Origin of the sequence: Lentzea sp. NPDC005914 (assembly GCF_040629405.1) — a bacterium.
In the GTDB taxonomy this organism is placed as follows: Bacteria; Actinomycetota; Actinomycetes; order Mycobacteriales; family Pseudonocardiaceae; genus Lentzea.
In genome coordinates this window covers 113,631-155,639 of the sequence record NZ_JBEXVQ010000021.1, presented here as the reverse complement: position 1 = coordinate 155,639, position 42,009 = coordinate 113,631, and the positions used below count along the sequence as shown (strand labels likewise).

Below are 42,009 nucleotides of genomic sequence, written 5' to 3'. Positions count from 1 at the left end.
GCCGGGGCTTGTTCGAGCCCGTGGTCTTCATAAGGACATCCTTCCAGGGGCAAAACCCCTGATCTCAGGTGTCCGTCAAAACGGGTCAAGCCCAGAATGCATGCGGCGGGTGTTGGCCAGCCCTCGACGTACTCGAAGTAGTAGCACCGTCGCCAGCTGAGCTCGAAGAACTCAGCCAGCTGACTTTACGGTGTGTCTGCCCGCTCTGGGAGGTACCGCCAGTACATGCTTTGGCAGAGACTCCCACGCTGATGGGCGCGTGTGGTGTCGTCGATCGCATGTCGGCTGAGTCGCCTCCTCCGCCCGGTAGTGCCATGACGGCTTCGTCATCAGCGTTGTCCAGACGTACGTTCATCGCAGCGTCGGCTGTGAGCGGTGTTGCCACCGTCGCCGGACCATCGCTGCTCGGCGCCGAGTCCGCCGTCGCCGAACCCGCCACCGGGGAGTTCAGCACCAGGGTTTCGTTGACCGTGAACGGAACCCGGCGCACGGTCAGCGTCGACAACCGCACCTCGCTGTTGGATCTGTTGCGTGAGCACTTCCGGTTGACCGGGACCAAGAAGGGGTGCGATGCCGGGGCTTGTGGAGCCTGCACGGTTGTGGTCGACGGTCGGCGGGTCAACGGGTGTCTGACGTTGGCGGTGCGGCTGGAAGGCGCGGAAGTCATCACGATCGAAGGGCTCGCCTCTGGTGAGGACGGGCCGTTGCATCCGTTGCAGCAGGCGTTCATCGACGAGGACGCGTTCCAGTGTGGCTTCTGCACGCCGGGGCAGATCATGTCCGGCGTGGCCTGCATCCGTGAGGGGCACGCCCGCTCTCCGGAGGAGATCAGGGAGTGGATGAGCGGGAACATCTGCCGCTGCGGGTGTTACGTCAAGATCGTCAGGGCTGTTCAGCAGGCTGCGAACGGGAAGTGACGGGCGATGTATCCCTTCTCCTACACCAAGGTTCCTGACGTGCGCGCCGCCATCGCGGCCGGGCAGCGGGGTGGGCGTTTCGTCGCAGGGGGCACGACTCTGGTCGACCTGATGCGCGAAACCGTCGAACGCCCCGAGGCGCTGGTCGACATCGGGGCCCTTCCGTTGCGCGGCATCACCAACGCCGGAAACGGGGTGTTGCGGATCGGTGCACTGGTGCGGATGGCCGAGGCTGCCGCCGACCCGAGGGTCCGTGCCTTCTATCCCGTGATCAGCCAGGCGTTGGAGTTGAGCGCGTCGGCGCAGCTGCGGAACATGGCGACGATCGGCGGCAACATCATGCAGCGCACCCGCTGCACGTACTTCCGGGACGTGACCGCGAACTGCAACAAACGCACGCCCGGTTCCGGCTGCGCGGCGCTGGGCGGGTTCAACCGCACACACGCCATCCTCGGCGGCTCCGATCAGTGCGTCGCCACGCACCCCTCGGACGTCGCGGTGGTTTTCTCCGCCCTGGACGCGAATGTGCGCTTGCACGGTCCGGATGGCGAACGCACCGTCCCGTTCGCCGACTTCTTCCTTCAGCCCGGTACCACGCCCGACCGCGAACACGCCGTCCAGCGGGGTGAACTGATCACCGCGGTGGAGATCCCGGCTCATCCGCGCCCGATGCGTTCGGGGTATCTCAAGGTGCGTGACCGGCAGAGCTACGAGTTCGCCCTCACCTCCGCCGCGGTCGCGCTGCACATCCAGGGTGGGGTGATCCGCGCGGCGAAGGTCGCGGCCGGCGGTGTGGGCACCGTGCCGTGGAAGCTGCCTGCCGTGGAGCGGCATCTGGTCGGCAAGCGACCGTCGGCAGCGCTGTGGACCGAGGCCGCACAGCTGGCGGCGGAAGGAGCTCGCCCGTTGGCGCACAACCGGTTCAAGGTCGAGTTGCTCAAGCGCACGGTGGAACGCCAGTTACGAGTCGTGGGAGGCACCAGGTGACACCGCAGCCGCAGAACTTCGTCGGCACCCCGCAGTCCCGGGTGGACGGCCGGCTGAAGGTGACCGGACACGCCACCTATGCCGCCGATCACGTCATCGACGGCGTGATCTACGCGGCCGTGGTGGACAGCAGCATCGGCCGCGGGCGCGTCACCGGCGTCGACACCTCCGCTGCCCTCGCCCATCCTGGTGTGCTGACGGTGATCAGCCATCTCAACGCTCCCCGGCTGCCCTATGTGGACAATCCGGGGTCGAACAACCCGCCCGGCACCAGGTTGCGGGTCTTCCAGGACGATCGGGTCCGGTTCTTCGGGCAGCCCGTCGCCGTCGCGGTCGCCAGCACCCTGGAGGCCGCACAGCACGCCGCACGTCTGGTCGAGGTGTCCTACGACGCCGAGCAGCCTGCCACCGACCTGTCGTCGGCTCCGACGGACCCGCCCACGACCTACGCACGCGGCGACGCCGACACGGCGCTGGGCAACGCCGAGGTTCGGTTGGAGATGACCTACCGGTCCGCGCGCAACCATCACAATCCGACGGAACCGCACGCCACCATCGCCCAGTGGGATGGCGACCAGCTAACCGTGTGGGACAAGACCCAATGGGTGGTGGGTGGCTCCCAGGTTGAACTCGCCGCCGTGTTCGGTGTCCCGCAGCAATCGGTCCGGGTCATCTCGCCGTTCGTCGGTGGTGGGTTCGGCAGCGGGTTGCGAGTTTGGCCGCACACCACCATCGCGGCGCTGGCCGCCCGCGTGACCGGCCGTCCGGTCAAGCTCGTCCTGTCCCGGCGGCAACAGTACTTCGGCACCGGGTTCCGGCCCGCCTACGAATACCGGGTGCGGCTGGGTAGCGACCGCAGTGGCCGGCTGTCGGCGATGGTCCACGACGTCCGTGCCGAAACCTCCAGCTACGAGAAGTTCACCGAGGCGGTGCTGGTGCCGGGGCAGATGCTTTACAGCATGCCCCACGTGCGGCAGGCGTACTCGACGGTGCCGCTCGACGTGAACACACCGATCTGGATGCGCGGTCCCGGCTTCGCCACCGGTTCGATGGTCGTCGAGTCCGCTGTGGACGAACTGGCCCACGAGCTGCGCATCGACCCGATCGAGCTGCGACTGCGCAACGAACCCGCCGAGGATCCGGCGAGCGGGTTGCCGTTCTCCACCCGGAGGCTGCGCGAATGCTATGCCGTGGGCGCCAAGGAGTTCGGTTGGTCGCGCCGCAATCCCAAGCCCGGCGTCACGCGCGATGGTGACTGGCTGATCGGCACTGGCATGGCCGCCGCGGTCTACGACACCGGTGGGTTCCCCGCCCAGGCGCACGTCCGGCTGAATGCCGACGGCACCGCGCTGGTGCAGTCCGCGACCAGCGACATGGGGCCGGGCACCTACACCTCCATGCCCCAGGTGGCCGCGGACGCCCTCGGCCTGACCATGGCAGGCGTCGACTTCCGGCTGGGTGACTCGATCATGCCGCCGACCGGGCCACACGGCGGCTCGACGACCATGGCCAGTGTCGGCACGGCGATCCTGGACGGTTGCGACAAGGTGCTCCGGCAGGCGATCACGCTGGCGGTCAACGACCCCCGCTCACCTCTGCACGGTGTCAAGCCGGACGACGTCATCGTCCGCAAAGGACGGATGCACGTGCGCAACGACCCCACGCGCGGCGAGACCTACCAACAGCTGCTGACCCGCAACCAGCGCCCCCACCTCGAAGTGATCGGCACCTACGCCGGGGCGGTGCACGACCGGTTCTCCATGTCCGCCTACGGCGCGGTGTTCGCCGAGGTCGCCGTCGACGCACGCCTCGGGCTGGTCCGGCTCCGGCGCATGCTGGGCGTCTACGACGCCGGCCGGATCGTCAACCCGAAACTGGCCGACAGCCAGGCGATCGGTGGCATGGTCGGCGGCATCGGCAGCGCGCTGTTGGAGCACACCGTCACCGACTCCCGCGACGGCCGCATCGTCAACGCCAACCTCGCCGACTACCTCGTCCCCGTCAACGCCGACACCCCCGATCTGCGTGCCATCTACCTGGGCGGCAACGACCCGGAAGCCAACCCGCTGGGCGTCAAAGGGCTGGGCGAGATCGTGCTCGTCGGCGTGGCACCCGCCATCGCCAACGCGGTCTTCCACGCCACAGGACGCCGCGTCCGCGACTTCCCGATCACCGCCGACGCCCTGCTGTGAGCCGTCTGCACCGGCTGACATCAACCGTCGGCAGCCCGGTCACGACGGTTGATGTCAGCCTGAAAGGTGCTGTGTGGCGGACTCGGCCTCCTGCGAGGCGGCCCACGACGCGAGCAGACGCAAGCCCTCTTCGGATCGCGAGCCGGGCTTGGCGGAATAGATGGTGAGGGTGAGTCCGGGTTCCGCGGCCATTTCCAGGCCCTCGTAGGCAAGGGTGAGTTCGCCGACAACGGGATGATGGAAGGTTTTCGACCCGGTGCCGTGGTGACGGACGTTGTGCGCACCCCACCGTGTGCGGAACTCGTCGCTGCGGGTGCTCAACTCGCCGACCAGGTCGTGCAGTTCCTTGTCATGTGGGTTGCGGCCCGCCTCGGTGCGCAGGATGGCGACGCAGACGTCGGCGAACAGCCCCCAGTCCGGATAGAACTCGTACGAGGCTGGGTCGAAGAACTGGAACCGGGCGAAGTTCGGCGGCTGTTCCCGGCTCGCGTAGATCGGCGAGTAGAAGGCGCGCGCGAGCTGGTTCGCGGCCAGCAGGTCCATCCGGCCATTGCGGACGAACGCGGGTCCCGCGGTGACCGCGTCGAGGGTCCACTGCAGACTCGGGTGTGGGGTCCACCGCTTGCCCTTCACCATCCGCCGCCGGGGCCGGACGATCGCGCTGGTGCCGTCCGCGGCGCGGGCCAGGTCGAACAGGTGCGCCCGTTCCGCGTCGTCCAGCTGCAGGGCACGGGCGACGGCGTCCAGCACGCTGGCGGAGACGCCGGCGAGCGCGCCGCGCTCCAGTTTCGAGTAGTACTCGACGCTGACGTCGGCCAGCGCGGCGACCTCGCTGCGGCGCAGTCCCGGCACGCGACGGTTGCCGCCCTTCGGCAGGCCTGCCTGCTCCGGGGTGATCTTGGCTCGCCGCGAGAGGAGGAACTCGCGGACTTCCTGGCGATTGTCCACGCCTCCACGGTAAGCCCCACAACCACGCGCATGGGGTGCCCTGCCGGTACACCTCTCAACAAGAACTCCCTGGTCACCCGCACCGGTGATGTCCTGGACACCGATGTCGGACACCTCGGCGGAGGGTGCTCCCCGGAGCACGACCAGCTTCCGGCTCCGAGGACACGAGAAGGAGAAAACATGCGTGGCGCCGCGCTGCACGCGCCCGGCGACGTCCGGGTGGAAGACCGGGGACGACCCGACGATCATCGCCCCGACCGATGCTGTCATCCGCCTGTCCGCGACCTGTGTTTGCGGGTCGGACCTGTGGCCCTACCGCGGAATCGAGCCCGTCGACGGCCCGTCCCCGATGGGCCACGAATACGCGGGCGTCGTCGAGGCGGTCGGCAGCGAGGTCACGTCGGTCAGGCCGGGCCAGTTCGTGGTCGGCAGCTTCGCCGCCTCCGACAACACCTGCGAGATCTGCCGCGCCGGCTACCAGACCTCGTGCGTCCAGCGTGAGTGGATGGGCCCGCTCGGCGCCCAGGCGGAGTTCCTGCGCGTGCCGCTGGCCGACGGCACCCTCGTGTCCACCCCTGACGTTCCCGACGACGACCTGGTCCCGAGTTTCCTGGCCGCCTCCGACGTGCTGGGCACCGGCTGGTTCGGCGCCGTCGCGGCACAGGCCGGCGCCGGCAAGACCGTCGCGGTCGTCGGCGACGGCGCGGTCGGCCTGCTCGCCGTCCTGGCCGCCCGAGAGCTGGGCGCGGAGCGGATCATCGCGATGAGCCGCCACGAATCACGGCAGAAGCTCGCACAGGAGTTCGGTGCGACCGACATCGTCTCCGAGCGGGGCGACGACGGCGTGGCGAGATCAAGGAGTTGACCGGCGGGCTGGGCGCGCACTCGGTCGTCGAGGCGGTCGGCACGCAGGAGTCGATGCTGCAGGCCATCCGCTCGGCCCGCCCTGGCGGGCACGTCGGATACGTGGGTGTCTCCCACGACGTCGTGCTGAACGGCGAAGAGCTGTTCTTCTCCCACGTGCATCTGCACGGCGGCCCTGCCCCGGTGCGCCAGTACCTGCCGCGGCTGATCGACCTGATCTGGCAACGCAAGATCAACCCCGGCAAGGTCTTCGACCTCGAACTCCCGCTCGAGAAGGCCGCCGAGGCGTACCAGGCCATGGACGAACGTCGCGCTATCAAAGCGCTTCTGCGCGTGTGATCCGAAGCCTGCCTGTCCGCGCCGACAGGCCCGCGTGCGGATTGCTGCCGCACGGATCACCTGAACCAATCCCGAAAGGATGTCGTGTGAACCGCGCTCACAGCTCCCCAACCGCGGCAGGGCAGGCCGTGGGCCGCCCGTTGGGGATCGTGCTCTGCCTGCTGACGGTCTTCGGTCCGATCTCCATGGACCTCTACCTGCCTGTGCTGCCGGCGCTCACCACCGACCTGCGCGCCACGACCTCGGCCGCGCAACTTACCGTCACCGCCTGTCTGCTGGGCCTGGCGATCGGCCAGGTCGTCGCCGGACCGATCTCCGACCGCTTCGGCAGGCGGCTGCCTCTGCTGACCGGTGTCGTCGTCTACGTCATCGCCTCGGCGCTGTGCGCCTACAGCCCCACCATCCCCACCCTGGTCGGAGCGCGCTTCGTACAGGGCCTCGCCGGCGGGGTGGGCATCGTGATCTCCCAGGCGGCGGGCCGTGACCTCTACAGCGGCGGCAAGCTCATGCGTTACTACGGCCGCCTGACCGTGATCGCCGGACTCGCCGCTGTCGTCGGCCCGGTCGTCGGTGGCCAGCTCGCCGCAGTCACCGACTGGCGTGGCCTGTTCGTCCTCCTGTCCGCGATCGGTGTGCTGATCCTGCTCGCGTGCGTGTTCGTCTTCCGCGAGACACTGCCCGCGTCCAACCGCGCGACCGGCGGACTCGTCCAGACCGGGCGCGACTTCCGCCGCCTGCTTTCCGACCGGGTGCTGGTCGGCACCGTGCTGGTCTCCGGGCTGATCAGCATGGCCCTGTTCGCCTACCTCGCCGGTGCCACCTACGTCCTGCAGGACATCTACGGGCTCTCCCCACAGGGCTACTCGTTCGCGTTCGGCCTCAACTCGCTCGGGTTCATGGTCTTCGGCTTCGCCGCCGGGCGGCTGTGCGAGCGCTGGTCCGAGCAGGGCACCCTCGTGACCGGGTTGGTGATGTGCGTGACAGGTGCGGCCGGTCTGCTCACCTCAGCGCTGCTGCAGCTGCCCGTGATCGCCGTGATCCTCTCTCTGTTCATCATGGTCAGCGGCGTGGCCACCATCACCCCGCCCACGACCTCACTCGCCATGGCGAACTACCCCGACATCGCCGGCACCGCCTCCTCCCTGCTCGGCTTGGCCCGCTTCGGCGCCGGTGGGCTCGCCGCACCGCTCGTCGGCCTGGGTGGCAGCCACAACGCCCTCCCGCTCGGGATCGTCACCCTCGCCGCCACCCTCCTCGCCGCCGTCACCTATCTGGCTGTCATCCGCGGCCACACCACCGTCCCCACCCACGTCGTCGCATCCGCGCAACGGCTTCCCACCGCGGCATCGACGTCCTGACCGCCCACGGGTGTCAGACGTGGACACCTCGATCCAGCCGCAACGTTTTCGGAGCCCACCACCCATGAGCAGACAACTTCTCTTCACCCTGGTCGCAGTCCTGCTCGTACCGCTGTCCGGCTGCACGAGCTCCCAGGGGACTTCGCTGGGTGATGGCTCGCAGCCCACGACCTCAGCGTCGTCCACGACCGCAACGACACACGACACGACTGGAGTGGACCGGATGGACACGACACGGGTGCGGTTCTCCGCAGGCGACGCCGAGATCGTCATCCGGGTTGCCGACAACCCCACGAGCCGGGACTTCGTCTCCAACCTGCCGCTGACACTGACCTTCGAGGAGTTCGCCGGGAAGGAGAAGATCAGCTACCTGTCCGAACGCCTCACCACGAACGGCTCGTCGGGCACCGCCACGCGCAACGGCGATCTCATCTACTACGTGCCTTGGGGAAACCTCGGCTTCTTCTACAACGCCGGCGGCGGTCCCAGCGACGACGTCATCACGATCGGCACCGTTGAATCGGGCATGGACCAGCTCAACCGCCTCGAACAGGGGCAGGTCACCGTCGAGGTCGTCAGCTAGCAAGGGGGAACCGGTGAATCCGAGCTACGACATCAACGAGCGCGCCCTCCAGGTCGACCGTGCGTGACGTGCTGGCGGAACTCGCCCGCCGGGTCGAGGCAGGAGAGACAGTCGGTCTCGGCACGGTCGTCTCGACATGGAAGTCCGCACCTCGCCCGGCTGGTGCGGCGATGATGGTCGGCGCCGACGGCACCGTGTCGGGCAGCGTGTCCGGCGGGTGCGTCGAGGGTGCGGTGTACGACTTGGCCCGGCAGGTCGCTGTCGACGGCACGCCAGTCCTCCAGCGCTACGGCGTCAGCGGGGACGATGCCTTCGCGGTCGGCCTGACCTGCGGCGGGATCATTGATGTGTACGTCGAGCCGGTCTCGGCCGATTCGTTTCCCGAGCTGCCGGACGTGGTCCGGTCAGTGTGGTCGCGCGAGCCGGTGGCTGTGGCCACAGTCATCGAGCACCCCGGCTGGCTGGGCAGCCGGCTGGTCGTGTGGCCCGACCGGGTGTCAGGGACCGTGAACTCCCCACGCGCCCGCGACGCGATCACAGACGATGTCAGGGGAATGCTCGCCGCCGGTCGCAGCGCCACCCTGAACTACGGCCTCGACGGCCAGCGCCGCGGCGAGGGCATGACGGTATTCGTCAACTCCTTCGAACCGCCGCCGCGGATGCTCGTGTTCGGCGCCATCGACTTCGCCGCAGCGGTGGCGCGGCTGGGCAGATTCCTCGGCTACCGGGTCACGGTCTGCGACGCGCGACCAGTGTTCGCCACGCACAGCCGGTTCCCGGACGCCGACGAGGTGGTCATCGACTGGCCGCACCGTTACCTGCGGCAGGAGGCCGACGCGGGCCGCCTGGACGAACGGACGGTGGTCGCTGTACTCATCCACGACCCGAAGTTCGACGTGCCGCTGCTGGAGGCTGCTCTGCGGCTCAAGCTGGGCTACGTAGGGGCGATGGGATCGCGACGCACGCACGAGGACCGGCTGCGAAGGCTGCACGACGCGGGTCTGACCGAGGACGAGCTCGCCGGCCTGGCATCGCCGATCGGCCTCGATCTGGGCGCGCGGACCCCGGAGGAGACGGCGGTGTCGATCGCCGCCGAGATCATCGCACTGCGCTGGGGCGGCGGCGGTGAGCGTCTCGTCCGGATGCGAGGCCCCATCCACCGGTGAGTGCACCAGCCACGTGACAGATCGACCATCCTCCGCGCACTTGCTCCACCGCGTGCAGCGCGGCTGGGAAATGCCGTCACCACAGTACGTGGAACGGAACGAACTGGTCGGCCAGGTCGAGCTTGTCTCGACGGCCATCGGCGTAGCCGACCTCGTAGTTGACGGGGCCGAACCAGTCAGCTTCGATGCTGGCGAAGCGCCCGCTTCCCACCCTCATCGGCATCCCCCGGATCAGGCTGCCCCCAGCTTCTACGCAGCCGCTGCGACGGCCACGCGATGAAGGTCTCCCACCTTCATACGGTCACACAGCGCCTCGTGGCGCACCGAGTCGTACCTGAAAGTGAGCTTGCCGTCCACTTGGGACAGTTCGAGCGGCTGCCGGTCCATGGGGCCGAACCTATCGCCGGGTTCGCACATATGTTCGGTCGGACGCGTGTGGCGGTTGGGATCAACCTGGAAGAGTGGTAGGGACTGCTCTCGCCGGGGACTCTGCCGCAAACGCTTCCCACACCAGGTTGAGGGGATGGTCGGCGGCGTAGCGATCGCGTTCGCCTTTGCGCGCGAAGATTCCTGTGACGATCTCGAGCGCGGGGTCGTAGTCGTCTGCGAGATCGATCTTGCGTAGGCCACGGCCGAACAGGCGTCCTTCGAGGACTGCGTCGGCGACGCGTTCGGTGGTGAGCATGCATCCATGCAGGAGCTCGGTGTTGAGCAGGTTGAGGCCGTGGTTGAGGGAGTCGATGTCGGCTATGACGTCGAGGGTGCCGCGGTAGTCAGGGCCGTACCAACGGCCGAGGAACTGTGCGAGCAGACCGGCTGTCGGCGCGAGCAGCGGCAGGCTCGGCAGCCTGACAAATGTCACTGGAGTGTCGGGTAGTTCGCGGGTGGTGAGGTTGGTGAGCAGGGCAACTCGTTCGCGGTGCCACTCCAGGAAGTGGTGCTGGACCAGGAAACCGGTGCGAATGCCTTCGTCTTCCCCGTGTTCGACGCGGAGTACGTACGGCCTGGGAGATCGTTGACGACCAGAGCAACCTGCTCTGTCTGGTGCTGGCGGCCTGCGAATGAGGACCGGGCGGGGATCTTGAGTTTCGTCGTCCGCGTTGGCCTGCAAGCGGCGAGGCCCGCGCCGCACCAGCGGGCGAACAGTGAGCATCATCCGGCCTGTGCTCACCACATGGGGCGTGCGCTGGAAGCGACGGTTGGTGCTAGAGGATGGCGAAGTGCTTCACCATCTGCGTGATCGCTTGATCAACGTATTCGGGCGTGTCGTACATCGCGATGTGAGTCGCGCCTTCGACGACGAACAGCTCTTTCGGTCCTCGGGAGAGCTCGTAGGCTCGGTCGCTCCACAACTTCGTGTCCGCCTTGCTCCCGGCGATGAGAAGCGTCGGCTGCGTCAGAAATTCCGGGATCAGGTCGAACACCGAGAAGGCGTACATCCTGTCCATGCTGGTCAGCAGGAACCGGCCCTTCGAATTGGGGTGCGCGCCTCGGGGAGTCCTGTAGTAGTCGTATCCCTCCCGCAGCATGTCCGGTGTGTTCTCGTCGATGTCTTCCAGCTTTTCGGGGACAAAGGGGGCGTAGAGAGGTTCTGCTCCTCTTGCTTCCGCAGAGCGCTGCCGGGCAGCCATTTCCATCGCCGCGATGTTCTCGGCCGCGGGGACTACATTCCCCATGAAAGCCCTGGAGCTCTCGCCCATCGGGGCCGCACTGACGGTGGCCACCGCCTTGAAGCGGCGCTCTGTCTGAGCCACGCTGAGGGCGTAGCCGCCTCCGGCGCAGATGCCGAAAACACCCATTCGCTCGGCGTCGACGAACGGAAGAGTGGTCAGATAGTCCGCCGCGCAACGGGCGTCTTCCACCCTGGTCGACGGGTCTTCCAACAGACGCGGTTCACCGCCGCTTGCTCCCTGGTAGGAGGAGTCGTAGACCACGGTGACGAATCCGTGCTCGGCGAGCAGTTCTGCGTAGAGGCCGATGGTTTGTTCCTTCACTCCTCCAGCCGGATGGATCCCGACGAGGGCCGGATACTGTTTCTCCTCTGAGAAATTGTCCGGCAGGTGAAGGTGTGCCGCAATCTGCACGGCCTTGTTCCGGAATGAAACGGTCCTGACCATTGGGTTCCCGCCCCTTTCTCCGGTCCCGGTCCGCCGGGGCCTGTGAAGGAAAGGGTTTCACGTCGGACGAGAGCCATCCAGGGAAGAAATCGTCCCCCTTTGCTGGTGGGCAGGCGTTGTGAGATCAGCCTGTCTTCGCGCCGGTCGTGCGGGCGGCGCGGTCGGCGGTCCAGGCGGCGAGCAGCCGCAGGCCGTCGTGGGACGAGCTGTCGGCTTCTGCGGTCCAGACGATGATCTGAAGGTTCGGGTCGGCGGCCCAGGTGACTGCGTTCCAGTCGAGGATGAGGTCGCCGACGACAGGGTGGTGCAGGTGTTTGGTGCCGGTGCCGCGGGTGGCCACCTGGTGGTCTGCCCACCATTGCCGGAACAGGGGGTGCTCGGCTGACAACTCGCCGACGAGGGCGGTGAGTCGAGGGTCACCGGGGTGAGCGGCGTTGTGCATGCGCATCTGGGCGATTGCCAGACGGGTGACGCCTTCCCAGTCCGCGTAGAGGTCCCGCATGGCCGGATCGGTGAACAGCATCCGGATGTAGTAGCGCGGTTCTCCGGGGATCTTCGCGAAGTCGGTGATCAGCGCGGCGCCCATTGCGTTCCACGCGACGATCTCGGTGAGCGGGCCGATGACGAAGGCGGGAGTGTGCGTCATGTCGTCGAGCATCCGCTGCAGCTGACGGTCGGCGTGGTAGCCGGCGGGACGACGGTCCGGGTGGCGGTTGCGCCGGCCGGCGAGGTCGTGGAGGTAGGCGCGCTGGTCGGAGTCCAGGCGCAGCACCTGGGCGAGTGAGGCCAGGACCGAGGGGGAGGCGTGGATGCGGCCCTGTTCGAGGCGGGTGTAGTAGTCGGTGCTGATCGCGGCCAGCATCGCGACCTCCTCCCGGCGCAGCCCGGCCACCCGCCGGGCTGCGCCGTCGGCGGGCAGTCCGACGTCAGCGGGGCTCAGCTCGCTGCGGCGGGCCTTGAGGAAGTCGCCGAGTTCGTTGTTGCTCGGATCGCGGGTCATGACTGCCAGCCTCGTACCGGGTCCGTGCGCGGTGAGGGGATGCGCGCTCGCCGACACGTTACCCGGCACAGGCTGCCGGAGCTTGTCGGTCAGCTCAGGGCCTTGACGATGTGCCGGGCCAGCGGAACGGCCGAGGCCGGGTTCTGACCGGTGAACAGGTTGCGGTCCACTTCCACGTGCGGTTGGTACGGCTCGCCTGCGCGGTAGTCCACACCGATCTCGACGAGTCGGTCCTGCAGCAGCCACTTGGCCCGGTCCGCGAGGCCGTTCTGGATCTCCTCGGCGTTGCTGAGCGCGGTCAGGCGGTAGCCCGCGAACGGTGAGTCGCCGCCTGCGTCCACAGTGGCCAGCAGCGCGGCGGGTCCGTGGCAGACCAGGGCCAGCAGCTTGCCGGAGGCGAGCCGCTCGGTGAGCAGCTTGCCCGACTCGGCTCTGCCGGGCAGGTCCTCCATCGGCCCCCAGCCGCCGGGGTAGAAGACGGCGTCGTAGTCGTCGAGCTCGGCTTCTTCGATCCGCATCGGGTGCGCGAGTTCCGTCGCCGCGCTGAGTGCGGCCTTCATCCGTTCGGCGCCTTCCGGGCCGCCGTTGAACTCGGGCGTCAGGCTCAGCGCGTCGGCCGTGGGCGGCACGCCGCCCGGAGTCGCCGCCGCGATCTCGTAGCCGGCGTCCTTGAACACCTGGTAGGGACCGATTGCCTCTTCGGCCCAGAACCCGGCCGGATGCTCGGTGCCGTCGGCCAGCGTCCAGTGGTCCGCGGCGGTGATCACGAAGAGGATCTTCGGCATGGATGTCTCCCTCAGGGTTGTGGATTGACTTTCACGCAGCGAGGCGCGGGAACAGGCGTTGCGCGTTGGCAGTGGTGAGGGAACGCCAGGTGCTGCCGGGCAGGGGAGTCTCGGCGGCGTCGATGGCGGCGATGTGCGCGTCGGCGACCGAGGTCGGGGTCCAGCAGTAGTCGCTGCCGAACAGCAGGCGATCCGGCTCGACGAGGCCGAGCAGGGCGGGGATCTGCCGCGGGAAAGCGGTGCCGGCCGTGTCGTAGTGGAACCGGCGCAGCAGTTCTGTCACGTCGGCCGTGGCGGAGTGGTGCGGTCGCACGAAGAGCTTCGCGAACTCGTCCATGCGGTCGGCCAGGACGGGCAGGACGCCACCGCAGTGCGGGATGATGATTTGCAGGCCGGGATGACGAGCCATGACGCCCGCCAGCAGCAGGTCTGTCACGGTGCGGGCGGTGTCGAAGAGGTACTCGACCATGGCTGCCGGTCGTCCCAGCGCCGCCTGCTGCCAGCCCGGTGGCGAGGTGGGGTGCAGGAAGACGACGGCGTTGCGCTGGCTCAGTTCGGCGAAGACGGGTTCGAGGCGCGGATCGCCCAGATACACGCCGCCGGCGTTGGAGAGCAGGGTGACGCCGTCGGCGCCCAGCTCGTCGAACACGTGCGCGATCTCGTCGAGTGCGCCGTTCACGTCCGGTAGTGGCAGGGCGGCAAAGGAACCGAAGCGGCCTGGGTGGTCCTGGGCCAGCGCAGCGGCGTACTCGTTGACTTCGCGGGCGAGACGACGCGCGGCGGCGTCGTCGCCGAAGTGGACACCGGGCGAGGACAACGACAGCACTGCCGTTGTGATGCGGTGCCGGTCCATCAGGTCGAGGTGCGTCTCCGGCGACCAAGCGGGCCACGCGGCCATGCCGTCGGGGCGTTCGTGCCCGGCCGCAGTCGCCCGCTCCACATAGGACTCGGTGACGAAGTGCGCGTGCACATCAACAAAATCCGCGTGATCCGCCGGTGTCACGAACGCCGTCCTCTGTAGAGCTCGGGAAGTGAAGAAGAGCGTTTCACTCGTGCCGCCGGCCTATCCAGGGAGAAAACTGTCCTCCTCACAACAGCTGAATCCGATGCCACGATCCGAGGACGTGACCGCATCCGTCTAGGAGCAAGAATTGTCCGACTCTCCTAACATCGCCGTTGTGCGCCGTCTGTACGACTCCAAGGGCGACCCTGCCGTCGCCGGGCAGATCATGGCCCCGGACATCGTCTGGGACATCACCCCCGGCTTCCCCGGCGGCGGTGTCTACCACGGCTTCGACAGCGTCGTGAACGACTTCTTCGGCCCGCTGTTCGGCCGGTTCGAAGCCTTCTACCCGGTGGGCGAGGAGTTCCACGCCGACGGAGACCACGTCATCGCCCTCGGCCACTACCAGGGCGAGACCAAGACGGGCGAGGAGTTCCAGGTGCGGTTCATCCACCTGTGGACCGTGCGCGACGGCAAGCTCGCCCACCTGCGGCAGGCCGCCGACAGCCTCGTCGTCGATCGCGCGCTGAACGGCTGACCCGATGCCCGAACAGGAGAAGCGCGTCACCTGGGTCGAACTGTTCTTCGACCTGGTGTTCGTCGTCGCGATCACGCAGGTCTCCGGCCTGCTGCACGACGACCACTCCTGGTCGGGGACAGGCAAGGCGCTGGTGGTGTTCATCCCGATCTACTGGGCGTGGGTCGGGATGACCATGCACGCCAACCTGCACGACGTCGACCGGACCCGCGCCCGGCTGGCGGTGTTCGCCGTCGGGTTGTGCGGTCTGTTCATGGCCCTTGCGCTGCCGGAAGCGTACGGAGACCGCGGTCTGCTGTTCGGGGCCAGCTACTGGGCCGCACGCCTGGTGCTCGACGCGCTCATGCGCCGCAGTTACCGCGGCGTCGGGTTCAACCCGTTCACCGCGGGCGCGTTCGTCACCGGCCCGCTGCTCACACTCGGCGGTCTGGTCGACGGCCAGGCCAGGGTGGCGCTGTGGGCACTCGCCGCGGCGGTGGACCTGTTCGTCCCGTTCGTCGCCAGGCGGGGCATGGCCCGGATCGAGTACGAGCCGTCACACCTGCCCGAGCGGTTCGGACTGTTCCTGATCATCGCGCTCGGTGAGTCGGTGGCCGAGGCCGGCAAGGTGGCGGGACGCCTGTCCACGACGCCGGACCGGCTGCTGGCAGTGGCGGTGGCCTTCGCGCTGGTCTGTGCGTTGTGGTGGGTGTACTTCGTGTTCGCCGCCGACGCCATCCGGCACGCGGTGCGCACCGCCGAGATCGCCATCGAAGTGATCCGGCCGGTGCTGCCGTACGGGCACCTCGGATTCGTCGGCGGCATCATCGCGATCGCCGCCGCCACCGGTGAGGTGATCATGCACCCGCTCGAGCACCTGCACACCGACGCCGCGGCCCTGTTGTTCGGCGGCGCCGCGCTCTACCTGGCGACGTTCGGCTACACCCGGTGGCAGATGTTCCGCACCGTCTCGACGCCCAGGCTGAGCGCCGCCGCCGCATGCCTGGCCCTGCTGCCGCTAGCCGTGCACTTGCCGGCGGTCGCCGCGACGGCGGCACTCACCGCTGTGCTGGTAGCCCTGAACGCCTGGGAGGCCCGGATCCTGAAGCGGGTCAGGCCAGCACAGCCGGCTTGAGCACTTCCTCGCACCACTGTCGGAAGCTGGTCGGGGTGGTGGAGCGCGAGGTCCGGGCTTCCACGTTGTCCAGGCCGTTGTCCTTGGCCTGCCTCATGTCGAGCAGTCCTTGCGCCATTGCCTCGGACATGCCGTTGCCCAGGAGCCCGGCCTTGAAGGCCTCACCGGGGATCCGCTGGTAGCGGATCGGCCGTTCCAACACCTCCGACATGACGCGCGCCATGTCGTTGCAGGACAGGTCTTCCGGGCCGAGCACCGCGACGTCGTCTTGCCCGGTCCACGAGTCGTCGAGCAGCAGTTCGACGGCGACCGCGGCGATGTCACGGGTAGCGACGGTGGGGAACTTGCGGTCTGCGGAGAGCACGTCGAAGAACGCGCCCTGGCTCCTGATCGCCTCGACCTGGCCGAGGAGGTTGTTCATGAACGAGGGCAGTGCCAGCGCCCGGAACCCCACGCCCGTTTTCGCGATCAGATCACGCATCGCCAGTGATGCGGTCACCAGCCCGGCGTTGTCCGCCAGCGCCGACCCGCGGCCCAGGACGGAAACACCGACGACCCGCTCCACCCTCTGGCTGGTGAGCGCATCGCAGGCAGGTCTGGTGAAGTCCACATAGGACGCCTCGACGCTGTGAGTGCGGTAATCCGGTGGAACCAGCCAGAACACGGCGTCGGCGTCGGCGAACGCTTGGCTGACGACGTCGGGGTCGCTGTGCGAACCCCGCACGACGTCAACACGCCCCTGAACGTGCGAGGGCAGGCGGGAAGGGTCGCGCGCGATCACGCGGACCTGCGCCTCGCGGTCGAGCAGGCCTTGGAGCACCTCGCCACCGATCGAGCTCGTCGGTGTCGTCACCACGATCATGAAGAATCTCCTCGGAGGGGGAAAGGCAAGTGGCTCACCGGCCGACCAGCGACATGTGGTGCTCGTTGTAACGGTCGCCCTGCACGCCGAGCCGCGCCGCGAGCTCGTTGAGGTCCGCGAGTTCGTCCGCCGACAGCGATACCGCGGTAGAGGCGGCGTTCTCCTCGACCCGTTCCAGTCGGCGTGTGCCGGGGATGGGCACGATCCACGAGTGCTGGGCGAGCAGCCAGGCGAGAGCGATGTGTCCTGGGGTGGCGTACTTCTCGCGGGCCAGCCGGGTGATGTGCTCGACCAGGGCGAGGTTGGCCGTGCGGTTGTCGGCGGCGAACCGTGGAATGGTCGCCCGGATGTCGCCTGGGGTGAACTCGGTGGCGGGGGTGACCGCGCCGGTGAGGAAGCCTTTGCCCAGCGGGCTGAAGGGCACGAACCCGATGCCCAGCTCGGCACAGGTGGGCAGCACCTCTGCCTCGGGGTCGCGGGTCCACAGCGAGTACTCGCTCTGCACGGCGGTCACGGGGTGCACGGCGTGGGCGCGGCGGATCGTGGCAGCGGCAGCTTCCGAGAGGCCGAAGTGACGCACCTTGCCAGCCTGGACGAGTTCGCCGACAGCGCCCGCGACGTCCTCGATCGGCACGGTGGGATCGACGCGATGCTGGTAGAACAGGTCGATCGTGTCGATCCGCAACCGGCGTAGGGACGCGTCGGCGACCCGCTTGATCTGTTCGGGGCGGCTGTCGAGCCCCACCGACCGGCCCTGTTCGATCCGCCACCCGAACTTCGTGGCGATGACGACCTCGTCACGAAGCGGGGCGAGGGCGTCACCGACAAGCTCTTCGTTGACGTACGGACCGTAGACCTCGGCGGTGTCGACGAAGGTGACGCCCAGGTCGACCGCACCGCGCAGCACGCCGATCATGGCGTCGCGGTCGCCGGGGTTGGGCCCGTAGCTCTGGGACATGCCCATGGCGCCCAGGCCGATGGCCGAGACCTTCAGTCCCTGGCCGAGGATTCTGGCGTGCATCGATGCTCCTGGGATCGGGTCAGGGACGCAGCAGGGTCTTGATCGCCCGGCGTTCGTCCATCGCGCGGTAGCCCTCCGCCGCCTGGTCCAGCGGCAGGGTGAGGTCGAAGACCTTGCCGGGGTCGATCGCGCGGTCGCAGATCAGTTCGATCAGCTCGGGCAGGAACCGCCGCACCGGGGCGGGACCGCCGTGCAGGTGGACGTGGCTGAAGAACAACTCCTGGCCAGGCAGCTCAACGCCGTGGGAGACGCCGACAAAGCCGACGTGGCCGCCGGGGCGAGCGGATCTGATGGCCTGCATCATCGACTCCTGGGTACCGACCGCCTCGATCACCGAGTGCGCGCCGAGCCCGTTCGTGAGGTCCTTGATCCGGGCGACGCCGTCGTCGCCGCGCTCGGTCACGACATCCGTGGCGCCGTATTCCAGCGCGAGCTTCTGCCGGTCGGCATGCCGGCTCATCGCGATGATCCGTTCAGCGCCCAGCTGCTTCGCTGCCAGCACACCGAGCAGGCCCACCGCCCCGTCGCCGACGACGGCGACGGTCTTGCCCTGACCGGCCTCGGCGGCGACGGCACCGAACCAGCCGGTGCCCAGCACGTCGGACGCGGCGAGCAGGCTGGGAACCAGGTCGTCGGCGGGCAGGTCCGGGGTGGCGACGAGCGTCCCGTCGGCCAGTGGGACGCGCAGCAGTTCGGCCTGCGCTCCGCCCGCGCCCGCGTACTCCCGATGCACGCAGGAGGACTGGTAGCCGGCCCGGCAGATCTCGCAGGTGTTGTCGGAAGCGAAGAAGGAACCGACAACGAACTGGCCCGGCTTGATCGTGCGGACCTCGCTGCCCACCTCCTCCACGACACCGACGTACTCGTGACCCATCGGCGTCGGCGCGGAGACCGGTTCGATGCCGCGATAGGGCCACAGATCCGAGCCGCACACGCAGGCGGCCGCCAGCCGGATCACCGCGTCGGTGGGCTGCTCGATCGTCGGGTCTTCACGCTGCTCGACACGGACGTCGCCGGGCGCGTACAGCACTGCTCCTCGCATCGGAGGCGGCTCCTTTCTCGCGATGGGGTGATCAGTTGTCGCGGAAGACCTGTTTGGCGACGGCCATCGCGCTCATCGCCCTCGGCCACCCGGCATAGAACGCGAGGTGCGTGATGGCCTCGACCAGCTCCTCCTCAGTGGCGCCGTTCTGCTTCGCCAGCCCCAGGTGGAAGACGAGCTGCTCGGTGTTACCACCGGTGGTCAGCGCGGCCACGGTGATCAGACTGCGTTCCCTCGGCGACAGCTGCGGCCGCGCCCACGCCTCACCGAAAAGCACGTCGTCCGTGAAGTGCACCAGCGCTGGCGCGAAGTCACCGAACATTTGTTCGGCGCCCGAAGGCTCCTGGTTTTGTGCGCTGTCCTCTGCCACGGTGGTGCCCTTTCTGGTATCGGACGGCACGTGTTCCGATTCTCTGCTGTCCAGCCATTTCGGAAGGCGGCCAGCTGGTGCAGGTCACACCCTCGCGCCGTCGCGGTGCCCCCGAAGAGCACGGTTCCATCGTGAGGCGACGCTATCCAGGGAGGAAACTGTCCCCCTTTGCCAGTGACAGGTGATGTCACACTGACGGGTATGGCCAGCGACGTGCACCACAACGAGCTGGGAGAATTCCTCAAGGCCCGCCGTGCCAAACTCAGTCCCCGCACGGTTGGCCTGCCGGACGGTGGTACGCAGCGGAGAGTGACCGGGCTTCGCCGGGAGGAGGTCGCCCTGCTCGCCGCCATCAGCACCGACCACTACACCCGTGTGGAGCAGGGCCGCATCCGGCCGTCCGCGTCCGTGCTGGCAGCTCTGGCCCGCATTCTGCACCTGGACGACGACCAACGGGCTCAAATGTTCGAACTGGCCGGAAAGCAGGCCGCGCAGCCGCGGTCGCGCGCCGCGCAACAGGTGCAGCCGCAGCTACGCCGACTGCTCGATGATCTCACCGCGATTCCCGGTATGGTGCTCGGCCGCAGCATGGACATCCTGGAGTGGAACCCGCTCGCCGCCGCCCTGCTCACCGATTTCGCGAAGATCCCGGAAAAGAAACGCAACTACGCCCACCTCCTCTTCACCGATCCCGCCATGAAGACGCTGTACCTGGACTGGGCGATCGCAGCCCGTGCATGTGTCGCGCACCTGTGGACGCGTGCCGTCAAATATCCGGACGATCCCCGGTTGGCCGTCCTCGTCGGCGACCTGTCAATGCGGAGCCCCGAATTCCGGCAATGGTGGGGTGCTCCGCACACGGCCAGCCGTACAACAGGTACCAAGGCTCTCAACCACCCTGCCGCCGGCACCCTCTCCCTCGACTGGGGCGTTCTCACCTGCGGTGCGGACACCGGCCAGGAACTGGTCATCTGGACCGCTGAACGAGGCACCCGTTCTCACGACGGCCTGCAGATCCTCTCCTCCTGGACCGCGTCCTCCGCGGGCGGCGCAACCTCTTGATCGACGAGATCATCGACGACGGCACCCTCGCACCGGGGCACTGGTCGTGAGTCTCGAAGCCGAGCGGACCGGCAGCGATGCTCGGAGTGCGACGGCTAGGCACGCCTGGCGGCCGCACCCCACGCGTGAGCCAGCGCCGCCGCCTCGCCGCGGGAGCCGACGCCCAGCTTTTCCAGGATGTTCGCCACGTGGAACTTCACCGTCGACTCGCTGATGTGCAGCTCGCGGGCGATGTCCCGGTTGCGCCGGCCGAGTGCCAGCTGACCGAGCACCTCCAGCTCTCGCGGGCCCAGCACGGTCAGTGGGTCCTCACGCGGGCTGTCCGGCGGCCCGAGCGGCACTTCGACGGTCACCGTCGTGCCCCAGCCCGGCACCGCGTCCACCTCCAGTCGCCCGCCCAGCGGGCCGAGCCGTTCCCCGATCCGGCGCCCGTCGAGGGCGAGCGGGGACAGCGTGCCGGGGCCGTCGTCCCGCACGGTGGCGCGCAACGCGGTCTCGCCGACTTTCCATCCGACGTGGAACCGTCGCACCTCCCGCTGGTCGTCGAGCACAGCGTGCACGACGGCCCGGACCACCGCCCTTGCCGTGGAGGCGACATCGGCGGGCAGCACCCGGTCCGCGCCTTCCTCGGCGCCGGGGGTGCCGAGGTCCAGCAAGACGCCGCGCCCGCGCAGGACCCGTCGCAACGACTCGGCGAGCCGGTCGAAGGCGTCGCCGCCCCGCTCTTCGGCCAGCGCGTGGTCCAGTTCGGCCCGTGATCGCAGCTCGAGCAGGGCAGTCACCGCGAGGTCGACCGCGCGCGTCCGGGCGTCGACGTCGGTGAGGGAACGGTCGCGCAGCACTCCGATCAGGACGGTCAGCGCGGCGCCGTGGGCGTCACCGAGGTCGGCGATGGCCATGGCGCGGGCCGCCGCGGCCGCTCGGGACAGGGCCAGGCGTTCCGGCGCGGCCTCCTGCCGCAAGCCCTCCCGGTGGCCGGTCACCACATCCCACACCACCTGGGCAGATGCCAGAACCTCTGTCGGCGCCGGGGTGTCCTCGGTCCGCACGAGGACCAGCAGCGCGCCCTGGTCGGTGGCGTCGCTGGCCACGTTCAGCACGGGCACGTCGACGCCGGCGATCGCGGCTCGTCCCTGCCACGTGCCCCGCGCGGGCATCGACGCTTTCAGAGCGGCGATGTCGGCGATCGAGATGGACGACACCGGCGCGCCGGCTGATGTCCGGCCAGGGCCAGGCGGTCCGGGACATCACCTCGTTGATGCCGCCATCGGCTCGTTCATCCGCTGGCGCAACGACCGCGCCCAGCCCAAGACCCGGCTTCGCCACCGACTCGCCCATCCGCACCTGGACCCATTACCCGGCCAACGCTGCGTGAGAAGCCACGAGGTACGGGCTGCTGGTGCGACAGGTCGGTGTATTAGGGCGTGCGCGCCGGTTCGGCGGCGCGGCGCTTCGCGGGTCGCAGGTAGCGCTCCAGCCCGTTGAGCTTCTGGTCGGCGATGAACGTCGACCGCTCGTTGATGATGACGTCTTCGGCGTGCCGGATGCAGGCCCAGGCGGAGTCGCCCCACGGATCGGCGATCTTGACCTCGACGGGGTTGTCGCAGGGGCTTGACAAGCCGAGCTGGCACGTCAGGGGGTGTTCACTGTCGAGGTGGTCGGCCGCGAGGTGGCGCAGCTGGCCCGCCAGCTTGGCCGACGCAGTGGCGTGCGCTCCGGAAGCCTCGTCCAGGCCGCGTTCGGCACGCACCGCCTGGATGGCGGCCAGGCGCAACTCCAACTGGTCGGCGACGATCCCGGCAAGCGAGGTGAGCGTCGCGACCTGGGCGTCGGTGACCTCGCGGGGTTCGCGGTCGATCACGTTGACCGTGCCCAGCCGGTGCCCGTCACCGGTGATGATCGGCGCGGCGGCGTAGAAGCGCAGGCCCAGCTCGCCGCGCACCAGCGGGTGGTCCAGGGTGCGGGGGTCGACCGCGCCGTCGTTCACCACGTACGCCTCGTCCTGCAACACGGCCGAGGCGCACAGGCCGGGCTCGGTGCCGATCTGGGTCACGCCCGACAGGCCGTGGCAGGCCGCGAACCACACGCGGTCGACGTCCACGATCGTCACGGTCGCGATCGGTGTGCCGAAGACCATCGCGGCCACACGGGCGACGCTGTCGAAACTACCGTCAGCGGGCGCGTCCAAAATGTGGTAACGACGGACCGCGGCCAGACGCTCTGGATCGGTGTGAGTGGGCACGCGAGCAACGATAACCGATGATCACCACAGGTCCGGGCCGCGAGCAATCTTGTGACCGTGCCGCGTGCCACGTTTGGCCACCGACAGCAGTGGGTAGTCGCGTCGGATCAACGTGCGTTGCCGGACGGGCAGGCGGAACGCTGTAGCGCGGTCAAAACGTCGGCGCATGCCGGTCAGTGCTTTATCAGTAGAGCCGATACCTACGTGACCAATGCAGACCAGGCCTGGTTCGTAGCGTGACGCTGAACTAGCTGCTTTCAGCGGGCTTGCCGGGCCGGCCGCCAGGAGTCGAACGCCGCGATCATCGCCACCACCCAGGCAGCACCGAGGGCGTAACCCGCCAGGACGTCCGAGACGTAGTGGACGGACAGCGCCACCCTGGACATGCCGATTCCCGCCACCATGGCGATCGAGAAGGTCGTGGCGGTCCAGCGCTGCACGCGGTTCAGGCTGTTCCAGAACAGTACGAGCAGCAACGAGTAGGAGACGACGGCCGACTGGGCGTGCCCACTGGGGAAGCTGAGGCCCGATGCGTGGGCCAGAGGGTCGGCGACGATCGGCCGGGCGCGGTGCACGGCGGTTTTGACGATCTCGTTGAGCACCGCGCCGCCGGTTTCGGTGACGGCGGCGAACGCGGCGAGCCGAGGGCGGCGCCGATACAGCAACCAGCCGGTGACCACCGCGAACACGGCGAAGTAGACGGGTGCGGACCCGACTGTGCTCAGCACCTTCATCGTGGTGGTGAAGGCGCCGTGGGTCAGAGCGAACCGGTGCAGGTCGTCCCTGGCTCCCTCGTCGACCTCCCGCAGCGGTTCCCACTTGTCCTGCACGAAGAACAGCAACAGGCCAAAGGGAATCGCGACCAGGGCGAGGGCACCCAGTGCCAGCACCGATCGGACCCCGAAGCTGGCGCCGGAGGATGCCTGGTTGGTCGAGGGGGAGTTCACCACGGGTGACTCGCCTGTCCGGGCAGGTGGATGTCAGCGTTCACCCCGCTGCTCTCCCTCCTGATCTCGCTGATCTCCGTGGCGGACGTGGCGGCTGTGTTCCCGGATATCCCCGCCGCCCCCCTCGGAACCCTTCTCGTGCACGACCAGGGTGGCGACACCCGCGCCGATCGCGAGTCCGAGCACCAACGCGGCGATCAGCTGGGTGACGCGGTGGCGGGCTACTGCTCTGGCGCGGGAGAATCGGCGACGGCGAGGTTCTTCGGCGCCTGGAGTGTCCACCGGTTGCGGTGGTCTGCCGTCTGTGCGGCGTCAGCTGCCGGTGGTGGTGTGCTCGGGCGGTGCGCCGGCGCTGGGCTGTGGCTGCTCTGGTGTGGTCATGTTCGATCGTTTCCTTCCGCACGAGCAGGTACAGGTCTTCGAAGGCGTCGAGGGTGCCGGCGAGGTCGTGCCGTGTGATGACCTGCCTGCTCGCCGTTCCCATGGCCACGCGCGTGGCGTGGTCGGTGTCGAGTTCCCGAAGGGCTGCGGCGAGCAGGGCCGGGGCACCTGGCGGGTAGAGGTAGCCGTTGACGCCGTGGTGGACCAGATGTGGCAGGGCCATTGCGTCCGCGGCGATCACCGGCAGTCCGGCGGCCATGGCTCCATCGTCGCGATGCTCTGGAGTTCGGCCGTGCCGGGCATGCAGAACACGTCACCTCTCCGCAGCACGGCGACGAGGTCGTCGTCGGGGAGGTAGCCGTGGAAGCGCATCCGGTTGGCGATGCCGAGGTCGCCGGCCAGGGACTCCAAGCCGATGCGACAGACGCCGTCGCCGACGATCTCGGCCTGCACGGTGGGGCTGAGCACGAGGGCGTGCAGCAGTTCGTCGACGTTCTTCTCCGGGTCGAGCCTGCCGACGAACACCGCGGTGGTCGTGGCCGACGTGTGCGCGCACGCCGAGCCGAACCGATCGAGGTCGATACCGCAGGAGACCGCCCGAGTGGGCAGTCCCCGTGCGCGCAGCAGGTCCGCTGCCCGCGGTGTCGGCGCGGTGACCGCGTGGGCTCGTCGGTAGACCCGGACCAGGTCCCGCCATGCCCAGCTCGACAGCGTGCGGTTCAGGAACCTGGGCAGCGGGCTGTAGTCGAGCAGGTTCTCCGGCATGAAGTGGTTCGTGGCGACGACCGGCGGCCGGCGGTCGACCGCGGCGTGCAGGACCGTACGTCCGCCGCCGACATGCGCTTGGACGTGGACGACGTCCGGCCGCACGTCGGCGAACAACCTCGGGAGCGCCCGGCTGACCTGCCAGGGCGTGCACACGCGGAACGTCGCGTGGAACGGGGTGCGCGTCGAGGCGATCCGGTGCACGGTGACACCGCTGATGATCGTCGAGCCGCTGTCGGACGTTGGTGACGGGCACACGACGTGCACCTCGTTACCGCGGTCGGCGAGGCCCTCGGCGAGCCTGCTCGCGAAGTTGGCCGAACCGTTGACGTCAGGCGGATAGGTGTCCGCCGCGAGCAGGATCCGCTGCGCCGTGGAGGATCCCGGCCGGGTCCACTTCGAACGGTCCGCCGAGATGGAGCGGCTCAGCGCGATCACGCCGCCGATGGCCACCGCGGCGCAGCCGAGCTGCGGGAGTGCGATGCCGCCCGTTTCGCCGTAGAAGCCGATTCCCACGACGACCGCGGTGACGGGGTCGAGCACGGTGACCACGCCGATCACGACTGCGGGTGGCCCGCTGGCGTAGGCCTGATGGACCAGCCATCCGCCGGCCAGCATGAGCGCGCCCGCTTCGAGTACGAGCAGTGGCGAGCCGTTCAGCACGGCGGCGCGGATCAACGCCGAGCCCAGGCCGAACAGCACTGCGGCGGACGAGGCGAGGACCAGGCAGCGGGTCCGGCGGGCCGCTCGCAGACCGATGACCGCCGCCCCGGCGGCGAACGCCACGAACAGTTGCGCTCGCGCAGTGTCTACTGTGGACACAGCGAGGGTGGTGGAGGTCGCGGCCAGCAGCACGAATCCCGCCGTACCGGCGCACACCGCGAACGCCGCTCGCCGGGAGTAGCCGCCGAGCAGCGTCGTGATCACGAGGCTCAGCACGCCGGTCGGCTGCACGACGGCCAGCGGTGCGATGGCCAGGGCGACCACGTGCAGCCCTGCTCCCACGACCTCCAGCGAGGTGCTTCAGCTTGGCCGTCCAGGTCAGGCCGTCCGGCGAGGCCGTGGGGATCTGCTCGGCCAGCTACTGCACACGAATCAAGAACCCAGGACACCAGGCCAGCACGTTCACCGCCAGCGTGCGAACGACTGCCTCATCGACTTCGACACCGAGGCCCGGCCCGGTCGGAACCTGGGCGACGCCACCGGACACCGTGACCGTGTCGGAGGCGTAGACGGAATCGACGAACTGGCGGCCGTTGAGATCGACCGGGCCGCTGATACCGAACGCCGCGAACAGGTGTAGTGACGCGGCCAGGCCGAGGTCGGAGTCGGTGAGGCCGGACCCCATCAGGCGGACGCCGCAGTCCTCGGCGAGCTGGTGAGCAGCGCGAAGGCCAGCGGGCTGAAGCTGACCGGTGAGGGCGGGGTGCTGCAGCAGCTGACCAAGCGGCTGCTGGAGTCCGCGCTCGAGGGTGAGATCACTGATCACCTCGGCTATGACAAGCACGATCCGGTCGGCCGCGGGACCGGTAACTCGCGCAACGGCACCCGCTCCAAGACCGTGCTCACCGACGTCGGCCCGGTCGAGATCGACGTGCCGCGGGACCGCGACGCCAGCTTCGAGCCCAAGATCGTCGCCAAGCGGCAGAGACGTCTGGGCGGTGTGGACGAGATGGTGATCTCGTTGGCAGCCAAGGGATTGACCACCGGTGAGATCTCCGCGCACCTCGCGGAGGTCTATGGCGCCGAGGTGTCGCGGCAGACCATTTCCACGATCACCGACAAGGTCGTCGAGGGCATGGTGGAATGGCAGAACCGGCCGCTGGACGCGGTGTATCCGGTGATCTTCATCGATGCTATCCACGTCAAGATCCGTGACGGGCAGGTGGCCAACCGGCCGATCTACGTCGCGCTCGCGGTCACCTGCGAAGGACGGCGCGACATCCTCGGGTTGTGGGCCGGCGACGGCGGCGAGGGCGCCAAATACTGGCTGCACGTGCTCACCGAACTGAAGAACCGGGGCGTGGCCGACGTGCTCATGGTCGTCTGTGACGGGCTGACCGGTCTGCCGGACGCGATCACCACCGTCTGGCCGCAGACGATCACCCAGACCTGCGTGGTGCACTTGCTGCGCAACAGTTTCCGCTACGCGGGCCGTCAGCACTGGGACGCGATCGCCAAGGCGCTCAAGCCGGTTTACACCGCGCCGACCGAGGCCGCCGCCCGCGAGCGGTTCGCCGAGTTCACCGAGACCTGGGGCGGCCGGTATCCGGCGATCGTGCGGTTGTGGGACAACGCCTGGGCCGAGTTCGTGCCGTTCCTCGCGTTCGCCCCGGAGATCCGGCGGGTGATCTGCTCGACCAACGCCATCGAGAGCGTCAACGCCCGCATCCGCCGCGCCGTCAAGGCCGCGGGCACTTTCCCAACGAGCAGGCCGCGCTCAAATGCGTCTACATGGCCATCATGAGCCTGGACCCGACCGGCACCGGCCGCAAACGCTGGACGATGCGCTGGAAACCCGCGCTCAACGCCTTCGAGATCGCCTTCGACGGCCACCTGGCCGCCGGACGCAAGTAGTTTCCTTCAACCCGAGTTACACCGCTCGATTGGCTCTGTCCCGTAGTCGGTGGTGACGCTGGGCATTTTTCAGGGCAGGAGGATGCGGTGGCGGAGAAGGTCGAATCCGGCGCGCCCGTGCATCTGCCTCATGATCCTTTTGGTCCGGGTGTTGACGCCTTCGGTGCGGCCATTGTGGTAGGGCAGGGTGAGGCCTGCGTCCACAGCGGACCGGTCGAGTTCGAGGCCGTTGGTGAGACTGCGCAAGTTCGGCAGGTCGACAGCACGAGCCGCTGCGATCCACTCGGTGAGTTTCACGTCGTTGCCCGCGGCCGGTTCAGCAGGGCGGCGAAGCCGGTACCAGAGTGGCGAGTGCGGTCATCTCCGGGCAGGACGCAGCGATCTTCTCCAGCAGAGTCGTGTCCTTGGGGCGCAGGTTCTCGGGGTTGGTGAGCATGAAAACGCTGGCGTGACGGGCGGTCGTGACGGGGAGGTCCCCTTCGGCGCGGCCCTGGTTGAGGTAGCGGACCAACAGGTTGGCGCTGCCGGTGTAGCCCAGATCCCGGATTCCGCGAGTAAGTGAGTGGCGGGGACCGCGGGATCGGCCGCGCGGCGGGCCCGCAGATGGTCGCGGCAGGGGTCAACCAGGGGCGAGGAGGCCGACCAGCACGCCGACGAGGATCCCGCCGATGTAGATCGGAACCTGGTGGTGCTCCATCTGCGACACCAAGGTTGGGCGTGTGCCGCGTCAAGCCCGTCCTCCTGTCGCTGTGCTCTGTCCGATTTGGACGCCATCCTTCCTGACGGCGTGAGGCGGCGAGCCGACATGGCCGATGTTGTCAGCACGAGCAGTTGCCCTGAGAACAGGCGTGCGTCGACTTGCGGCGGTGACGAACGAACCACAGCAGGCCCGCGAGCACGACGAGGACCGCTGATACGACGAGCAAACCAGTGGTCGCCGCAGCGACACCAGCACTGGCGAGCAACCCGAGCGGGATGAGCAACGGCAGTGCACAGCAGCCGATGCAGGCGATCGCGGCGAGGTAGGCGATGACCTTGCTGCGTTTCGGTGGTCCTGAGGGTTCGACGGCGTGGATGGGGAGGTTGACCGCGTCGATGCCGGGCTTCGCGGTGGTGCTCATGTGAGGCCTTTCGTGACGGCGGTGAGCTCGATGAAGGGGATCGGGCAATCGCGGCAAGTGCAGTTGGTCAGGCTGTCGCAGCGGGCGTCGATGACCCTCACGAGCTCCTGGCGGATCGTGCTCAGGTCTTCCATCCGGCGGTCGACCTCGTCGAGCTTGGCCTGTGCGCGGGTTTGAAGATCGGGTGTGGGGTGGCCCTGCCTACCGGTGTCGAGGAGTTCGGCGACCTCGTCGAGCGTGAAGCCGAGCCGTTGGGCCGCCTTGACGACGCGCAGCAGGGCGACGGAGCTCTCGTCGTAGTCGCGGTGGCCGCCCAGTGAACGGTCCGGTTCGGGAAGAAGGCCTCGCCGCTCGTAATAGCGCAGTGTCTGGACGTTCACTCCGGCTGCGGCCGCCAGCTCACCTGACCTCATCTCCGCTCTCCCTTCATGCTCGAGCCGCCTCGGCCTGGGCGGCCAGGCCATCGAGCACGACTTCCTTGTCGCTGGGCACCCGGACGTCGATGATCACGTCGTCACCGTCGCGACTCACGGTGAAGTCGAAGAACGAGCAGCACTCGGCCTCACGTGAGGCCAGATCCCGCGCGCCGTCTTCGACGTCGGCGCCGCCGCCCAGGTGCAGGCGCAGCCAGCCGGACTCCTCGCGGCGTACCCCACGGAGCGATGAGGCGAACAGCGCATCGAACTCGGCGAGCCGCATCGGTTGATCGGCGGCCGGCAAGGTGCACGCCTCCGCGTCCACCCACCCGACGGTCGGTTCGCTGGTAGCCGGGCCGCAGGACGACTCACAGCCGCACCCCGTACTCGCCGCCGGCGCTGTGCGAGCTGCGGCGGCCTCGAACACTGCCCGCAGGATCGGCCCCGGCTGCGCGCCGACGGTCGTGGCCACCTGGGCGCCGCCCACGATGGCGAACAACGTCGGCGTGGACGTCACGGCGAACTTGGACACCAGCTGAGGGTTCTCGTCCGCGTTGACCTTCATGAACCGCACGTTCGGCGCGAACTCGGCCTCCAGGTCGCCGAGGACAGGTTCGATCCGCCGGCAGTTGCCGCACCACGTCGCGTAGAACTCCACCACGACTGGAACCGGTGACAGCTCGATCTCCTGCTCGAACGTCGCATCGGTGACCTGCACCGCCATGTCGCACACCTCCGGAGCGCTCAACCAGGACCAACACCACAACGCTAAGCCTGTACCCAGGTACCGGATTCAACGAGACCTGCGTCACATCAGCCTGTCAGGTGCGCACTGGAGGTGTGGACACCCAGGCTGTTCACGACGATTTCGAGCGAGTGGTGGTCCGAGCGGCAGCTGCTCTCCACATGCTGCTCGGTTTTCTGATCATGCGGGTGTTGCTGTCATTGGCACGGAGCGTCGCTCGGCTGGGTTGCGTCGCGAGGCGGGCATGCTGGTGCCATAACGGGTAGGCACACAGCGAGCGGCAGACACTGGACTCGCACAGCCCGCGCAGGCTGGAAGGAGTTCCGAGATGACCGACCGGAGTTCCGCCGAGCGGAGAGTGCGCCTGCCCGCTGACCGTCGCGCCCGGCAAGGCACTCCGGTTCTCGTCGTCGGATTCGACGACCAGGCCGCGAGTGTGGCCGCCCTGCGGACGGCGGCCGATCTCGCCCGGCGGCTCGCAGCGGATCTGCACGTGGTGCATTGCATCGACGTGCGTGACTACCCAATCGATCCCGACACCGACGCGGAGTTGTGGGAGGACCACGCCCGCAAGGCGCTTGAGCACCTGCACGTCAAGGTCGGGGCTGCGCTGGCTGAACATCAGGTCAGGTGGACCTATCACGCGTGGAGCGGGCACCCGGTGACGTTGCTCGTCACGGTCGCGGACGAACAGGAGGCGCTGATGATCGTGGTGGGCACCCATCGGCATCGGTCGCTGGCGCGGATGATGCGAGGTTCGGTCAGCCGCGGCGTTGCGCGATCCGCTCATCGTCCCGTGCTGCTGGTCAGTGACCCGGACGATGGGTGACCGCCTTCAGGCGATGAGCGCTGCGGTGGTGGAGTAGGCGAGCAGGACGGCGCCGAGCCCGGCGATGATGCTGACGGCCGCGTTCATGGCGGCGTAGAAGTAGGCCCGCTGTTCGGTCAGGCGCAGGGTTTCGTAACTGAAGGTGCTGTAGGTGGTGAGTGCGCCGCAGAACCCGGTGCCGGCCAGGGCGAGGATCGGACCGGGAAGCGCAGTGCCCGCGCCGGCGAGTGCGCCCAGGACGAGGCAGCCCGCGATGTTGACGCTGAGGGTGCCCCACGGGAACAAGCTGTCGTGGCGGGACTGGACGAGCCGGTCGGTGAGGTACCGCAACGGAGCTCCGACCATGGCACCGACAAACACCAGGACCGCGGTCATGACTGCCCACCTCCGGGGTTCATGCGAGCCGGAACCGCCTTCGTCGCGGCACGCGTGGTCCATACGCCGGCGAGCACGGCGAGCATGGCCGCGAGGAACGTCCCGGCGAGATAGGTGAACGCGAGCACGACACCGCCGGGATGCAGCAACGCGCGCACTTCGGCGGCATAGGTCGAGAACGTCGTGAAGCCACCCAGAACACCCACGCCGAGGAACGGACGGACCAGCCGGTGCGCCGTCCACACCTCGGTGATCAGGACCATGAGCACGCCGATGAGCAGGCAGCCGAGCGTGTTCGTGACGAACGTGCCCCAGGGGAACTGGCCAGGTCGCGTGGGAAGCAGCAGAGCGAGCCCATAGCGCGCAAGTGCACCGAGTCCGCCACCGAGCGCGATGGTCAGCAGGACGGGCCCGTGCTGCCGAACCAGCTCACGGCGCTGGGCCTTGACGTGGAGATCGACGTCCGGGTCGACCGGCTCGTCCAGCTCGATCTTGTTGCTCACCAGCACATCCTCCTACCCGGCGACGGGCGCGTGTCAGCGCCCGCATCGAGTAGGGACTGTTGGCAGCAGTGCTGCGGTTCTCCGAGACGGAGCGGCGAGCCCCACCGCCGCTGCCGCCAACCGTACCGGTGCGGCCGGCCGTCGGGCGTCGTGGTGTGGTCGGCCTCACCGGAGCAGTCGGAGCACCACGTAGACGGCATCGCGGCCGACACCGCGCAAGGTCGCGGACGAGAGGCTGCGTTGCCATTCGAGCCCGACGAAGCCGAGCCCGCGGTGGTGACGGGAGACGCCGCGGTCGTCCTCGGTGCCCAGCGTGCTCAGATATGGCAGGTCGGGGCGGTACCCGGTGGCCAGGATGATCGCGTCAACCTGTTCGCGCTGCTCGTCTGGCCAGATGACCTTGGTGCCCTCCAGCGCGGTGAACATCGGCCGACGGTCTAGGCGTCGCTGTTCGAGGGCGGTGCGGTAGCGACCGGTGTCGAGGACCGGGGTGGTGAAGCCGTCGGGCAGCCACGGGCCGATCGGGAAGTGGTCGAGGCAGGTGCGGTCGAGCCAGAAGTGCAGGTCGCGGCCGAATGGGCGTTGCGCGGAGAAATTCACCGGCTTGCGGGTCGCGAGGGTGACGTGGGCGTGCTCGGCGAGTTCCGCGGCGATCTGGACTGCGGAGTTGCCGGCGCCGACCACGACGACGCGTTGGCCGTGGAACGGCGCTGGCGAGCGGTACTGCGCGGCGTGCAGCACCGTTCCGGGGAAGTGGTCGAGACCGGGTAGCGAGGGTCGGTGCGGGTTGCCGAAGTCGCCCGTGGCAGCGATGACAATCGGCGTGGTGAAGCTCGTGCTGTCCGCCGTCGTCACGCAGAACTTGTTGTCACGCGCTACTTCTACGACGCGCTGGCCGATGCGGATGTCGGCGTCGAGGTGTGCGGCGTAGGCGCGGAGGTAGTCGACGACTTCGTCGCGGTGCGGGTAGCGCTCGGGATCGCCGGGGAACGGGTGGCCGGGCAGGGCGCTGTAGCGGGCGGGGGAGAACAGGGTGAGGCTGTCGTAGTAGTAGGGCCATGAGCCAGATAGTGAAACTGATCGCCATCCCTGCTCGGGCGAAGTAGATCTACGCCAGCCGTTCGCTCAATCGTCCTATCGCCAGCACCTGCCACCGCGGCTCAGCGGTGTGAACGGATGGCGATCGTCGCCCGCGCCCCGGAATGTCGACAGAAGGTTCAGCAGATCGGCGTGCCGCGCTCTCCGGCCTGACTCGAAGCGACCGGCCAAATCAAGGCGATCCGGAGCGAGAGTGGAGCGCAGACAGCAGTGACAAACCCGAGTCGGATGTACCGGACGTCGGGATCTTGGCTGACTCTGCTCCGGAGGGATCGCTGTCACGGGGGAACGGCGCCTGTTCGACGGCAGGAGAGAGCGTCACCGCGTACTAGACCAATGACTGATCAAATGTATCCACTATGGACGCTAGCAAGTGTGTACTTTGGACTTCTTGGGCCCCTTCTGGGCCCCTTGTTGTCGAGGCTCAACGAGTCACAACGGGTCTGAACAGGCAAAACATGGCGATGGAACCGCCTTCGGAAGTTGTCCCGAAAACGGTCCCATCGTGGCCTGTCAGGTCTGGTCGGACCACCACTTCTGGCCGGCCTCGCCCAGAGTGGAGATCGGGTCGTAGTAGGGGTAGCGACGGTCGAGCGCCTCGGGGTCTTCGAGCTCGATCCCGGTGCGGTAGTTCTTGGTCCAGTAGGAAATGCCCAGCTCACGGTCATATTCGGCGAGCTGGTGGACCCAGCGTTTGCCTACGTAGGGGACATCGCAGACGATCCGCGGCATCGCGTAGCCCGGCAAGTAGCCCATGATCGCGTGCTGAAGTTCTTGGGCTTCCCAGACGGACACCCTCCAATGTTCCGCGTTGGGGATCATGTCGCACATGTGATGGTGACACGCCCGGATGTAGGCTGACCTGCGTAAACGTGCAAATTTGAGCGCAATAGATGATCATGGGGGCATTGCTCGATTGCCCCAGATTTGCGCGCGCAGCTGCAAGGTAGACCTTTGTCTACCTTGTCTTGCTGTTGGGGTGTGCATTCGCTGACCCGCTGATCAAGAGTCCTCGGGTGTACCTCGACGGCGGTGTCGGTGAGTACCGTTTCTGCACTTCAGATCCAGGATGTGTCTCGTGCTTCTGCCGCGTCGTACCGTTCTGTGACGTCGCAGGTCGGGGATCTCGGGCCCAGCTCGGGCTCCTCGGGCGCCCTGCAGAACGTTGAGCGTGCGGTCGCCATGATCATGGCGACGGTGGTCGGGCTGACGTTCCTGTTCGGCTTCAGCAACGTACTGAACCTCGCTCTTCGCCTCAGTGTGCCGGTGTGGGTTGCTCCGCTCATCGCGCCCGCCGTCGACCTCTCGGTCCTTGGTCTGCTGCACGCGACCAGACACATGGCCATGCATGGTGCGGCAGTCGAGTCTGTTCCTCCTTCGCGTGACCTCCTGTAGCCGCTGGCCTCATGGTTGGTCAGCTTGCGCGCTGGACTGGATCTGCCATCCACCCAGCCTGACCGTCACCCCGTCCGTCTCCACCCGCGAACGCTGGCCGGTGTGTCACCAAGCCCTCCGAAGTTTTGCTCATGTCAACCAGGGGCCTTCGCCCGGCCACTCATGGTCAAAACTCAAGCTAGAGGCCGAAGATCGCGGCTGCGTTGGTGTCCAGGATGGTGGTCGCCTGCTCGGCGCTCACGGCCCGGCTGATGTAGTCGATCGCAGATTGGTACTCGGCTTTGGCCTGGAATGGGAAGTCGGTGCCGAGTACCAGGCGGTCCGCGCCCAGGGTGTCGACGGCGGCCCGCAGTGCTGGGGCGTGGTCGTGTGCGACGGTGTCGAACCACATCCGGCGGGCGGCGACGCTGGGCAGTTCGGGTGTGCCGGGGGACTCCCACGGGACCTGGTGGTCGGCGCGGTTGAGCACCATCGGCAGCGCGCCGCCGAGATGCGAGATGATGATCTTCGTGTCGGGGTAGCGGCTGGGGATGCCGGCCAGGATCAGCTGCATGACCGCCACCGTGTCCTCGATGGGGGCGCCGATCGACCAGGTCAAGTTGTGGCCGGCGACCAGGTCCGAGCCGGCCCCGGTGCCGGCCGGGTGCACGTACAGCACGCTGCCGCGCCGGTTCAGTTCCTCGTACACCGGCTCGAAGGCCGGTTCGTCGAGGCCGCGGCCGAGCACGGAGGTGGTGATCCCCACGCCGGCCATGCCCAGGTCGTCCAGGGCTCGGGTGAGCTCCTTGACTGAGGCGTCGACGTGCGGCAGCGGCAGGGCGGCGAAGGCGCGGAACCGGTCCGGGTGCTCGGCGACGACGGCGGTGTACTCGTCGTTGCCGGTCCGGGCGGCGTGGACGGCGGCCGCCTCGTCGGGCAGATGGGGCGAGAACGGTGTGGCCGACAGGATCTGGACGTCGACCCCCGCCGCGTCCATCTGAGCGAACCGGGCGGCCAGATCCTCGTCGGTCGCTCCGGCGCCCAGACCCCGCTGGGCTTGCATGGGCTCGCCGCCTCCGCCCAGTTGCTCCAGATACTGCTCGCTCCACAGGTGAGCGTGCACGTCGATGCGCATCATTTCTCCTCATCGGTCCGCGTAATTCACGTTCAGTCGGATTCGGCGAAGACGGTGCCGGCGTGCGCGCGGACTCGTGCGAATGCGGCGTCCCCGTTCGGCCCTCGCACACGATGTCGGCCAGGCGGTGGCTCGGCGTCTTCGCCAAGTTCAAGCAGATCGCGCTGGAGTCCTACGACCGCATCGTCGGCCTCTCAGGCTTGGACGCCTGCGTGAGCTTGTCGGCGGACGCCTCTTCTTCGGGCCAGAACTCGTCTTGGCCATTCAGGACCGACATCAGGCGGTAGGCGTTCGCTGCCATCAGGTCGGTGGCCGTGGGCTGCTCGCCGAGCCACGCGAGGTACTCCGGGCCCTCGAGGCCCCCAGAACCCGGGCCATCCCTCTGCCGATACATGGCCGTCGAGGGAGGTGACATGGTGCCGACCGGACTTCCCGGCTCACTGTGGGGAGTTCATCTCGGGGCGGTCAGTAATAGATGGGACCGAGTTCACCACCGCTGGCGATGATCGGGTCACCGTTGAGCGCGACGCTGCGCGGGCTGGCCAGAAACGCGATCACTGCGGCTACCTCGTCCGGCGTGACGATCCGGCCGATCGAGATCGCCGCGCTGAATTCGCGTTCGACCTCCTCCACGGTCAGCCCGCGGGACTCAGCGTTGGCCGCCAACGCCTTGGCCATGGTGTCGCTGCGGGTGGGGCCGGGGTGTACGACGGTGACGTTCACGCCGCGCGGGCCCAGTTCGTCGGCGAGGTTCTTGGTCAGCGCTGCAACGGCGACGTTGCGCACCGAGCCGGTTACCGAGCCAGTGCGCCGCGCCGCAGCGCCGCCGACGTTGATGATCCGGCCCCAGCCGCGCTCGACCATGCCGGGCGCGAACGCCCTCGCACAGCGAAGATAGCCCCGCACCTTGACGTTGATCTCCGCTTCCAGCGCTGACTCCGCGATCACGCCGGGGTTGGTCATGGCCGCGTTGTTGACCAGGATGTCGACGCCGCCCAGCTGCTCGATGGCGGTCGCCGCCATGGCGGCTACCGAGGCGTCGTCACCGGTGTCCGCGCCGATCCCGATCACGCGCGTCCCGGTTTCGGTGGCGAGCGCGGCGGCCTGCTCGACCGCCGCCTGCGCAGTGCGTCCGACAAGTGCGACCTGGGCACCTTCCTGGGCGAGAGCCCAGGCCGCTGCCAGGCCGATGCCCCGGCTGCCACCGGTGATCACCGCGCGTTTGTCCTTCAGCCCCAAATCCATTGCATGCTCTCCTCATTTGATCACCTCTTACTCGAGGCGGTGGCGACGACCGAGTTCGCGCGGGCGGCCCGGATGGTTTCCTGAGCACGCCTCAGTACGCTCAGATCGGCACTGTCCTGTCAGCAGTGCGGGGAAGTGGCACAGCGCCTGCAGCACCATGTCCCCATATCGGCCCCTTGGTGGAGAAACGTCGGCGGCGCGACGGATCGGGCCGACTCGTGGTCGACCGCGGTGTGATCTCTTAGCGTCGCGCCGGCAGGAGCACGGGCTTGACGGTGGTTCCCGCGATCGCATCGGATTCCGCCTGATTGATGTCGTCCAGGGAGTAGGTGCGGACGAGCTTGTCGAACGGGAAGAGCCCGCACTCCCAGAAGCGGAGCAGCTTCGGCAGGAAGAGCTGGGGCACGGAGTTGCCCTCCAGGGAGAAGGTGAGGGTGCGCCCGGCCAGCATCGCGGGCGGGACGGAGACCTCCTTGCCGCCGACACCGACCAGCACGGCCTTGCCTGGTCGGGCCAGGCATGCCACGGCCGTGCGCATCACACCGGGGACGCCCGTGGTGTCGAGGGTGAAGTCGACGCCCGGACCACCGTTGACGATCCGCGCGAGTACGTCGTCGATGTCGCCTGGGACCGTGCGTGTCGCACCGAGTTCGAGGGCCAGGTCGAGACGGGCGGGGACGAGGTCGACGACCACGATGTCGGCCGCACCGGCGATCTTGGCCGCCATGACGGCGGCGAGGCCGACCGCGCCCGCACCGAAGACGGCGATTGATTGGCCTGCGCTCGGCGCCATCTCGTTGAGAACCGCGCCCGCCCCGGTCTGGAGCCCGCAGCCCAAAGGCCCCAGCAGGTCGAGCGGGAGTTCGCGGTCCACAACGACGGCGTTGCGCTCGGTGGCCACGGCGTGTTCGGCGAACGAGGACTGGCCGAACCACCGCACCGCGAGGGGGACACCGTCCCGGTCCGTCGCTCCGTGGGTGCCGTCGGCGCGCCGGCCCGTCATGTTGCGCTGCGCGAACTCGGTGCAGTAGGCGGGTGCACCGCGCAGGCACGTCGCGCACCAGCCACAGGAGTCGAAGCTGAGCAGGACATGGTCGCCGACCTGCATTCTGGTCACCGCGGATCCGACCTGCTCGACTGTCCCGGACCCTTCGTGCCCGAGCACGACGGGTCCCAGCCGGGCCGCGAAACCGGGGTCACGGGGCATCAAGTCGGTGTGGCACATGCCGACACCGGCGATGCGTACCAGGATCTCGTCCGGGCGCAACGGGCCCAGCTCGACGTCCTCGACGGCGAACGTGCGGTCGTGTCCGCGCAGTACCGCCGCGCGGGTAGTCGTCATCGGGTGCTCACCGACTTGGCCCGCACCAGTTCCACTGCCTCGTCCCAGCTGCCACGGGTGGCGATCAGCCGCCGCAACTTCATGATCAGTCGGGGTTCGTCCAGGGTGGCGGCCCCGATCACTCGGTCGCCGGTGCGGTAGAGCGCGGTGAACCGATCGTCGTCCGGCAGGCTGTCGACGAACTCGACGTTGTCGGCGGTCGCGGTGCCGACGAACTGGATGCGCCGGCCGTACCAGTCACTCCAGAAGTACGGGACCGTCTCGTACCCCTGTGCTTGCTCGGGGAAGAGTGCGTTCAGGGCTGCACGCGCCCCCTGGTCGGCTGCGTTCGTCCAGTTCTCCAGGCGCATGGTGGTGTCCATGAGCGCATTCGGCCAGTGCACGAGATCGCCTGCGGCGTACACGTGCTCGTCGGAAGCGCGCAGCTTGGCATCGCACACCAGTCCGCCGTCGACGGGGTGGAGTTCCAGCCCTGAATCGCGGAGCCAGCCGGTGGCCGGTGCGGCGCCGACGCCGACGACGAGCAGATCGGTTTCCACGGTCTCGCCGGTACTCAGAGTGACGGCGGTGATGTGCCCGTCACCGACGATCTTCTCCAGCACCGTGCCGCGCAGCAGTCGTACTCCGTTACGCCCATGGAGGCCGGAGAGCGCGGCACCGACGGTGTCGCCGAGGGCGCGGACCAGCGGAGTGGCGGCCGCCTCCACGATCGTCACCTGGGCGCCGAGTGTGCGCGCGGAGGAGGCGACCTCCGAGCCGATGAAGCCGGCGCCGACGATGACCACGTTCTTCGCGTCCCGCAGCTCGTGGCGCAGCGCGGTCGCCTCCGAGAGCGTGCGCAGGGTGTGCACGCCGGTGAGCAGGGGTGTGTCGGCCAGAGGGCGGGCGTCCGCGCCCGTCGCGATGATCAGCTTGTCGTAGACGAGGGGCGTGCCGCCGACGGTGACGGTCCGGGAGGCGAGGCCGACACCAGTGGCTTCCGCTCCGAGGCGCAGTTCGACGCCGAGTTCGGCGAGTTCCGCCTCGTCGATGTAGAAGGACGGTTCAGCGTCCTGCTCGGTGAGGAACGACTTCGACAGGGGAGGGCGGTCGTAGGGCAGCTGATGTTCCCGTCCGACCAGTACGATCCGGCCCGAGAAGCCGCCTCGCCGCGCGGCTTGGACGGCTCGCAGTCCCGCGAGGCAGCCGCCGATCACCACGAGGCCGGCACCAGTCGTCGAGGTCATGGTCATCAGTCCTCGACGATCGAGAGGGCGAGCGCGGGACAGGCGCGCACGGCGTCCTCGACTTCCGCCCGCTGCGGGTCGTCGATGTGTTCGCGCAGGAGGACGAGACCGCCGTCGTCGCCGACCTCGAAATAGTCGGGTGCGACCGACTCGCAGATGCCGATGCCGGTGCAGCGGCCACGGTCCACTTTGATCTTCATGCCATGCGTCCTCACTGAACTGAATTGCCGATTACCGAATTGCTAGTCGGGGATGACGACGGGCAGGTGGCGGATGCCGTGGATGAATTCGCTCTGGAGCATTTCGGGCTCGCCCACCCGCATGTCGGGCAGCTTGGTGAGGATGTTGGAGAAAAGAGCGCGCAACTGCGCCTTCGCGATGCCGTTGCCGAGGCAGAAGTGGACGCCTCCGCCGCCGAAGCCGTAGTGCGGGACGGGCGTCCGCCTCAGGTCGAAGCGGTACGGCTGGTCGAACACCTCCTCGTCGCGGTTGGCCGAGGCGTAGAAGACGACGACCTTGTCGCCGGCGAGGATCTCCTGGCCCCCCAGTTCCAGGTCCTGGGTCGCGGTGCGGGCGAACTCGACGACCGGTGAGGCGTGGCGGATGAACTCCTCGATGGAGGCGGCGATGCGGCCGTCGAAGTCCTCCGTCAGCCAGGCCTTCTGGTTCGGGTGCTTCCACAGCTGGACGACGCTGTGCGAGGTGGTCTGCTTGGTGGTGTCGTTCCCGGCCACGCTGAGCAGCAGCATGGCCGACTGGATGTCGTCGTCCGAGAGCGGCTTGCCGTCGAACTCGGCCTGTGCGAGCGCCGTCGCGATGTCGTCCGTGGGGCGGGTGCGGCGGTGCCGGACGAGGTCGACCCCGATCTCGCGCAGCACTCGTATCTGCTGCATCGCGAACTGGGTGCGGTCCGTTCCGCCGTTGATCTCCGGGTCGTCGGCCCCGACGAAGCGGTCGCCAGCCTCGGCGAACGTCTCGACCAGTTCCTCGGGGACGCCGACGAGGTCGGCCACCGTCATCATCGGCAGCTTCGCCGAGACCTCGGTGACGAAGTCGATCTCGCCGGCCCCCACGACGCGGTCGACGATCCGCGCGGCGCGCTGCTCGATCAGCCCGCGCAGCCGGTTCACGGCCTTGGGGGTGAACCCTGCGCTCATGATGCGGCGGTAGCGCGTGTGCTCCGGGGGGTCCATGGTGAGGAAGGTCGGCGCCGGCATGAGCGAGGGGTCCGTCGGCCGGAACATGACCGAGCGGCCGTGCTTCTTCGAGTCGGAGCTGAACAGTTCGTGGTTGCGGCTCACGAAGGCGACATCCTCGGCACGCACCACGGCCCAGAAACCCGGCTCCCCGTGCACCTCGGGCAAGAGCTCCGGGGTCTCCAGCGGAGGGTGCCAGCTCACCGGTGCGTTCTTCCGCAGCCAGCCGAACGTCTCGTCCCGCTCGACGAAGGACCGCGACCAGAATTCGGCGCTCGATATGTCCTTGTCCGTGGTGAACGGGTGTGGGTGTGTGAATACCGGCATGGTAAGTGCCTCTCGCTGTGTATTTTCCTCGATGGCAGTCATGAAGGACGACGCTCAGGCGTTCGTCGTCGCGGCGCGAGCGTGTGTCGGCTCCGGTTCAGGCGCGATGCCGTAGATGCTCTTGAGCTGCTGGTAGGCGGCCAGCCCCTCAGGGCCGAGTTCGCGGCCGAGGCCGCTGTCCTTGACGCCGCCGAAGGGTGCACCGAGGTCCAGCGCGTATCCGTTGATGCCCACGCTTCCTGTATGGACCCGGCGGGCGACAGCGAGGGCGCGCTCGCTGTCGGTGCCCCAGACGGTGCCGCCGAGGCCGTAGTCGGAGTCATTGGCGATACGGACGGCGTCGTCGACATCGTGGTAGGGCAGCACGCACAGGACCGGTCCGAAGATCTCCTCGCGGGCCGGGGTGAAGTCGTTGTCCACGTCCGTGAAGATCGTCGGCTGCACGAACCAGCCGCGGTCGAGGCCCTGCGGCCTACCGCCACCGGTGGTGATCCGGCCGCCTTCCGCGCGGCCCTTGGCGATGTAGCCCTCCACGCGCTCGCGCTGCCGTCGGGAGACGAGCGGGCCGACGCGCGTCCCCTCGTCGAGCGGGTCGCCGATGCGGAGGGAGCCGAAGTAGTCGGTGAGCAGGTCGACCACCTCACCGTAGCGGCCGCGTGGGGCGAGGACGCGGGTGCCGATCAGGCAGGTCTGCCCGTTGTTGTTCAAGGTCGCGCGGAAGAACGCGTCGAGGTGGGGCTCCAGGTCCGCGTCGTCGAGGACGATCGCGGCGGACTTGCCCCCCAGCTCCAGGGTGACCGGACGCAGCAGCCTGCCGCACTGCTCGGCGATTGCCCGGCCGGTGGCGGTGGAACCGGTGAAGGCGACCTTGTCCACGCCGGGGTGACCGACGAGGTAGCCGGAAGCCTCGCGGTCGGCGGGCACGACGTTGACCACGCCGGGTGGAAGACCGGCCTCCCTGACGGCCTCGGCCAGCAGGAAGGCGTCGAGGGCGGTCTCCTGCGCGGGCTTGAGGACGATCGTGCAGCCTGCCGCGAGGGCCGGCCCCAGCTTGAACATGGCCAGGGTCTGCGGGAAGTTCCACGGCACGATCGCGGCGACCACCCCGACCGGGGCACGGCGTACGACGGTGGTGCCGTTGCCGGCCACCGCCGGGCGGGACTCCTCGACGCCGGTTTGCCGGGCAAGGGCGGCGTAGTACCGCAGTACGGCGGCGCCGATCACGGCCTCCGAGCGGCGGCTGGTCACGATGGGCATGCCGTTCTCACGGCTGACGAGCTGCGCGAACTGCTCGCCGCGCTTGCCGAGCACGTCGGCGAGCCGTTCCATCGCCTCGGCTCGGCGGCCGGGCTCCCATGCCGCCCACCCGCTCGGGTCGTCGAAGGCGCTGCGGGCAGCGGCGACGGCAGCGTCGACATCGGCCGACACCGCCTCCGGTACCCGTCCGATGGGCTCTTCGGTGGTCGCCGAGGCGACGGTGATCGTCGCGGCCGACGACGGTGCGACCCAGTCGCCGCCGATGAACAGAGAGTCGTATGTGTGTTCCATTGTTCGCATGCTCCTTCGGAAGCGCAGGCCCTTCGGAAGTGCAGGCCCTGTCGGTGGACGTAGGCCTCGGCGACGGACTACACGGCCGTCCTGTGCGGTGAGTCGGGGAGCAGCCCCGCCTTCGCCTGGCGCTGCAGTTCACGGGCCGACTCGATCAGCTTCACCGCGTCGGGGCCCCACATCAGCCGCATCATGCGGCGTTCCGCCTGCGGCTGCTGGGCCAGCCAGATCAGCGGCAGCATGGCCTTGGTCGATGCGACGGCCACGGCATTCCTGACCGGTCCCATACCCGTGTTGCGCCGGGTCGTGCCCGAGACGGCGCCCAGGATCGCGTACCGGAACAGCTTCT

Annotated in this window: 40 protein-coding genes and 6 pseudogenes (1 of these 46 cut by a window edge); 13 read left to right on the top strand and 33 right to left on the bottom strand. The window is 68.3% G+C overall.

Annotation, left to right across the window (positions count from 1 at the left end):
- Positions 1-314: 314 nt before the first annotated feature.
- From ABZ345_RS28190 to ABZ345_RS28180, 3 genes are read left to right on the top strand one after another with little or no spacing between them, the layout of a single operon-like run.
- On the top strand, positions 315-917 hold the full coding sequence (locus tag ABZ345_RS28190; protein WP_359854895.1) for a 2Fe-2S iron-sulfur cluster-binding protein: 603 nt from the start codon (positions 315-317) through the stop codon (positions 915-917).
- Positions 918-923: 6 nt separating this feature from the next.
- A complete protein-coding gene (locus ABZ345_RS28185; RefSeq protein ID WP_359854892.1) occupies positions 924-1,904 on the top strand; it encodes a xanthine dehydrogenase family protein subunit M in 981 nt (326 codons plus the stop codon).
- Positions 1,901-4,096, top strand: a complete 2,196-nt coding sequence (locus ABZ345_RS28180) for a xanthine dehydrogenase family protein molybdopterin-binding subunit (protein WP_359854889.1) — start codon at positions 1,901-1,903, stop codon at positions 4,094-4,096. Before ABZ345_RS28185 ends, ABZ345_RS28180 begins: the two co-directional genes overlap by 4 nt.
- A gap of 54 nt (positions 4,097-4,150) precedes the next feature.
- On the opposite strand, the gene ABZ345_RS28175 is transcribed toward ABZ345_RS28180, so the two are convergent.
- A complete protein-coding gene (locus tag ABZ345_RS28175) occupies positions 4,151-5,044 on the bottom strand; it encodes a helix-turn-helix transcriptional regulator (RefSeq protein ID WP_359854886.1) in 894 nt (297 codons plus the stop codon).
- 180 nt (positions 5,045-5,224) lie between these two features.
- Here ABZ345_RS28175 and ABZ345_RS28170 point away from each other — a divergent pair.
- The 4 genes and pseudogenes from ABZ345_RS28170 (at position 5,225) to ABZ345_RS28155 (ending at position 9,354) form a co-directional block, all read left to right on the top strand.
- Positions 5,225-6,247: pseudogene (locus ABZ345_RS28170) on the top strand (zinc-dependent alcohol dehydrogenase family protein).
- Positions 6,248-6,333: 86 nt separating this feature from the next.
- Positions 6,334-7,605 (top strand): multidrug effflux MFS transporter, encoded by a 1,272-nt coding sequence (locus ABZ345_RS28165; RefSeq protein WP_359854884.1) that lies wholly within the window; start codon positions 6,334-6,336, stop codon positions 7,603-7,605.
- 64 nt (positions 7,606-7,669) lie between these two features.
- The gene (locus ABZ345_RS28160) at positions 7,670-8,188 is read left to right on the top strand and encodes a cyclophilin-like fold protein (protein WP_359854881.1); all 519 of its coding nucleotides are present in this window, start codon (positions 7,670-7,672) and stop codon (positions 8,186-8,188) included.
- A gap of 59 nt (positions 8,189-8,247) precedes the next feature.
- Complete coding sequence (locus ABZ345_RS28155; protein ID WP_359854878.1) at positions 8,248-9,354, top strand: XdhC family protein; 1,107 nt, start codon at positions 8,248-8,250, stop codon at positions 9,352-9,354.
- Between the two features lie 76 nt (positions 9,355-9,430).
- Here ABZ345_RS28155 and ABZ345_RS28150 read toward each other — a convergent pair whose 3' ends face one another.
- The 6 genes from ABZ345_RS28150 to ABZ345_RS28125 all read right to left on the bottom strand — a co-directional run bounded on the left by ABZ345_RS28150 (position 9,431) and on the right by ABZ345_RS28125 (position 14,259).
- Positions 9,431-9,571 carry a hypothetical protein gene (locus ABZ345_RS28150; RefSeq protein ID WP_359854875.1) on the bottom strand — a complete coding sequence of 47 codons (141 nt, stop codon included), beginning with the start codon at positions 9,569-9,571 and terminating at the stop codon, positions 9,431-9,433.
- Positions 9,572-9,802: 231 nt separating this feature from the next.
- A complete protein-coding gene (locus ABZ345_RS28145; RefSeq protein WP_359854872.1) occupies positions 9,803-10,510 on the bottom strand; it encodes a hypothetical protein in 708 nt (235 codons plus the stop codon).
- 49 nt (positions 10,511-10,559) lie between these two features.
- A complete protein-coding gene (locus ABZ345_RS28140) occupies positions 10,560-11,471 on the bottom strand; it encodes an alpha/beta hydrolase (protein ID WP_359854869.1) in 912 nt (303 codons plus the stop codon).
- A 124-nt stretch (positions 11,472-11,595) separates the two neighbouring features.
- On the bottom strand, positions 11,596-12,471 hold the full coding sequence (locus ABZ345_RS28135; RefSeq protein ID WP_359854866.1) for a helix-turn-helix transcriptional regulator: 876 nt from the start codon (positions 12,469-12,471) through the stop codon (positions 11,596-11,598).
- 89 nt (positions 12,472-12,560) lie between these two features.
- Positions 12,561-13,256, bottom strand: coding sequence for a type 1 glutamine amidotransferase domain-containing protein (locus ABZ345_RS28130; RefSeq protein WP_359854864.1), 696 nt, complete (start codon positions 13,254-13,256; stop codon positions 12,561-12,563).
- 31 nt (positions 13,257-13,287) lie between these two features.
- The gene (locus tag ABZ345_RS28125; RefSeq protein ID WP_359854861.1) at positions 13,288-14,259 is read right to left on the bottom strand and encodes an amidohydrolase family protein; all 972 of its coding nucleotides are present in this window, start codon (positions 14,257-14,259) and stop codon (positions 13,288-13,290) included.
- Positions 14,260-14,407: 148 nt separating this feature from the next.
- Here ABZ345_RS28125 and ABZ345_RS28120 point away from each other — a divergent pair, with 148 nt between their 5' ends.
- Both ABZ345_RS28120 and ABZ345_RS28115 read left to right on the top strand, forming a co-directional pair.
- Positions 14,408-14,797: a nuclear transport factor 2 family protein gene (locus tag ABZ345_RS28120; protein ID WP_359854858.1), complete on the top strand. Its 390-nt coding sequence runs from the start codon at positions 14,408-14,410 to the stop codon at positions 14,795-14,797.
- 4 nt (positions 14,798-14,801) lie between these two features.
- Positions 14,802-15,911: a low temperature requirement protein A gene (locus ABZ345_RS28115; protein WP_359854855.1), complete on the top strand. Its 1,110-nt coding sequence runs from the start codon at positions 14,802-14,804 to the stop codon at positions 15,909-15,911.
- Here the strand turns inward: ABZ345_RS28115 and ABZ345_RS28110 are convergent.
- From ABZ345_RS28110 to ABZ345_RS28095, 4 genes are read right to left on the bottom strand one after another with little or no spacing between them, the layout of a single operon-like run.
- On the bottom strand, positions 15,889-16,773 hold the full coding sequence (locus ABZ345_RS28110) for an NAD(P)H-binding protein (RefSeq protein ID WP_359854853.1): 885 nt from the start codon (positions 16,771-16,773) through the stop codon (positions 15,889-15,891). The genes ABZ345_RS28115 and ABZ345_RS28110 overlap by 23 nt on opposite strands.
- Positions 16,774-16,807: 34 nt before the next feature.
- Positions 16,808-17,794, bottom strand: a complete 987-nt coding sequence (locus tag ABZ345_RS28105) for an aldo/keto reductase (RefSeq protein WP_359854851.1) — start codon at positions 17,792-17,794, stop codon at positions 16,808-16,810.
- A 19-nt stretch (positions 17,795-17,813) separates the two neighbouring features.
- The gene (locus ABZ345_RS28100; RefSeq protein ID WP_359854848.1) at positions 17,814-18,836 is read right to left on the bottom strand and encodes a zinc-dependent alcohol dehydrogenase family protein; all 1,023 of its coding nucleotides are present in this window, start codon (positions 18,834-18,836) and stop codon (positions 17,814-17,816) included.
- A 31-nt stretch (positions 18,837-18,867) separates the two neighbouring features.
- Positions 18,868-19,206, bottom strand: a complete 339-nt coding sequence (locus tag ABZ345_RS28095; RefSeq protein WP_359854845.1) for a carboxymuconolactone decarboxylase family protein — start codon at positions 19,204-19,206, stop codon at positions 18,868-18,870.
- Between the two features lie 201 nt (positions 19,207-19,407).
- On the opposite strand from ABZ345_RS28095, the gene ABZ345_RS28090 reads away from it, so the two are divergent.
- Positions 19,408-20,268: a helix-turn-helix transcriptional regulator gene (locus ABZ345_RS28090; protein ID WP_359854842.1), complete on the top strand. Its 861-nt coding sequence runs from the start codon at positions 19,408-19,410 to the stop codon at positions 20,266-20,268.
- Positions 20,269-20,363: 95 nt separating this feature from the next.
- Here the strand turns inward: ABZ345_RS28090 and ABZ345_RS28085 are convergent, their stop codons facing one another.
- From ABZ345_RS28085 to ABZ345_RS28065, 5 genes and pseudogenes are all read right to left on the bottom strand, one after another.
- Positions 20,364-21,470, bottom strand: coding sequence for a LuxR C-terminal-related transcriptional regulator (locus ABZ345_RS28085; protein WP_359854839.1), 1,107 nt, complete (start codon positions 21,468-21,470; stop codon positions 20,364-20,366).
- A gap of 215 nt (positions 21,471-21,685) precedes the next feature.
- Positions 21,686-22,510 (bottom strand): GAF domain-containing protein, encoded by an 825-nt coding sequence (locus ABZ345_RS28080; RefSeq protein ID WP_359854836.1) that lies wholly within the window; start codon positions 22,508-22,510, stop codon positions 21,686-21,688.
- A 257-nt stretch (positions 22,511-22,767) separates the two neighbouring features.
- Complete coding sequence (locus tag ABZ345_RS28075; RefSeq protein ID WP_359854833.1) at positions 22,768-23,400, bottom strand: phosphatase PAP2 family protein; 633 nt, start codon at positions 23,398-23,400, stop codon at positions 22,768-22,770.
- Positions 23,401-23,497: 97 nt separating this feature from the next.
- Positions 23,498-25,221: pseudogene (locus ABZ345_RS28070) on the bottom strand (glycosyltransferase).
- Positions 25,222-25,684: 463 nt separating this feature from the next.
- The gene (locus ABZ345_RS28065; protein ID WP_359854831.1) at positions 25,685-25,951 is read right to left on the bottom strand and encodes an enolase C-terminal domain-like protein; all 267 of its coding nucleotides are present in this window, start codon (positions 25,949-25,951) and stop codon (positions 25,685-25,687) included.
- A gap of 27 nt (positions 25,952-25,978) precedes the next feature.
- Here ABZ345_RS28065 and ABZ345_RS28060 point away from each other — a divergent pair.
- Positions 25,979-27,180 (top strand): annotated as a pseudogene (locus ABZ345_RS28060) (IS256 family transposase).
- 69 nt (positions 27,181-27,249) lie between these two features.
- On the opposite strand, the pseudogene ABZ345_RS28055 reads toward ABZ345_RS28060, so the two are convergent.
- The 4 genes and pseudogenes from ABZ345_RS28055 to ABZ345_RS28040 all read right to left on the bottom strand — a co-directional run.
- Positions 27,250-27,807 (bottom strand): annotated as a pseudogene (locus ABZ345_RS28055) (transposase); the annotation flags it as partial.
- A 191-nt stretch (positions 27,808-27,998) separates the two neighbouring features.
- Positions 27,999-28,301: a hypothetical protein gene (locus tag ABZ345_RS28050; protein ID WP_359854828.1), complete on the bottom strand. Its 303-nt coding sequence runs from the start codon at positions 28,299-28,301 to the stop codon at positions 27,999-28,001.
- Positions 28,298-28,714, bottom strand: a complete 417-nt coding sequence (locus ABZ345_RS28045; RefSeq protein WP_359854826.1) for a MerR family transcriptional regulator — start codon at positions 28,712-28,714, stop codon at positions 28,298-28,300. Before ABZ345_RS28045 ends, ABZ345_RS28050 begins: the two co-directional genes overlap by 4 nt.
- A gap of 13 nt (positions 28,715-28,727) precedes the next feature.
- Positions 28,728-29,441 (bottom strand): thioredoxin domain-containing protein, encoded by a 714-nt coding sequence (locus tag ABZ345_RS28040; RefSeq protein ID WP_359854823.1) that lies wholly within the window; start codon positions 29,439-29,441, stop codon positions 28,728-28,730.
- A 349-nt stretch (positions 29,442-29,790) separates the two neighbouring features.
- Here ABZ345_RS28040 and ABZ345_RS28035 point away from each other — a divergent pair, with 349 nt between their 5' ends.
- Positions 29,791-30,291, top strand: a complete 501-nt coding sequence (locus tag ABZ345_RS28035; RefSeq protein ID WP_359854820.1) for a universal stress protein — start codon at positions 29,791-29,793, stop codon at positions 30,289-30,291.
- Positions 30,292-30,297: 6 nt separating this feature from the next.
- On the opposite strand, the gene crcB is transcribed toward ABZ345_RS28035, so the two are convergent.
- The 4 genes and pseudogenes from crcB to ABZ345_RS28015 form a co-directional block, all read right to left on the bottom strand.
- Positions 30,298-30,666: a fluoride efflux transporter CrcB gene (gene crcB / locus ABZ345_RS28030; protein ID WP_359854818.1), complete on the bottom strand. Its 369-nt coding sequence runs from the start codon at positions 30,664-30,666 to the stop codon at positions 30,298-30,300.
- The gene (locus tag ABZ345_RS28025; protein ID WP_359854815.1) at positions 30,663-31,169 is read right to left on the bottom strand and encodes a CrcB family protein; all 507 of its coding nucleotides are present in this window, start codon (positions 31,167-31,169) and stop codon (positions 30,663-30,665) included. Before ABZ345_RS28025 ends, crcB begins: the two co-directional genes overlap by 4 nt.
- 165 nt (positions 31,170-31,334) lie before the next feature.
- Positions 31,335-32,204 (bottom strand): annotated as a pseudogene (locus ABZ345_RS28020) (NAD(P)/FAD-dependent oxidoreductase); the annotation flags it as partial.
- A gap of 576 nt (positions 32,205-32,780) precedes the next feature.
- Positions 32,781-33,101, bottom strand: a pseudogene (locus ABZ345_RS28015) (lysine 2,3-aminomutase); the annotation flags it as partial.
- A 198-nt stretch (positions 33,102-33,299) separates the two neighbouring features.
- Here ABZ345_RS28015 and ABZ345_RS28010 point away from each other — a divergent pair.
- Positions 33,300-33,662, top strand: coding sequence for a hypothetical protein (locus ABZ345_RS28010; protein WP_359854812.1), 363 nt, complete (start codon positions 33,300-33,302; stop codon positions 33,660-33,662).
- Between the two features lie 178 nt (positions 33,663-33,840).
- Here the strand turns inward: ABZ345_RS28010 and ABZ345_RS28005 are convergent, their stop codons facing one another.
- The 9 genes from ABZ345_RS28005 to ABZ345_RS27965 form a co-directional block, all read right to left on the bottom strand.
- Positions 33,841-34,776, bottom strand: a complete 936-nt coding sequence (locus ABZ345_RS28005) for an amidohydrolase family protein (RefSeq protein WP_359854809.1) — start codon at positions 34,774-34,776, stop codon at positions 33,841-33,843.
- Between the two features lie 172 nt (positions 34,777-34,948).
- A complete protein-coding gene (locus tag ABZ345_RS28000; RefSeq protein WP_359854808.1) occupies positions 34,949-35,170 on the bottom strand; it encodes a hypothetical protein in 222 nt (73 codons plus the stop codon).
- A 71-nt stretch (positions 35,171-35,241) separates the two neighbouring features.
- On the bottom strand, positions 35,242-36,021 hold the full coding sequence (locus ABZ345_RS27995; RefSeq protein ID WP_359854805.1) for an SDR family oxidoreductase: 780 nt from the start codon (positions 36,019-36,021) through the stop codon (positions 35,242-35,244).
- A 241-nt stretch (positions 36,022-36,262) separates the two neighbouring features.
- Entirely contained in the window at positions 36,263-37,363 is a 1,101-nt protein-coding gene (locus tag ABZ345_RS27990) for an NAD(P)-dependent alcohol dehydrogenase (protein WP_359854803.1), read from the bottom strand.
- On the bottom strand, positions 37,360-38,589 hold the full coding sequence (locus ABZ345_RS27985; RefSeq protein ID WP_359854800.1) for an FAD-dependent oxidoreductase: 1,230 nt from the start codon (positions 38,587-38,589) through the stop codon (positions 37,360-37,362). Before ABZ345_RS27985 ends, ABZ345_RS27990 begins: the two co-directional genes overlap by 4 nt.
- A gap of 5 nt (positions 38,590-38,594) precedes the next feature.
- On the bottom strand, positions 38,595-38,789 hold the full coding sequence (locus ABZ345_RS27980; RefSeq protein ID WP_079657423.1) for a ferredoxin: 195 nt from the start codon (positions 38,787-38,789) through the stop codon (positions 38,595-38,597).
- A gap of 42 nt (positions 38,790-38,831) precedes the next feature.
- Positions 38,832-40,112: a cytochrome P450 gene (locus ABZ345_RS27975; RefSeq protein ID WP_359854797.1), complete on the bottom strand. Its 1,281-nt coding sequence runs from the start codon at positions 40,110-40,112 to the stop codon at positions 38,832-38,834.
- Between the two features lie 54 nt (positions 40,113-40,166).
- Entirely contained in the window at positions 40,167-41,660 is a 1,494-nt protein-coding gene (locus tag ABZ345_RS27970; protein ID WP_359854794.1) for an aldehyde dehydrogenase, read from the bottom strand.
- Positions 41,661-41,737: 77 nt separating this feature from the next.
- Positions 41,738-42,009 carry the final stretch of an oxygenase MpaB family protein gene (locus tag ABZ345_RS27965; protein ID WP_359854792.1) on the bottom strand. The gene runs 856 nt beyond the window's last position, so 272 of the gene's 1,128 nt are visible here — the last part of the coding sequence; the start codon falls outside the window, past its right edge; its stop codon occupies positions 41,738-41,740.

Bases quoted from the DNA above. Each gene is read 5' to 3' on its own strand.
- ABZ345_RS28190 (WP_359854895.1), top strand. From the start codon at position 315: ATGACGGCTTCGTCATCAGCGTTGTCCAGACGTACGTTCATCGCAGCG.
- ABZ345_RS28185 (WP_359854892.1), top strand. From the start codon at position 924: ATGTATCCCTTCTCCTACACCAAGGTTCCTGACGTGCGCGCCGCCATC.
- ABZ345_RS28160 (WP_359854881.1), top strand. From the start codon at position 7,670: ATGAGCAGACAACTTCTCTTCACCCTGGTCGCAGTCCTGCTCGTACCG.
- ABZ345_RS28150 (WP_359854875.1), bottom strand. From the start codon at position 9,571: ATGAGGGTGGGAAGCGGGCGCTTCGCCAGCATCGAAGCTGACTGGTTC.
- ABZ345_RS28145 (WP_359854872.1), bottom strand. From the start codon at position 10,510: ATGATGCTCACTGTTCGCCCGCTGGTGCGGCGCGGGCCTCGCCGCTTG.
- ABZ345_RS28140 (WP_359854869.1), bottom strand. From the start codon at position 11,471: ATGGTCAGGACCGTTTCATTCCGGAACAAGGCCGTGCAGATTGCGGCA.
- ABZ345_RS28135 (WP_359854866.1), bottom strand. From the start codon at position 12,471: ATGACCCGCGATCCGAGCAACAACGAACTCGGCGACTTCCTCAAGGCC.
- ABZ345_RS28130 (WP_359854864.1), bottom strand. From the start codon at position 13,256: ATGCCGAAGATCCTCTTCGTGATCACCGCCGCGGACCACTGGACGCTG.
- ABZ345_RS28115 (WP_359854855.1), top strand. From the start codon at position 14,802: ATGCCCGAACAGGAGAAGCGCGTCACCTGGGTCGAACTGTTCTTCGAC.
- ABZ345_RS28110 (WP_359854853.1), bottom strand. From the start codon at position 16,773: ATGATCGTGGTGACGACACCGACGAGCTCGATCGGTGGCGAGGTGCTC.
- ABZ345_RS28105 (WP_359854851.1), bottom strand. From the start codon at position 17,794: ATGCACGCCAGAATCCTCGGCCAGGGACTGAAGGTCTCGGCCATCGGC.
- ABZ345_RS28100 (WP_359854848.1), bottom strand. From the start codon at position 18,836: ATGCGAGGAGCAGTGCTGTACGCGCCCGGCGACGTCCGTGTCGAGCAG.
- ABZ345_RS28090 (WP_359854842.1), top strand. From the start codon at position 19,408: ATGGCCAGCGACGTGCACCACAACGAGCTGGGAGAATTCCTCAAGGCC.
- ABZ345_RS28065 (WP_359854831.1), bottom strand. From the start codon at position 25,951: ATGGGGTCCGGCCTCACCGACTCCGACCTCGGCCTGGCCGCGTCACTA.
- ABZ345_RS28050 (WP_359854828.1), bottom strand. From the start codon at position 28,301: ATGAGCACCACCGCGAAGCCCGGCATCGACGCGGTCAACCTCCCCATC.
- ABZ345_RS28045 (WP_359854826.1), bottom strand. From the start codon at position 28,714: ATGAGGTCAGGTGAGCTGGCGGCCGCAGCCGGAGTGAACGTCCAGACA.
- ABZ345_RS28040 (WP_359854823.1), bottom strand. From the start codon at position 29,441: ATGGCGGTGCAGGTCACCGATGCGACGTTCGAGCAGGAGATCGAGCTG.
- ABZ345_RS28035 (WP_359854820.1), top strand. From the start codon at position 29,791: ATGACCGACCGGAGTTCCGCCGAGCGGAGAGTGCGCCTGCCCGCTGAC.
- crcB (WP_359854818.1), bottom strand. From the start codon at position 30,666: ATGACCGCGGTCCTGGTGTTTGTCGGTGCCATGGTCGGAGCTCCGTTG.
- ABZ345_RS28005 (WP_359854809.1), bottom strand. From the start codon at position 34,776: ATGCGCATCGACGTGCACGCTCACCTGTGGAGCGAGCAGTATCTGGAG.
- ABZ345_RS28000 (WP_359854808.1), bottom strand. From the start codon at position 35,170: ATGTATCGGCAGAGGGATGGCCCGGGTTCTGGGGGCCTCGAGGGCCCG.
- ABZ345_RS27995 (WP_359854805.1), bottom strand. From the start codon at position 36,021: ATGGATTTGGGGCTGAAGGACAAACGCGCGGTGATCACCGGTGGCAGC.
- ABZ345_RS27990 (WP_359854803.1), bottom strand. From the start codon at position 37,363: ATGACGACTACCCGCGCGGCGGTACTGCGCGGACACGACCGCACGTTC.
- ABZ345_RS27985 (WP_359854800.1), bottom strand. From the start codon at position 38,589: ATGACCTCGACGACTGGTGCCGGCCTCGTGGTGATCGGCGGCTGCCTC.
- ABZ345_RS27980 (WP_079657423.1), bottom strand. From the start codon at position 38,789: ATGAAGATCAAAGTGGACCGTGGCCGCTGCACCGGCATCGGCATCTGC.
- ABZ345_RS27975 (WP_359854797.1), bottom strand. From the start codon at position 40,112: ATGCCGGTATTCACACACCCACACCCGTTCACCACGGACAAGGACATA.
- ABZ345_RS27970 (WP_359854794.1), bottom strand. From the start codon at position 41,660: ATGGAACACACATACGACTCTCTGTTCATCGGCGGCGACTGGGTCGCA.